The 57,323-nt window shown below is 71.5% G+C and carries 45 protein-coding genes, 1 tRNA gene and 1 rRNA gene (1 of these 47 running past the window's edge); 16 read left to right on the top strand and 31 right to left on the bottom strand.

Annotated features, from left to right (window positions below; translation table 11 throughout):
* The 6 genes from hflX to miaA form a co-directional block, all read right to left on the bottom strand.
* Nucleotides 1–1,424: the 5' portion of a GTPase HflX gene (gene hflX / locus ACH4FH_RS05635; RefSeq protein WP_398554460.1), read on the bottom strand. Its footprint begins 64 nt before the window's first position; only the first 1,424 of its 1,488 coding nucleotides appear in the window; its start codon is at nucleotides 1,422–1,424; its stop codon lies off the left edge, out of view.
* A gap of 328 nt (nucleotides 1,425–1,752) precedes the next feature.
* The gene (locus ACH4FH_RS05630; protein WP_398554459.1) at nucleotides 1,753–3,459 is read right to left on the bottom strand and encodes a M1 family metallopeptidase; all 1,707 of its coding nucleotides are present in this window, start codon (nucleotides 3,457–3,459) and stop codon (nucleotides 1,753–1,755) included.
* Nucleotides 3,460–3,570: 111 nt separating this feature from the next.
* Entirely contained in the window at nucleotides 3,571–5,976 is a 2,406-nt protein-coding gene (locus tag ACH4FH_RS05625; RefSeq protein ID WP_398554458.1) for a RelA/SpoT family protein, read from the bottom strand.
* Between the two features lie 219 nt (nucleotides 5,977–6,195).
* Nucleotides 6,196–7,071: a diaminopimelate epimerase gene (dapF, locus tag ACH4FH_RS05620; RefSeq protein ID WP_398554457.1), complete on the bottom strand. Its 876-nt coding sequence runs from the start codon at nucleotides 7,069–7,071 to the stop codon at nucleotides 6,196–6,198.
* 97 nt (nucleotides 7,072–7,168) lie between these two features.
* Nucleotides 7,169–7,663, bottom strand: a complete 495-nt coding sequence (locus ACH4FH_RS05615) for a hypothetical protein (protein WP_398554778.1) — start codon at nucleotides 7,661–7,663, stop codon at nucleotides 7,169–7,171.
* Nucleotides 7,664–7,771: 108 nt separating this feature from the next.
* Nucleotides 7,772–8,710 carry a tRNA (adenosine(37)-N6)-dimethylallyltransferase MiaA gene (gene miaA, locus ACH4FH_RS05610; protein WP_393893331.1) on the bottom strand — a complete coding sequence of 313 codons (939 nt, stop codon included), beginning with the start codon at nucleotides 8,708–8,710 and terminating at the stop codon, nucleotides 7,772–7,774.
* 239 nt (nucleotides 8,711–8,949) lie between these two features.
* On the opposite strand from miaA, the gene ACH4FH_RS05605 reads away from it, so the two are divergent.
* Together ACH4FH_RS05605 and ACH4FH_RS05600 are read left to right on the top strand one after the other, a co-directional pair.
* A complete protein-coding gene (locus ACH4FH_RS05605; protein WP_398554456.1) occupies nucleotides 8,950–9,216 on the top strand; it encodes a hypothetical protein in 267 nt (88 codons plus the stop codon).
* Nucleotides 9,217–9,272: 56 nt separating this feature from the next.
* The gene (locus ACH4FH_RS05600) at nucleotides 9,273–9,545 is read left to right on the top strand and encodes an antitoxin (RefSeq protein WP_398554455.1); all 273 of its coding nucleotides are present in this window, start codon (nucleotides 9,273–9,275) and stop codon (nucleotides 9,543–9,545) included.
* 148 nt (nucleotides 9,546–9,693) lie between these two features.
* On the opposite strand, the gene ACH4FH_RS05595 is transcribed toward ACH4FH_RS05600, so the two are convergent.
* The gene (locus ACH4FH_RS05595) at nucleotides 9,694–10,404 is read right to left on the bottom strand and encodes a class III extradiol dioxygenase subunit B-like domain-containing protein (protein WP_398554454.1); all 711 of its coding nucleotides are present in this window, start codon (nucleotides 10,402–10,404) and stop codon (nucleotides 9,694–9,696) included.
* A 168-nt stretch (nucleotides 10,405–10,572) separates the two neighbouring features.
* Nucleotides 10,573–12,087 (bottom strand): tRNA (N6-isopentenyl adenosine(37)-C2)-methylthiotransferase MiaB, encoded by a 1,515-nt coding sequence (miaB, locus tag ACH4FH_RS05590; protein ID WP_398554453.1) that lies wholly within the window; start codon nucleotides 12,085–12,087, stop codon nucleotides 10,573–10,575.
* A 159-nt stretch (nucleotides 12,088–12,246) separates the two neighbouring features.
* On the opposite strand from miaB, the gene ACH4FH_RS05585 reads away from it, so the two are divergent.
* A complete protein-coding gene (locus tag ACH4FH_RS05585) occupies nucleotides 12,247–13,245 on the top strand; it encodes a TAXI family TRAP transporter solute-binding subunit (RefSeq protein WP_398554452.1) in 999 nt (332 codons plus the stop codon).
* A 15-nt stretch (nucleotides 13,246–13,260) separates the two neighbouring features.
* On the opposite strand, the gene ACH4FH_RS05580 is transcribed toward ACH4FH_RS05585, so the two are convergent.
* From ACH4FH_RS05580 to ACH4FH_RS05565, 4 genes are all read right to left on the bottom strand, one after another.
* The gene (locus ACH4FH_RS05580) at nucleotides 13,261–14,613 is read right to left on the bottom strand and encodes a DEAD/DEAH box helicase (protein ID WP_398554451.1); all 1,353 of its coding nucleotides are present in this window, start codon (nucleotides 14,611–14,613) and stop codon (nucleotides 13,261–13,263) included.
* Between the two features lie 266 nt (nucleotides 14,614–14,879).
* Nucleotides 14,880–15,083, bottom strand: a complete 204-nt coding sequence (locus ACH4FH_RS05575; RefSeq protein ID WP_398554450.1) for a cold-shock protein — start codon at nucleotides 15,081–15,083, stop codon at nucleotides 14,880–14,882.
* A 225-nt stretch (nucleotides 15,084–15,308) separates the two neighbouring features.
* Nucleotides 15,309–16,724 (bottom strand): sensor histidine kinase, encoded by a 1,416-nt coding sequence (locus tag ACH4FH_RS05570; RefSeq protein ID WP_398554449.1) that lies wholly within the window; start codon nucleotides 16,722–16,724, stop codon nucleotides 15,309–15,311.
* A gap of 16 nt (nucleotides 16,725–16,740) precedes the next feature.
* Nucleotides 16,741–17,481 carry a response regulator transcription factor gene (locus ACH4FH_RS05565; protein WP_398554448.1) on the bottom strand — a complete coding sequence of 247 codons (741 nt, stop codon included), beginning with the start codon at nucleotides 17,479–17,481 and terminating at the stop codon, nucleotides 16,741–16,743.
* 277 nt (nucleotides 17,482–17,758) lie between these two features.
* Here ACH4FH_RS05565 and ACH4FH_RS05560 point away from each other — a divergent pair, with 277 nt between their 5' ends.
* The 8 genes from ACH4FH_RS05560 (at nucleotide 17,759) to ACH4FH_RS05525 (ending at nucleotide 24,591) form a co-directional block, all read left to right on the top strand.
* Nucleotides 17,759–18,544, top strand: coding sequence for an amino acid ABC transporter ATP-binding protein (locus tag ACH4FH_RS05560; protein ID WP_398554447.1), 786 nt, complete (start codon nucleotides 17,759–17,761; stop codon nucleotides 18,542–18,544).
* Between the two features lie 56 nt (nucleotides 18,545–18,600).
* Nucleotides 18,601–19,512 carry a glutamate ABC transporter substrate-binding protein gene (locus ACH4FH_RS05555; RefSeq protein WP_398554446.1) on the top strand — a complete coding sequence of 304 codons (912 nt, stop codon included), beginning with the start codon at nucleotides 18,601–18,603 and terminating at the stop codon, nucleotides 19,510–19,512.
* A 153-nt stretch (nucleotides 19,513–19,665) separates the two neighbouring features.
* Complete coding sequence (locus tag ACH4FH_RS05550) at nucleotides 19,666–20,313, top strand: amino acid ABC transporter permease (RefSeq protein ID WP_398554445.1); 648 nt, start codon at nucleotides 19,666–19,668, stop codon at nucleotides 20,311–20,313.
* A 73-nt stretch (nucleotides 20,314–20,386) separates the two neighbouring features.
* Nucleotides 20,387–21,322: an amino acid ABC transporter permease gene (locus tag ACH4FH_RS05545; protein ID WP_398554444.1), complete on the top strand. Its 936-nt coding sequence runs from the start codon at nucleotides 20,387–20,389 to the stop codon at nucleotides 21,320–21,322.
* Between the two features lie 175 nt (nucleotides 21,323–21,497).
* Complete coding sequence (locus ACH4FH_RS05540; RefSeq protein WP_398554443.1) at nucleotides 21,498–23,348, top strand: FAD-dependent monooxygenase; 1,851 nt, start codon at nucleotides 21,498–21,500, stop codon at nucleotides 23,346–23,348.
* Nucleotides 23,311–23,427, top strand: coding sequence for a putative leader peptide (locus ACH4FH_RS05535; RefSeq protein WP_393893316.1), 117 nt, complete (start codon nucleotides 23,311–23,313; stop codon nucleotides 23,425–23,427). The genes ACH4FH_RS05540 and ACH4FH_RS05535 overlap by 38 nt, the downstream gene beginning before the upstream one ends.
* 77 nt (nucleotides 23,428–23,504) lie before the next feature.
* Complete coding sequence (locus tag ACH4FH_RS05530) at nucleotides 23,505–24,047, top strand: cysteine dioxygenase (protein WP_398554442.1); 543 nt, start codon at nucleotides 23,505–23,507, stop codon at nucleotides 24,045–24,047.
* A 166-nt stretch (nucleotides 24,048–24,213) separates the two neighbouring features.
* Nucleotides 24,214–24,591 carry a rhodanese-like domain-containing protein gene (locus ACH4FH_RS05525; RefSeq protein ID WP_398554441.1) on the top strand — a complete coding sequence of 126 codons (378 nt, stop codon included), beginning with the start codon at nucleotides 24,214–24,216 and terminating at the stop codon, nucleotides 24,589–24,591.
* 234 nt (nucleotides 24,592–24,825) lie between these two features.
* On the opposite strand, the gene recX is transcribed toward ACH4FH_RS05525, so the two are convergent.
* The 4 genes from recX to ACH4FH_RS05505 all read right to left on the bottom strand — a co-directional run bounded on the left by recX (nucleotide 24,826) and on the right by ACH4FH_RS05505 (nucleotide 28,565).
* Entirely contained in the window at nucleotides 24,826–25,497 is a 672-nt protein-coding gene (recX, locus tag ACH4FH_RS05520) for a recombination regulator RecX (protein WP_398554440.1), read from the bottom strand.
* A gap of 6 nt (nucleotides 25,498–25,503) precedes the next feature.
* Nucleotides 25,504–26,625: a recombinase RecA gene (gene recA, locus ACH4FH_RS05515; RefSeq protein WP_398554439.1), complete on the bottom strand. Its 1,122-nt coding sequence runs from the start codon at nucleotides 26,623–26,625 to the stop codon at nucleotides 25,504–25,506.
* Nucleotides 26,626–26,859: 234 nt separating this feature from the next.
* Nucleotides 26,860–28,173 (bottom strand): AI-2E family transporter, encoded by a 1,314-nt coding sequence (locus ACH4FH_RS05510; RefSeq protein ID WP_398554777.1) that lies wholly within the window; start codon nucleotides 28,171–28,173, stop codon nucleotides 26,860–26,862.
* 197 nt (nucleotides 28,174–28,370) lie between these two features.
* Entirely contained in the window at nucleotides 28,371–28,565 is a 195-nt protein-coding gene (locus ACH4FH_RS05505) for a DUF3046 domain-containing protein (RefSeq protein WP_398554438.1), read from the bottom strand.
* Nucleotides 28,566–28,643: 78 nt separating this feature from the next.
* On the opposite strand from ACH4FH_RS05505, the gene ACH4FH_RS05500 reads away from it, so the two are divergent.
* Entirely contained in the window at nucleotides 28,644–29,567 is a 924-nt protein-coding gene (locus tag ACH4FH_RS05500) for a hypothetical protein (RefSeq protein ID WP_398554437.1), read from the top strand.
* 36 nt (nucleotides 29,568–29,603) lie between these two features.
* Here ACH4FH_RS05500 and ACH4FH_RS05495 read toward each other — a convergent pair whose 3' ends face one another.
* The 3 genes from ACH4FH_RS05495 to ACH4FH_RS05485 are packed head-to-tail and all read right to left on the bottom strand — an operon-like array spanning nucleotide 29,604 to nucleotide 31,667.
* Complete coding sequence (locus tag ACH4FH_RS05495) at nucleotides 29,604–29,912, bottom strand: AzlD domain-containing protein (RefSeq protein ID WP_398554436.1); 309 nt, start codon at nucleotides 29,910–29,912, stop codon at nucleotides 29,604–29,606.
* The gene (locus ACH4FH_RS05490) at nucleotides 29,909–30,721 is read right to left on the bottom strand and encodes an AzlC family ABC transporter permease (protein WP_398554435.1); all 813 of its coding nucleotides are present in this window, start codon (nucleotides 30,719–30,721) and stop codon (nucleotides 29,909–29,911) included. The genes ACH4FH_RS05495 and ACH4FH_RS05490 overlap by 4 nt, the downstream gene beginning before the upstream one ends.
* A 10-nt stretch (nucleotides 30,722–30,731) precedes the next feature.
* Complete coding sequence (locus ACH4FH_RS05485; protein ID WP_398554434.1) at nucleotides 30,732–31,667, bottom strand: AraC family transcriptional regulator; 936 nt, start codon at nucleotides 31,665–31,667, stop codon at nucleotides 30,732–30,734.
* Nucleotides 31,668–31,848: 181 nt separating this feature from the next.
* On the opposite strand from ACH4FH_RS05485, the gene ACH4FH_RS05480 reads away from it, so the two are divergent.
* The 3 genes from ACH4FH_RS05480 (at nucleotide 31,849) to ACH4FH_RS05470 (ending at nucleotide 38,524) form a co-directional block, all read left to right on the top strand.
* Complete coding sequence (locus tag ACH4FH_RS05480; protein ID WP_398554433.1) at nucleotides 31,849–36,606, top strand: DEAD/DEAH box helicase; 4,758 nt, start codon at nucleotides 31,849–31,851, stop codon at nucleotides 36,604–36,606.
* 243 nt (nucleotides 36,607–36,849) lie between these two features.
* Entirely contained in the window at nucleotides 36,850–37,668 is an 819-nt protein-coding gene (locus ACH4FH_RS05475) for a DNA-formamidopyrimidine glycosylase family protein (RefSeq protein WP_398554432.1), read from the top strand.
* A 79-nt stretch (nucleotides 37,669–37,747) separates the two neighbouring features.
* Nucleotides 37,748–38,524, top strand: a complete 777-nt coding sequence (locus ACH4FH_RS05470; RefSeq protein ID WP_398554431.1) for an SDR family NAD(P)-dependent oxidoreductase — start codon at nucleotides 37,748–37,750, stop codon at nucleotides 38,522–38,524.
* A 470-nt stretch (nucleotides 38,525–38,994) separates the two neighbouring features.
* On the opposite strand, the gene ACH4FH_RS05465 is transcribed toward ACH4FH_RS05470, so the two are convergent.
* The 9 genes from ACH4FH_RS05465 to ACH4FH_RS05425 all read right to left on the bottom strand — a co-directional run bounded on the left by ACH4FH_RS05465 (nucleotide 38,995) and on the right by ACH4FH_RS05425 (nucleotide 53,234).
* Nucleotides 38,995–39,465 (bottom strand): Dps family protein, encoded by a 471-nt coding sequence (locus tag ACH4FH_RS05465; protein ID WP_398554430.1) that lies wholly within the window; start codon nucleotides 39,463–39,465, stop codon nucleotides 38,995–38,997.
* A 175-nt stretch (nucleotides 39,466–39,640) separates the two neighbouring features.
* Nucleotides 39,641–40,024 (bottom strand): helix-turn-helix domain-containing protein, encoded by a 384-nt coding sequence (locus tag ACH4FH_RS05460; RefSeq protein WP_393893301.1) that lies wholly within the window; start codon nucleotides 40,022–40,024, stop codon nucleotides 39,641–39,643.
* Nucleotides 40,025–40,133: 109 nt separating this feature from the next.
* Nucleotides 40,134–40,655: a CinA family protein gene (locus ACH4FH_RS05455; protein WP_398554429.1), complete on the bottom strand. Its 522-nt coding sequence runs from the start codon at nucleotides 40,653–40,655 to the stop codon at nucleotides 40,134–40,136.
* On the bottom strand, nucleotides 40,652–41,302 hold the full coding sequence (gene pgsA, locus ACH4FH_RS05450; protein WP_398554428.1) for a CDP-diacylglycerol--glycerol-3-phosphate 3-phosphatidyltransferase: 651 nt from the start codon (nucleotides 41,300–41,302) through the stop codon (nucleotides 40,652–40,654). Before pgsA ends, ACH4FH_RS05455 begins: the two co-directional genes overlap by 4 nt.
* Nucleotides 41,299–42,783 (bottom strand): 30S ribosomal protein S12 methylthiotransferase RimO, encoded by a 1,485-nt coding sequence (gene rimO, locus ACH4FH_RS05445; protein WP_398554427.1) that lies wholly within the window; start codon nucleotides 42,781–42,783, stop codon nucleotides 41,299–41,301. Before rimO ends, pgsA begins: the two co-directional genes overlap by 4 nt.
* Nucleotides 42,784–42,886: 103 nt before the next feature.
* A complete protein-coding gene (locus tag ACH4FH_RS05440) occupies nucleotides 42,887–43,696 on the bottom strand; it encodes a helix-turn-helix domain-containing protein (protein WP_398554426.1) in 810 nt (269 codons plus the stop codon).
* Between the two features lie 224 nt (nucleotides 43,697–43,920).
* On the bottom strand, nucleotides 43,921–46,701 hold the full coding sequence (locus ACH4FH_RS05435; protein ID WP_398554425.1) for a DNA translocase FtsK: 2,781 nt from the start codon (nucleotides 46,699–46,701) through the stop codon (nucleotides 43,921–43,923).
* 92 nt (nucleotides 46,702–46,793) lie between these two features.
* Complete coding sequence (locus ACH4FH_RS05430; protein WP_393893295.1) at nucleotides 46,794–47,453, bottom strand: two-component system response regulator; 660 nt, start codon at nucleotides 47,451–47,453, stop codon at nucleotides 46,794–46,796.
* Between the two features lie 255 nt (nucleotides 47,454–47,708).
* On the bottom strand, nucleotides 47,709–53,234 hold the full coding sequence (locus tag ACH4FH_RS05425) for a HAMP domain-containing protein (RefSeq protein WP_398554424.1): 5,526 nt from the start codon (nucleotides 53,232–53,234) through the stop codon (nucleotides 47,709–47,711).
* Nucleotides 53,235–53,497: 263 nt separating this feature from the next.
* On the opposite strand from ACH4FH_RS05425, the gene ACH4FH_RS05420 reads away from it, so the two are divergent.
* Entirely contained in the window at nucleotides 53,498–56,167 is a 2,670-nt protein-coding gene (locus ACH4FH_RS05420; RefSeq protein WP_398554423.1) for a SpoIIE family protein phosphatase, read from the top strand.
* Nucleotides 56,168–56,307: 140 nt separating this feature from the next.
* Here the strand turns inward: ACH4FH_RS05420 and ACH4FH_RS05415 are convergent.
* The 3 genes from ACH4FH_RS05415 to rrf form a co-directional block, all read right to left on the bottom strand.
* Nucleotides 56,308–56,380 (bottom strand) — tRNA-Thr (locus tag ACH4FH_RS05415).
* Between the two features lie 57 nt (nucleotides 56,381–56,437).
* Entirely contained in the window at nucleotides 56,438–57,115 is a 678-nt protein-coding gene (locus ACH4FH_RS05410; protein ID WP_398554422.1) for a DegT/DnrJ/EryC1/StrS family aminotransferase, read from the bottom strand.
* 116 nt (nucleotides 57,116–57,231) lie between these two features.
* Nucleotides 57,232–57,323, bottom strand: a 5S ribosomal RNA gene (gene rrf, locus ACH4FH_RS05405); the annotation flags it as partial.

Here is a 57,323-nt window from a genome sequence, read left to right as displayed (position 1 = left end):
ACCGTGCCCTCCGCGGTGTGCTCTTCGGAGAGAACCTCGCCCTCGGCGTGTGCCCGCGAGACCAGGGCCCCCTGGGTGTAGGGCACCAGCGCCTCGATCTCGACCTCCGGGCGCGGCAGTTCCTCGTCGAGGAGTTCGAGCAGCTCCGCCATGCCCTGGCCGGTGCGGGCCGAGACGACGAGAGCGTGCTTCTCCTGGCGCAGCAGACGCTGGAGCACCAGCGGATCCGCGGCGTCCGCCTTGTTGACGACGACGATCTCGGGCACGTCCGTCGCGCCGACGTCCCGGATCACCTCGCGCACCGCGGCCAGTTGCTCCTCCGGCACCGGATGCGAGCCGTCGACGACGTGCAGGATGAGATCGGAGTCCCCGACCTCCTCCATCGTCGAGCGGAACGCCTCGACGAGGTGGTGCGGCAGGTGCCGTACGAAGCCGACGGTGTCGGCGAGGGTGTAGAGGCGCCCACTGGGCGTCTCGGCCCGCCGGACGGTCGGGTCCAGGGTGGCGAACAGGGAGTTCTCCACCAGCACGCCGGCGCCGGTGAGGCGGTTGAGCAGCGAGGACTTGCCGGCGTTGGTGTAGCCGGCGATGGCGACCGAGGGGACCTTGTTGCGCCGGCGTTCCTGGCGTTTGATGTCCCGGCCGGTCTTCATCTCCGCGATTTCCCGGCGCATCTTCGCCATCTTCTCGCGAATGCGGCGCCGGTCCGTCTCGATCTTGGTCTCACCGGGGCCACGGGTGGCCATGCCTCCGCCGCCGCTGCTGGATCCACCGCCGCCCATCTGCCGGGACAGCGACTGACCCCAGCCGCGGAGCCTGGGCAGCATGTACTGCATCTGCGCCAGGGACACCTGCGCCTTGCCCTCACGGGACTTGGCGTGCTGGGCGAAGATGTCGAGGATCAGGGCGGTCCGGTCGACCACCTTGACCTTGACGACGTCCTCCAGGTGGATGAGCTGGCCCGGGGAGAGCTCACCGTCGCACACCACGGTGTCCGCCCCGGATTCGAGCACGACGTCGCGCAGCTCCAGCGCCTTGCCGGAGCCGATGTAGGTGGCCGGGTCCGGCTTGTCGCGACGCTGGATGACGCCGTCGAGCACCAGCGCGCCCGCGGTCTCCGCCAGGGCGGCGAGCTCGGCGAGCGAGTTCTCCGCGTCGTGCACCGTCCCCGAGGTCCAGACGCCGACGAGCACGACCCGCTCCAGACGGAGCTGCCGGTACTCGACCTCGGTGACGTCTTCGAGTTCGGTGGAAAGGCCCGCGACGCGGCGCAGCGCCGCACGCGCCGAGCGGTCGTACTGGTCGCCGTCACGCTCCCCGTCGATCTTGTGGCTCCAGGCGACGTCCTCTTCCATCAGGGCGTCGGCCCGAAGGCTCTCGGGGAGGCGCTGTCGGTCCTGCGGAAGGGAAGAAGAGGAGGTCATTTGATCCTTTGTGTCGTTGGGAGTCCTCGAAGGGGGCCTGCCGGTCCCACTGGGACTGTCGGTGATGACAACGTCCGAGCCGCCCGGGAGATTCCCCGGGCCCGTCGGCGTCGACCCGATGATGGTCGCACGCCCGGTGAAGCCCGTCACGCGGGTTTTCCGGCGATTTCCGGGCACAACGCGGCCCGCGGTCCCCGGAAGACCGCCCTCCGGGGGACGGCCCCCGGCCCGGGGCAGTCAGTCGCCCCGGTCACAGCGGGTGAGCGGACGTGTGGAGTGGCCCGGCGGCCGCTCCCGGCTCTCCCCGCCCGGCACCGCGCGGGTCGCCTCAGGACGTCTTCCCCGCGTCCGGGAGCGACGGCTTCCCGGCCTCGGCCGGGCCGGCGGTCTTCTGAGCCTCCGGCCGGTCCGCAACCGGCTTCGGGGCCTCCGCCCGGTCGGCGACCGGCTTCGGGGCCTCGGCCTGCGTCTCCGGTGCCACGGCCGCGGCGGGCGAATGACTCTGCCAGCTCGGATGGCCCGGCATCGGCGGCGTCTTCGCCGCGTACAGCCACTGCCGGAAGAAGCCCCCGAGGTTCTGACCGGCGATGTCGGAGGCGAGGGCGATGAAGTCGGCGGTCCCGGCGACACCGTCACGGTGCCGCGCCACCCAGGTGCGCTCCAGGCGGTCGAAGGCGGTGGGTCCGATCTTCTCCCGCAGGGCGTACAGCACCAGCGCGCTGCCGTCGTAGATGACCGGGCGGAAGATGCTGATCTTCTTGCCGGGGTCCGGCGGCTTGGGTGACGCGGGCGGTCCGCCGGCGGCGCGCCAGCGGTCCGACAACTCGTACGCCCGGCGCATCCGCGTCTCCAGGGACGCCGCCTTGCCGCCGTTCTCCTGCGCGTAGAGCGCCTCGTACCAGGTGGCATGGGACTCGTTGAGCCAGACGTCGGACCACCGGTGCGGGCTGACGCTGTCACCGAACCACTGATGGGCCAGCTCGTGCACCATCACCGACTCGACGTACCAGGCGGGCAGCCGGTTGGTGGTGAACAGGCCCTTCTCGAAGAGCGAGAGGGTCTGGGTCTCCAGCTCGAAACCGGTCTTGGCGTCCGCGACCAGCACCCCGTACGTCTCGAACGGGTAGCGGCCGATCCTGCGCTCCATCCAGGCCAGCTGGCCGGGGGTCTTGGCGAGCCAAGGCGCGAGGGCGGCGCGGTCGGCGGTCGGTACGACGTCGCGTACCGGCAGGCCGTGCGGTCCGCGGCGCCGCAGCACGGTGGACGTGCCGAGGGACACCTGCGCCAACTCGGTGGCCATGGGGTGCGCCGTGCGGTACGTCCAGGTGCGGCGTGGGCCGGGGTCCCCCTTTTCGGCCCGCTCTCCCACCGGCTTCCCCACCGGTTTTCCGTTGGCGACGGCCGTCACGGCCTCGGGCGCCGAGATGCGGAAGGTGAAGAACGCCTTGTCGGAGGGGTGGTCGTTGCAGGGGAAGACGCGGTGCCCGGCGTCGGCCTGGTTGGCCATCGCCAGCCCGTCCGTGGTGCGGATCCAGCCGCCGTCGCTCTTGTCGCCCGGGTCGCTGGTGTGCCGGATGACGATGCGCAGGTCCTCCCCCCGAAGGACGGGCACGACCGGGGTGACCACGAGGTCCTCGCCGTGCTGCTCGTGCTGCGCGGGGAGGCCGTCGATCACGACCGAGGAGACGCTCCCGCGGGCGAAGTCGAGGTTGATCCGGTCGAGGTCGCCGGTGGCCCGTGCGGTGATGTCGGTGACGACGTTCAGAGGCCGGTCGTTGTGGCCGGAGTAGTCCAGGGAGATGTCGTAGGAGGTGACGTCGTAGCCGGGGTTGCCGAGCAGGGGGAAGAGGCGGTCGCCGATGCCGAGTGGCCCCGCGCCGGGAGGCACGGCCGCACCGAGTGTGGCGACGGCCGCCAGCCCGAGGGCGGCGGCGCGGCGGGCGGCCCGTGGCGCGATCCGGGCGCGCGGGCCACGGGCCAGGGCGCGAGCGGGGCGGTCGGGGTCTCGGGACGGGCGGCGCGAGGGAAGGGACATGGGCTACCGCTATCAGCGCGACCGCCCCGCCGGTGGACGGCGCGGCACCACGGCACCCGAACGGGCGGTGGTTGGTGCCGTCCGGCTTACGCCTGCGGAGCCCGCGGCCGCTCAGCGGCGCATCGCGGCGGCCTGTCTGGCGCGGCCCGCCCGCAACACGTCGAAGACGCCAGGTACTTGACGCATCGCGCGCATCAGGGACGGCAGTCCGGCGGCGTTGGGGAGTTGGAGCGTGTAGGTGTGGCGCACGCGCTGCTCGTGCGGCGGCTCGACGGCGGCCGAGACCACGGCGGCGCCCTCCGAGGCGATCACTTCGGTGAGGTCGGCCAGCAGGTGCGGCCGGCTGAAGGCCTCGGCGAGAAGCGTCACCCGGCAGCCGTGGCCGGTCTTGCCCGCGCCGCGCCATCGCACACCGACCGGCTGCCGGCCGGTCGCCGCCATCCGCGCCACGACGGGGCACAGCGCGCGGTGCACGGTGACCGTGCCGCCCCGGACGGCGAAGCCGGTGACGGTGTCCGGCGGCACCGGGGTACAGCAGCCCGCCAGCCGCAGGGCCGCACCGGGCAGATCCGCCACGGCGAGCACGGAGGCCGGAGTGGAGGGGGCCCGCCAGGAGGGACCGTCGTCCCCGGGGCTCACGGGGCTCACGGGGCTCACAGGGCTCTGGAGAACGGCGCCGTCTCCTGCTTCGGTGCCGTCCCCTGCTCCGGCGCCCTGTCCTGCTTCGGTGCCGGCGGCCTCTTCGTGAGCGTGGGCGCAGCCCGCGACGGAGTCGCCAAGTGCCTCGTACAAGGCGGCAGAGCGGTCCGGTCCCTCAAGGCTCAGGCCCTCACGTGCGGACCGGCCGGGGCCGAGGGGCTGCACGCCGGGCCGGGCGCCCGTCGGCAGCGGCTCCGCCAGCCACCGGGCGATGGCGAGCCGGGCGGCGGGCGTACGGGCGTGGTCGAGCCACTCGGGCGAGGGGCCGGTCGCGGAGTCCGGTGCCATCAGCAGATGCAGGCTGTCGCCGTCGTGCAGGACGGTGGAGAGCGTGGCGAGGCGGCCGTTGACCCGGGCGCCGATACAGCAGTGCGCGGCCTCGCCGTGCCGGGCGTAGGCGGCGTCCACGCAACTCGCTCCGGCGGGCAGGCCGATGGCGCCTCCCGGGCCGCCCGGCTTCCTGTCCGCCGCACCGGCCGAGAGTCCGTCCGACAGGCCGTCCGCGCAGAAGACCGTGATCTCCCGGTCCTGTGCGAGGTCATCGCGCAGGGAGGTCCAGAAGGTGTCCGGGTCGGGGGTCGTGCGCTGCCATTCCAGCAGCCGGGAGAGCCAGCCGGGGCGGGTCGGGTCGGCCCGCTCCCCGTCGGGTGCGTCCGCGCCGTCCATGGGCGTGTACGGATTGCCCAGTGCGATCACGCCCGCCTCGGCGACCCGGTGCATCTGGTGCGTACGGATCAGCGTTTCGGCGATCTCCCCGGCCTCGCCGGTGACGGCGGTGTGCAGCGATTGGTAGAGGTTGAACTTGGGGGCCGCGATGAAATCCTTGAACTCCGAGACGACCGGGGTGAAGCAGGTGTGCAGCTCACCGAGCACGGCGTAGCAGTCGGCGTCCTCCGTGACGAGCACCAGCAGCCGCCCCAGGTCCGCGCCGGTGACTTCGCCGCGCCCCAGCAGGACACGGTGCACGGAGACCAAGTGCCGTGGGAAGACGTGGACTTCGGCCTCGATGCCCGCGTCGTGCAGGGTGCTCCGCAACCGGTCCGCGATGGCGGAGAGCGGGTCGGGACGGCCCGCGTGCTCCAGCACCATCCGGCGGGTGGTGGCGTATTCCTCGGGGTGCAGGATCGCGAAGACCAGGTCCTCCAGCTCGCTCTTGAGCGCCTGGACGCCGAGGCGTTCGGCGAGCGGGATCAGCACATCGCGGGTCACTTTGGCGATCCGCGCCTGCTTCTCGGGGCGCATCACGCCGAGGGTGCGCATGTTGTGCAGCCGGTCGGCGAGCTTGATGGACATCACCCGGACGTCGCTGCCGGTGGCGACGAGCATCTTGCGGAAGGTCTCCGGCTCCGCCGCCGCGCCGTAGTCGACCTTCTCCAGCTTCGTCACGCCGTCGACGAGATAACACACCTCGGAGCCGAACTCCGCTCGCACCTGATCGAGCGTCACCTCGGTGTCCTCGACGGTGTCGTGGAGCAGCGAAGCGGTCAACGTCGTGGTCTCCGCGCCCAGTTCGGCGAGGATCAGCGTCACGGCGAGAGGGTGGGTGATGTACGGCTCGCCGCTCTTGCGCATCTGGCCGCGGTGCGAGGACTCGGCCAGCACATACGCCTTGCTCAGGATGTCCAGGTCGGCGTCCGGATGGTGTCCGCGGTGCACCTTGGCGACGTGTTCCAGGGCGTGCGGGAGGCCGTCACGGGGGGTCGGGCCGAGGAGCGCGGCGCGCCCGATCCGGCGCAGCCCCCGCACATCGAGTCGGGGGCGGCCGCGCTTGCGGCCCGCTGCTTCAGGAATACCAGGGTTAGTGGCCTCTGCGCTCATGGGCACCTCCGGCAGCGTCGACCGGCGGTTGGGCGCCGTCAGTTCGGACGTCCGGGCCGGTGCTTGATGCTACCGAGCCCATCACGCACCGCTGCCCACCTCTCGCTCAGCGTGAAACGGATCACCCATTCGAGCGAAGAAGGCCACCGGAACCGTGTCCCACGGAGGCCCCCCGGGCGTCGCTCCGGGGCGTCTGGGCGGGGCTCGCGGTGAGTCGCGTCAGACGACGGCGGCGGTCAGCCAGTCGGGGTCGAAGGTGCCCTCGGCGACGATCACGGCCGGGCCGGTCATCTCGACGGTGCCGTCCGGCAGCTCGGTGATCGAGAGGCTGCCGCCGAGCACATCGACGGTGTACGTGACGGGAGTCCCGGTCTCTGAGGGGTCCACGCCGTCCCGGCGCGCGGTGGCCACGGCGACCGCGCAGGCGCCGGTGCCGCAGGAGCGGGTCTCGCCGGAGCCGCGCTCGTGCACGCGCATCGCCACGTGCCGCGGGCCGCGGTCGGCGACGAACTCGATGTTCACGCCGTCGGGATAAACCGCCGCTGGGCTGAACGGCGGAACGCTCAGCAGGTCACCGGCGTGGGCCAGGTCCGCGACGAACGCGACGGCGTGCGGATTGCCCATGTTCACGTTGTGGGCCGGCCAGCTGCGGCCGTCCAGGGTGACCACGACGCTCTCGGCGGGCAGCTCGGCGCGGCCCATGGAGACGGTGACGTCGCCGGTCTTGGCGAGGTGCACGCGGCGGACGCCGGCGCGGGTGGCGATCGCGATGTCGCCCGCCTCGACCAGTCCGGCGTGCAGCAGGTAGCGCGCGAAGACGCGGACGCCGTTGCCGCACATCTCGGCGATGGAGCCGTCGCCGTTGCGGTAGTCCATGAACCACTCGGCCTCATCGGCCAGCGCGCGCGCCTCGGGGTGTGCGGCGGACCGTACGACGCGGAGCACGCCGTCGCCGCCGAGTCCCGCCCGGCGGTCGCAGATCCGGGCGACCGCGGCCGCGGACAGATCGAGCCGGCCGTCCGGGTCGGGAACGATCACGAAGTCGTTCTCGGTGCCGTGGCCCTTGAGGAAGGTGATGCGCTGTGCGGTGGTCACCCTTGAATCGTACGGGGGCCGCGGGGCGATCGGCGCGGGCGGGGCCAGGGGCTCCGCGAGGGGCGGCCGGGTCCGCCCCGGCACGGTGCGGGACGCGTCAGCGCAGGCGGGCCACGCGCCAGATGGCGAGGGCCGCCAGGACGGTCACCACCGCGGTGTAGAGGAGGACGACGCGCCAGTCGGTGCGCTGTCCCGAGGCGCGGGCCGACAGCCCTGGCCAGGTGTGGCCCACCCGGCGGGCGGCCATCATGCCCCAGCCGGCGGCGCAGCAGCACAGCAGCAGACCGAGCATCGCGATCACCGCGCCGCCGTCGCCACCGAGCTCGAAGGCCAGGGGGAAGGCGAACATCAGCGAGCCGACGGCCGCCAGCACCACGATCGGCGCGAGCTGCCACAGTCGCAGTCTGCGCGGCGGGCGCAGCTCCCGGAAGGACGCGCCGTCCTCGGCGGGACCGTCGTCCGCGTCGGGGCCGTCGGAGTCGTCCAGCGCGGCCTGCTCGGTCATGCCGTCGGGACCGTCCGCGGTCAGCGGTGCCGCTTCGGCGCCGTCGCGGTCCGGCTGCTGCGCTCCGTTACGAGGGCCGGCCTTCATTGCCACGCGCCCTCCCCACTGCAGATTGCACGCCTCGATCGAAGGTCGATGATGACACGCCCTCAGGGGGCCGGATGACGGCCGGAGCGTCCCGATGCCATGACGTGATCAGGCTGTGACCGGTCGTTCGAGCAACGCCAGCGCCTGCCCGGGAAGTTCCGCCCTGCGGTCCGCGGCGCCGCTCAGCCAGTGGACGCGCGGGTCCCGGCGGAACCACGAGTCCTGACGGCGCGCGAAGCGCTTGGTGGCGCGCACCGTCTCCTCGCGCGCGGCCTGCTCGGTGCACTCCCCCGCCAGCTGGGCCAGTACCTGCTGGTAGCCGAGTGCGCGGGAGGCCGTACGGCCCTCGCGCAGCCCCTCGCCCTCCAGGCGGCGCACCTCGTCGACCAGGCCGGCCTCCCACATGCGGTCCACCCGCAGGGCGATCCGCTCGTCCAGTTCCGGGCGCTCGACGTCGACGCCGATCTGCAGGGTGTCGTAGACCGCTTCGTGGCGCGGGAGGTTCGCGGTGAAGGGCCGGCCGGTGATCTCGATGACCTCCAGGGCGCGCACGATGCGGCGGCCGTTCCCGGCCAGGATCGCCCGGCCCGCCTCGGGGTCGGCGGCGGTGAGACGGGCGTGCAGGGCGCCACTGCCCAGCTCCGCCAGCTCGGCCTCCAGCCGGGCGCGCACCTCCGGGTCGGTGCCGGGGAAGTCGAGGGCGTCGATGGCGCCGCGGACGTACAGACCGGAGCCGCCGACGAGGACCGGGGTGCGGCCCTCCGCGAGCAGCCGGTCGATCTCGGCGCGGGCCAGCTGCTGGTACTCGGCGACGCTCGCCGCGCGGGTCACGTCCCAGATGTCGAGGAGGCGGTGCGGGATGCCCTGCTGCTCGTCCGGGGTGAGTTTGGCGGTGCCGATGTCCATGCCCCGGTAGAGCTGCATGGAGTCGGCGTTGATGACCTCGCCGCCCAGGTGCCGGGCGAGTGCGACGCCCAGATCGGACTTTCCGGCGGCAGTGGGGCCGACGACGGCGATGACCCGCGGAGCGGGAACGGCGGTGTTCACCCCGTCAGTCTCGCAAACATCACGCCGCCCTCTCGAACGAGCGACGTGACGGGCCACCGATGGGGTCGTTGCCTGTTCGAGGTCCCGAGAGCCGGTGCACGACCGGCGCCCGCGGGCGGCGCAATGGGACGCTCCGGGTGACGCGGGATTTCACCTGGATGCGTATGGTAGGAGCAGTTATGGGTGTATTTTCCTGGTTTCGTCGCCGGTCCGACGTGGCGACGGAGGAGAGTGCCGCAGTGGAGGTGAGGGCGGAAAGCGCGTCGTCCGCCGACTCCGCCGGCCCGGCGAACGACGCCGAGGGCAGCGGGGCCGTACAGGCCGCCGAGGAGCCCTCGGAGGGCGTCACCGCCCCGGAGGAGCCGACCGCCGCGCCGGCGTCCGGTGAGACCGCCACGGCGGACGAGCCGGGTACGGACGGGCCGCCCGAGGCGACCGCGAACGCGGAGATCCCCCGCCAGCAGACGGCGGCGGACAGCGAGGCCGACAAGGGCGCCCGGAAGTAACCCCTGGCGACAGGTCGGTTCACAAGGTTCGGCAGCAGGCAGAAGGGGGCGCCGTCATGGGCCTGAAAGAGCATCTCAAGACCGGTGCCGACCACCTGAAGGGCCGGGCCGGCGACTTCGCGCAGCAGCACCACGACAAGATCGAGTCCGGTCTGGAGAAGGCCGCCAAGACGGTCGACGACAAGACCAAGGGCAAGTACAGCAGCCGGATCCGTTCCGGCACGGGCAAGGCCAAACACGCCCTGGAGCGGCTTTCGGAGCAGGCCGAGCACTCGCACGGCCCGGGGCCCGCGAAACGCACCCAGTGGCCCGACAGCGGGCCTTCATGAGGCAGTGAGAGCTCTGGGCACGGGCAGCCGCGCCAAGCGCTGGTGCACGGCACGCGAGGACGGCGACGGCCGCGAGGTGACTCACCTCGCGGCCGTCGCCGTCTTCCCTGCGGACGACTGGATCCACTCTCGCGGGAGCCCCGGGCGGCTAGGACCACGTCGCGACGAAGTAGCCGACGCCGTACGGCGCCTCCTCGCGCAGCAGTTGCCCCTGGAGTCCCGCGCCCTGGGCCGCACCGGCCAGCACCTGCCAGCAGGCCCTGCCGGACGCCCGGAGGTCGAAGGCGAGCTCTTCGTCGAGCGCGGTCAGCGCGGCGACGTCGGCGGCTCCCAGAGCGCGGGCGGCCTCCGCGTCGAAGGCCTCGGCCCGCTCGTCGAAATATCCCGGTGCCTTCACCGACCGGCAGGCGCTGCCGTCCCCCATCACCAGGAGCGCGACCCGCGCCGCGGATGCGGCGATCTCGCGGCCGACCGGCAGGCACCGGTCCCGGGTCAGCGGCTCGCCGACACCGAGCCCCTCGACGGGGGCGTCCGCCCAGTCCGTACGCGACACCAGCCAGGCCCCGACGGCCAGCGACGGCGGGAGTTCCCGCTCGGCCCCGGAAGGCGCGGCTCCCAGCGGCACCTCCAGGTCCACCCCGAAGCCGCGGAAGGAGCCGACGGACCCCTGCGGATGAGGTCCTCGGCCCGCCTGTTCGGCCGGGCCGAGGACGATCAGCCGGTCCGGCCGGGCCGCGGCGAGCACGCCGACCGCGTCGAGGGAGGCGGCGCGCAGCGCCTCCAGCTCGGGCGCGGCGCCGGTGGCGACCTCCGGGACGAGCAGCGGCGGGCAGGGGCAGATGGCGGCGGCTACGAGCATGCCACGCAGCGTAACGCCCGGGATGCGAGCCGCTCGCCCCGCCTGCGGCTCCGCCCTCCGGCGCGGTGGCGCGAGGACTCCGGACAGGCGCGGGCCGTCACCCGCACCCGCGCAGCACGGCGGGCGGTCTGCCCCGAGGGCCGGGCCGCCCGCCTGCTGATGGGCGGGTCAGTCGCAGCCGCAGCCCGACGTGGGCGCCGGGGCAGGGGCCGGGGCGCCGACGGTGGGCAGGCCGAGCAGCACGCCCTGGGGCTTCTCGGCCGGGGCGGCGTTGCGCTTCTCCCAGGCGTCACCGGCGCGGGTGCGGCGCACCGTCCGGGTCGCACCCTCGGCGAGGAGGTGGTGCGGGGCGGCGTAGGTGATGTCGACGGTCACCATGTCGCCGGGGCGCACCGGCTCCTCGGGGCGGGTGAAGTGGACGAGGCGGTTGTCGGGTGCCCGGCCGGACAGCCGGTGGGTGGCGTCGTCCTTACGGCCCTCGCCCTCGGCGACCATGACCTCGAGGGTGCGGCCGACCTGCTTCTTGTTCTCCGACCAGGAGATCTCCTCCTGGAGGGCGACCAGGCGCTCGTAGCGCTCCTGGACGACGGCCTTGGGGATCTGGCCGTCCATGTCGGCGGCGGGCGTCCCCGGGCGCTTGGAGTACTGGAAGGTGAACGCCTGCGCGAAGCGGGACTCGCGGACGGTGTGCAGCGTCTGCGCGAAGTCCTCCTCGGTCTCTCCCGGGAAGCCGACGATGATGTCGGTGGAGATGGCGGCGTCCGGCATCGCCGCCCGCACCTTCTCGATGATGCCGAGGAAGCGCTCCTGGCGGTAGGAGCGGCGCATGGCCTTGAGGACCGTGTCGGAGCCGGACTGCAGCGGCATGTGGAGCTGCGGCATGACGTTGGGCGTCTCGGCCATGGCGGCGATGACGTCGTCGGTGAAGTCGCGCGGGTGCGGGGAGGTGAAGCGGACGCGCTCCAGGCCCTCGATGGTGCCGCAGGCGCGCAGCAGCTTGCTGAATGCCTCGCGGTCACCGATGTCGGAGCCGTAGGCGTTGACGTTCTGGCCGAGCAGAGTGATCTCGCTGACGCCCTCGGCGACCAGCGCCTCGACCTCGGCGAGGATGTCGCCGGGCCGTCGGTCCTTCTCCTTGCCGCGCAGCGCCGGAACGATGCAGAAGGTGCAGGTGTTGTTGCAGCCGACCGAGATGGAGACCCAGGCCGCGTAGGCGCTCTCACGGCGGGTGGGCAGGGTGGAGGGGAACGCCTCCAGCGATTCGGCGATCTCGACCTGCGCCTCTTCCTGGACGCGCGCACGCTCCAGCAACACCGGCAGCTTGCCGATGTTGTGCGTCCCGAAGACCACGTCGACCCAGGGGGCCTTCTTGACGATGGTGTCGCGGTCCTTCTGGGCGAGGCAGCCGCCGACGGCGATCTGCATGCCCGGCCGGGCGGCCTTCTTCGGGGCGAGCTGGCCGAGGTTGCCGTAGAGCCGGTTGTCGGCGTTCTCCCGCACCGCGCAGGTGTTGAAGACGACCACGTCGGCGCCTTCGGCGTCCTTGGGCGCGGGGACGTATCCGGCGTCCTCCAGCAATCCCGACAGCCGCTCGGAGTCGTGGACGTTCATCTGGCACCCGTAGGTGCGAATCTCATAACTGCGCTTGACGCCCACTGCCTGGCTCCGGTCACTGCTGCTCATGCGACAAGGGTAGGCGGTATCCGGAGTACCTCCCGACTCCGGATAGCGCCCCGGCGGACCGGGGTCAGGGGCGGCGGAGAAGGCGCTACGGGCGGCCGGGAGGCATGCGGCAGCGGCACCCCCTCCCTTTCGGGCTCCACTGCTGGCAGGATCCCGCCCATGGTCTCCGCACTCCCCCGCGCCGCCGGCCGCCGGGCGCTCCAGCTGATACTCGCGGCACTGGTCGCGCTCGGCATGCTGCTGTGGTGGCTGCTGTCGACGGGAGCGGAGCCCTCCCCCGGCGGGAAGGTGACGCTGGCGACCGGGGTGCCGACGGGGGTGTACGCACGCTATGGGGAGCTGCTGAAGCAGGACCTGGCCCGCGACATGCCGGAGGTCGACCTGCGGCCGGCGCGCAGCGAGGGGTCGATCGACAACCTGCGGCAGTTGGTCGCCGGGCGCGCGAAGTTCGCGATCGCGACGGCGGACGCGGTGTCTACGTACCGCAGCAGGGGCGAGCCGGGCGCCGAACGGCTACGGGCCTGCGCGCGGCTGTACGACGACTACATGCAGCTGGTCGTGCCGAAGGACTCCAAGGTCCGTTCGACCAAGGACCTGCGCCGGCTGCGGGTCGGCGTCGGGGCGGACAGCTCGGGCGTACAGCTGATCACCCGGCGGCTGCTGGAGGCGGCCGGGCTGGACTTCGACAAGGACATCGAGCCGGTGCGGGTCGGCATCGACCGGATGCCGGGGCTGCTGGAGCGCGGCGAGCTGGACGCCTTCTTCTGGTCGGGCGGGCTGCCGACCACGGCGGTACAGCGCCTTGCGCAGCGGTTCCCGGTGCGCCTGGTGCAGCTCGGGGACCTGAGCCGGGCGCTGCACCGGCAGGGCGAGCGCACCCGCTACTACCGGGCGGCGGTGATGCCCGCGGACGCCTATCCGCGGGTGCAGGACGGGCAGGCGGTGAAGACCATCGCGGTGGCCAATCTCCTGGTGACGACGGACCGGGCGGATGCCGCGCTGACCGAGGGCATCACCCGGACCGTCATCGACAGCCGCGACCGGATCGGGCGGGAGGTGCACGCCGCGCAGAAGGTGGACCTGCGGACGGCGGTGTTCACCGATCCGCTCGCGCTGCATCAGGGCGCCCGGCGCTATTACGTGTCGGTCAAGCCCTGACGAGGCGCTGCGGGGTCAGCTCCGCGGCGTCCCGGCGGAGCGGCGGGCGGGCCTGCCGCGGCGGGGACGGCGCCGGCCGCCGTTGTCCGTGGCGCCGGGCCCCGACGGGGCGGGCGCGGCGGCCACGATCGGAACGCCGTTGGGCGTCCGGGCGCCGGTGATCCGTATCAGCTCGGTGTCTCCGGGAGCGACCTCGGCGGTGCCGGGGGTGATCCGCGCCTGCCGCATCAGCCGGGTCATGTCCCGGCGCTGGCCGGGCGTGACGAGGGTGACGACGGTGCCGGACTCGCCGGCCCGTGCGGTGCGGCCGCCGCGGTGCAGGTAGTCCTTGGCCTCGGTCGGCGGATCGACGTTGACGACCAGGTCGAGGCCGTCGATGTGGATGCCGCGGGCGGCGACGTTGGTGGCGATCAGTGCCGAGGCGTGGCCGGTGCGGAACTGCTCCAGCGTGCGGGTGCGCTGCGGCTGGGACTTGCCGCCGTGCAGCGCGGCGGCGCGTACGCCTTGGGCGAGCAGGTGCTTGGTGAGCCGGTCGGCGCCGCGCTTGGTGTCGACGAACATGATCACGCGGCCCTCGCGCGCGGCGATCTCGGTGGCGGTGGCGCGCTTGTCGACGTCGTTCACGTACAGGACGTGATGGTCCATGGTCGTGATCGTCGCGGCCGACGGGTCGACGGAGTGGGTCACCGGGTCGGTCAGGAAGCGGCGCACCAGCTTGTCGACATTGCGGTCGAGAGTGGCGGAGAACAGCATGCGCTGACCGTTCGGGTCGACCTTCTCCATCAGCCGGGTCACCTGCGGCAGGAATCCCATGTCGGTCATCTGGTCGGCCTCGTCGAGGACCGTGACGGTGACCTGGTCGAGCTTGCAGGCGCGGCGGTCCAGCAGATCGGCGAGCCGGCCGGGGGTGGCGACCAGCACCTCGGTGCCCTTGCGCAGGGCCTCGACCTGACGGGTGATCGAGGTACCGCCGACGACGGTGGCGGTACGCAGGTCCAGCGCGGCCGCGTACGGCGCGAGCGCGTCGGAGACCTGGCCGGCCAGTTCGCGGGTGGGCACGAGCACCAGGGCCAGCGGGCGCTTGCTCACGGCGCGCTTGCCGGCGGTGCGGTGGAGCATCGCGAGCCCGAAGGCGAGGGTCTTGCCGGAGCCGGTGCGGCCGCGGCCGAGCACGTCCCGGCCCGCGAGGGTCGCGGGGAGGGTGGCGGCCTGGATGGGGAACGGCTCGGTGACACCCTGCGCGCGCAGCGCGGAGAGGAGGGCCGGTGCCAGCGGCAGCTCGTCGAAGGAGCCGGCGGGCGTGGGGGGAGACGTCGGTTGGGGCGTCTGCGGGGCGGCGCTCTGTCGCGGTGCGGTCGCTCGTGTCACTGAATGCCCTTCAGGAGAGGCAGTGGTGGGTCGTCACGATCTCGCACTCTCCCGCGGGCTGACACTCGGCGGCCGAGGGGACGGGGGGATGCGGTGGTCCTCGCCGGACGGCCGGGGCGTGGCGTCGCGCATCGGCGGACGGACCGCGCGGCCTCGGGCACCGCGGACCCGTCGTGATCCGTACGTCACGCTCCGGCGTCCGTACACACGGAACGGGGCCCGCACCGGCTGGCGGTGCGGGCCCCGTCCGCGAGACGCGGGGTGCGTCAGGCGGGGACGATGTTCTCCGCCTGCGGGCCCTTCGGGCCCTGGGTCACGTCGAACGAGACCTTCTGGCCCTCCAGCAGCTCACGGAAGCCCTGAGCCTGGATGTTCGAGTAGTGGGCGAAGACGTCCGGGCCGCCGCCGTCCTGCTCGAGGAAGCCGAAGCCCTTTTCCGAGTTGAACCACTTCACGGTGCCAGTAGCCATGTTTTTCTCCTTCATGGGGCAAACCGGAGACCGCACTTCGCGGACTCCATGTCGCCGAGATGATGGCCCAACACCGGAAAGGTCCGGAAAACAATGAACGCCCGGGGCTACAAGCCTCCGGGCGCACACAAAGTTCATGGGTACCACAACTGCAACGCTGTTCACGTTAGCACAGATTCCGCCGGTGATGCCGCGAATGCCCTGGTGGCCGGGCGGGACAAGGGTTCACGGTGCGTTGCGCGGCACGGTGACGGTGACCCGGAGACCGTGCGGCGGGTGCGGAGCGAAGGCGAGGGTGGCGCCGCCCGCGGCGAGAAGCGCGCGGGTGATCGACAGACCCAGCCCGGACCCGGAGACGTTCTGGTGGCGGCCACTGCGCCAGAAGCGGTCGCCGACCCGTGCCAGCTCGTCGTCGGTCAGTCCGGGACCGCGGTCGGCGACGGTGACACGGACGCTCTCGCCGTCCGCGGCGACCGCCACGGTGACCGGCTCGCCGGGCGGGGTGAACTTCAGGGCGTTGTCGACGACGGCGTCGAGCGCGCTGGAGAGGGCGACCGGGTCGGCCCAGCCGGTGACCGCGCTGTGCCCCTCGTACGTCAGCCGGACGCCCTTGTCGTCGGCCAGCGGGCGCCAGGAGCCGACGCGTTCGACGGTCAGCGCGGCGACGTCGGTGAGCTGGAGGTCGGCGGGGGTGTGTTCGGCGAGGGCCAGGTCGAGGAGGTCGTCGAGGACGTGCGCCAGGCGCTTGCCCTCGGTGCGGACCGAGGCGATCTCCTCGTTGCCTTCGGGGAGTTCCAGGGCCAGCAGTTCGATGCGGAGCAGGAGCGCGGAGAGCGGGTTGCGCAGCTGGTGGGAGGCGTCGGCGACGAAGGCGCGCTGCTGTTCCAGGACGTCTTCGACGTTGTCCGCCATCTCGTTGAACGAGCGGGCCAGGCGGCGCAGTTCGGGTGGGCCCGCGGTGGCGGCGACCCGGGACTTCATCCGGCCGGTGGCGATGTCGTGGCTGGCCGCGTCCAGCACCCGCACCGGCCGCAGCACCCAGCCGGTGAGGCGGAAGGCCGCGGCGACGGCGAGGAGCATGGCCGCGCACACACCCGCCGCGATGGTCAACCAGCCGTCCACGATGTGCGAACGCATCTGCGCGGTGGGCGAGTCGGTGACGACGACCGCGACCACGTCGCCGTCCCGGATGACGGGCGAGGCGACGGGGATGCGGCCGTCGCGGTCCCAGGGCCAGATCTGGCGCGGGTCGTGGCTGCGGCGGCCGGCCAGCGCCTCGCGGAACGCCTGGGCGCCTTCGCGGTCGCGGGGCACCGGCAGGTCACCGGGGGCCGCGGCCATCGGGGTGTGATCGCGGTAGAAGACGCCGGCGCGGATGCCGTAGAGATCGTGGTAGCGGGCCAGCTCGGAGCGCAGGGTGTTGCGCCGCTCGTCCGCGTCGGGGCTCTTGACCGCGGTGTCGGATTCGGGGCGGGCGGTGACGAACTGGGCCAGGGAGGCGAACCGCGCGGCGTCGTCGATCCGGTCGACGACCACCCGCTGCTGCTCCACCCGGGCCGTGATGACGCCCAGCGGGATGCCGAGCGCGAGCAGCACACCGGCCATGAGGACGATGAGGAGCGGAAGGAGTCGGGTGCGCACGTGCTCGCGGCGGCCTTCAGGACGCCGGCGAGGCGGGCGGCGGGCCCGGAGCGGCGGGGGCGGGGACGACCAGGCGGTAGCCGACGCCGCGGACGGTCTCGATCAGCGCGGGCAGCCGCAGTTTCGCGCGGAGCGAGGCGACGTGCACCTCCAGGGTCCGGCCGGTGCCCTCCCAACTCGTGCGCCACACCTCGCTGATGATCTGCTCCCGGCGGAAGACCACGCCCGGGCGCTGGGCGAGGAGTGCGAGCAGGTCGAACTCCTTACGGGTGAGCGGGACCGTGGTGCCGTCCACGGACACCTGGCGGGTGGCGAGTTCGACGTTGACCGGGCCGAGCCGCAGCCCGTCGCCGTCGGCGCTCTCCTCGGCCTGCTGGTCGGCGCCGCCGGAGGCGTTGCGCCGGCTCACCGCGTGGATACGGGCCAGCAGTTCGCCGGTGTCATAGGGCTTGACGACATAGTCGTCGGCACCGAGATTGAGGCCGTGGATGCGCGAGCGGACATCCGACCGCGCGGTGACCATGATGACCGGGATGGCACAGAGCTTGCGGATGCGGCCGCACACCTCGAAGCCGTCCTGGTCGGGCAGGCCGAGGTCGAGGAGCACCACGGCGAACGGCTCCGCGTCCTGGGGGAGCAACGCCTGCAGGGCCTCCTCGCCGCTGCGCGCGTGCACGACCGCGACGCCGTGCTTGGCGAGCACCGCGGACAGGGCCGCGGCGACATGATCGTCATCCTCGACGAGCAGCAGTCTCATCGGCCTCCTCCTCGGTTTTCGTGCGTACAGGCCACAGGGCATCTACGGCGATAGGTGGTGTGCGCGTCAAGAGGAGGCCACCCCCGCGACGCCATCCGTTACCCAGCCGGTACGCCGGGGGCAAACCGGCACCGGACACGCACCGTCGTGGGTCTTTCACCCAGTGTGTCCCTTTGCGGCCGGATCGTTATGCTCAATTTCCCCTCAGATGTAATGACGCTGGTCGCAGGCCGTTACTAGGGTCCTCCACAACCGAGGAGGACGGAGCTACACGCCGATGAGCGAAGTATCGGTGACCAAGAACGCCGAGGGTCCCACGCCGGCCGGGGATCAGCTGGTCGTGCTGGACAACGTGAACAAGCACTTCGGCGCGCTGCACGTGCTCCAGGACATCGACCTGACGATCCGCCGCGGCGAGGTCGTCGTCGTGATCGGACCCTCGGGGTCCGGCAAGTCGACGCTCTGCCGCACGATCAACCGCCTGGAGACCATCGACACCGGCAGCATCAGCATCGACGGCAAGGCACTGCCGCAGGAGGGGCGTGAGCTGGCGCGGCTGCGCGCCGACGTGGGCATGGTCTTCCAGTCCTTCAACCTCTTCGCGCACAAGACGGTGCTCGAGAACGTGATGCTGGGGCAGACCAAGGTCCGCAAGACGGACAAGGCGGCCGCGGAGCAGAAGGCCCGCGCTCTCCTGGACCGGGTGGGCGTCGGCACGCAGGCGGACAAGTACCCCGCCCAGCTGTCCGGTGGCCAGCAGCAGCGCGTGGCGATCGCCCGCGCGCTGGCGATGGACCCGAAGGTCATGCTCTTCGACGAGCCGACCTCCGCGCTGGACCCGGAGATGATCAACGAGGTGCTGGAGGTCATGCAGCAGCTCGCCCGGGACGGCATGACGATGGTCGTCGTCACCCACGAGATGGGCTTCGCCCGCTCCGCGGCAAACCGCGTCGTCTTCATGGCGGACGGTCGCATCGTCGAGGAGGCCGAGCCGAACCAGTTCTTCAACAACCCGCGCAGCGACCGGGCGAAGGACTTCCTGTCGAAGATCCTTCACCACTGAGGCCGTAGTTGGGCCACGATGATTGCCAACACTTGTTGAACCAAAGGATGTTCACCATGAGGATTCGTAAGACGGCCGCTGCGGGTGCGGTGGTGCTCGCTCTGGCGGCGACGGCGACCGCGTGTGGCGGCGAGTCGGGTACGGCCGGCGACAAGCCCGCCGGTGGCGATCTCTTCAGCGGCACGTACAAGGCCGCCTCGGCGCCGAAGATCGACTCGGCGGTGCTGAAGAAGGCCCAGAAGGCCAAGAAGATCACCATTGGCGTCAAGGCCGACCAGCCGTTCCTCGGCTTCAAGGACCCGGCGACCGGGAAGTACTCCGGTTTCGACATCGAGATCGCCAAGATGGTCGCGGCCGACCTCGGTTTCTCCGAGAAGCAGATCACCTTCAAGACGATCGACTCCAACGTCCGTGAGACCACCATCTCCAACGGCTCGGTGGACTTCTACGTCGGTACGTACACGATCAACGACGAGCGCAAGAAGCAGGTCGGCTTCGCGGGCCCGTACTACACGGCCGGCGCGGACCTCCTGGTGCGCAAGGACGACAAGGCCATCAAGGGCCCGGACTCCCTCAAGGGCAAGAAGGTCTGCTCGATCGTCGGCTCCACTCCGCTCCAGGAGATCAAGAAGCTGAAGTACGGCGCCGACACCAACGAGCAGTCGAAGTACTCCGACTGCGTCAAGCTCCTGCTGGACGGCGCTGTGGACGCGGTCACCACCGACGACGCGATCCTCAAGGGCTACGCCGCCCAGCGGCCCGAGAAGCTCAAGGTGGTCGGCAAGCCGTTCACCAAGGAGCCCTACGGCGTCGGCATGGACAAGGACGACAAGGCCCTGCGCGACGCGATCACCGACGCGCTGGAGAACCACATCAAGAACAAGGACTACGAGAAGGCGTACGAAGGCACGCTCGGCAAGTCGGGCTCGTCCTACGTCGCCCCGGAGACGCCGCTGCCGCGCTACTGAGGCGCCCGCGCACATCTCCGACTGCGCCGCCCCGTACGCCCGCCGCGGCGGGCGTACGGGGCGCGCTGTCTTCCGGCCCGCACCGACGGCCCCGCGCCGACGCACGCACCGCCCTCTTCCCGCCGTCGACCTGACCGCTACCGCGGAGACCCCATGAACGTACTCCTCGATTATCTGCCCGAGTTCCGCGACGGATTCCTCGGAACCCTGGCGATCACCGCGTCCAGCGCGCTGCTCGCCCTGGTACTCGGCGTTCTCATAGCCGGTTTCCGGGTCTCTCCGATCCCGCCGCTGCGCGCTTTCGGGACGGCCTGGGTCACGGTGCTGCGCAACACGCCGCTGACGCTGCTCTTCCTCGTCGCGTTCTTCGTCGTTCCCCAGATCCTCTTCCAGGGGGCGAGCCCGTACATCCTCGCCACTCTGGCCCTCGGCTTCTACACCTCCTCCTTCGTGTGCGAGGCGGTCCGGTCCGGTATCAACACCGTGCCGCTCGGCCAGGCCGAGGCCGCCCGCAGCATCGGCATGACGTTCACCCAGACGCTGCGCGAGATCGTGCTCCCGCAGGCCACGCGCACCGTTCTGCCGCCGCTGAGCAGCATTTTCATCGCGCTGACGAAGAACTCCGCGATCGCCGGAGCGTTCGGCTACAGCGAGCTGTTCAACGTCTCCAAGCTGCTGAACGACAAGGGGTACGAGATCGCCTGGATCTTCCTGTGGACCGCGCTCGCCTACCTCGTCATCACCTTCGCCATCAGCGGTCTCTTCCGGCTGGCGGAGCGCCGGATGGGGGTCGCCCGATGAGCGGACGTGACAGGCGGAACAGCATGACGTGGATGCCACGCGCAGGCGGGGCGGAACAGAGCGAGGTAAGGGCATGAGCGGCGCCAGCGTTCTCTACGACGTACCGGGACCGAAGGCGAAGGTACGCAACCGCTTCTACACCGTCCTCGGCTCCCTCGCGGTGCTCTCGCTGATCGCGTTCGCGTTCATGCGGCTGAGCGCCAAGGGCCAGCTCGAGCCCGAGGTGTGGAACATCTTCAACAACGCCGGCGTGCGGGCCAACATCCGCGACGGCGTGGTGACGACACTGTCCGTCTTCGCGGTCGCGGCGGTCCTGTCGCTGGTCCTGGGCGTGCTGCTCGCGGTGGCGCGGCTGTCCGACCACAAGCCGGTCCGCTGGCTGGCGACCGGCTTCATCGAGCTTTTCCGCGCCGTCCCGCTGCTGATCACGATCTACGCGCTGTGGGTCATCCTCCTCAGCAACCGCGAGAGCCTGGGCCTGTCCGGCAGCGAGCCGCAGTTCTGGGCACTGGTCATCGGCCTGACGATCTACAACGGCTCGGTGCAGGCCGAGGTGCTGCGGGCCGGCATCAACTCCGTGCCCAAGGGGCAGAGCGAGGCCGCCTACGCACTGGGCATGAGCAAGACGCAGGTCATGACGACCGTGCTGATCCCGCAGGCCGTCCGCGCGATGCTGCCGACGATCATCAGCCAGCTCGTGGTGACCCTGAAGGACACCTCCCTCGGATACATCATCACGTTCGAGGAGCTGCTCTACACGGCCCGCCTGATGAGCACCAACATCATCGTCAACGGCAACGACACCTACGTGCCGGTCATCATCGTCATCGGCAGCATCTACGTCGCGATGTGCCTGGCGCTGTCCGCCCTGGCGAACTGGATCGAGCGGCGCGGCCGCCGGGCCAAGACCGGCATCGGGGTGACCGAGGCCGGTGAGCCGGTGACGGCCTCCGACGCCATGGAAGTCCATGACGCGATCCCCGGCGGGCCGGTCGACAAGAAGGACTGACGGTACGACAGACTGTCCCCGGACTGCTCGAAGGCGGCGGCGCACGTGCCGCCGCCTTTGGTCACTTGACGGGGACGGCCGCAATGGGTTGCATACGCTGTGTGATCACGCACCGGGCTCCAACTGCCAGTTCCCGCACGCCCCGTAAGCACCGACGGACTCAGGGAGCCACGCCGTGGACCCGGTGATCGTCGTCGGGGCAGGCCCGGTCGGCCTCTCGCTCGCCCTTTCCCTCGCCCGCCTCGGCGTCCCCTCCGTCGTCCTCGACGAGACCACCGGCCAGGAGGACACCCGGCCCGCCCGCACCGCCGTGCTCCGCCAGGAGACCGCGGAATTCGTCGCGCGCCTCGGCTGCGCCGACACTCTGGAGACGGCGGGCACCCGCTGGACCGCCTGGCGCACGATGCACCGCCGCCGGCTGCTGGAGCGTGTCGCCTTCGACCACCGGGCCCCCGGCGACGCGCCCTCCCCCGTCCACCTCCCCCAGCACTCCCTGACCCGCGCGCTGCGCGCCGCCCTCGCCCGCGAGAAGCTCGCCGAGATCGTCACCGGCAGCCGACTGGCCGAGCTGGAGCAGGACGAGCGCGGTATCAGCGCCCACACCCGCGGGCCCAACGGGACGTGGTGGCGCGGCAGTTACCTCATCGGCTGCGACGGCCCGCGCTCGACGGTCCGCAAGCTGCTCGACATCCGCTTCCCGGGCCGCACGGCCGTCGAACGGCACGCCGTCGCCGCGCTGCGCACCGACCTGCCCTGGCCGGGCGAGGCCCTGCTGCACCGCTCGCCGACCCGGCACGGCGGGCCCCGTGGTGAGGTCTCCGCCCGCCCGCTGGCCGACGGCGTGTGGCGGCTGGACTGGCTGCTGCCGCCCGGGCGTGAGCTGGTCACCCCGGACGCGCTGGTCGCCAGGATCCGCGACTCCCTGGCCGGGTGGGCCAACGAACCGGTGACCGGTCCTGACGGCGTCACCGCGGCCGCGCACGCCACCCCGCACTCCCGAGGGCGCGGCCACGGTCGGATCGTCCCCCCGTACGAGCTGCTCGACACCGGCGTCCACACCGTCCACCACCGCCTGGCGCGGCGCTGGCGGCTGGGCCGTGCCTTCCTCGCCGGTGACGCTGCGCATCTGCTGGGCGCGCTCGGGACCCAAGGGCTGGACGAAGGGCTGCGGGACGCCGAGAACCTTGCCTGGAAGCTGGGCCTGGCCTGGCACCAGGGCGCTTCCGAGACGCTGCTGGACAGCTACCAGGCGGAGCGGCGGGGATCGGTCGCGGCGCGGCTGCGCGCAGCCGACCAGGTGCTGCCGCTCCTTCGGGAAGGCGGCGGAGCCCGCTGGCGGAGCATGCTGCCGGGCGGCGCGCGCGGGCGCGGCGCGATGCTGACGGACGGGCATCTGGGCCGCGGCCCACTGGGCGCACCCCCGGCGTACGCCCGTTCCCCTCTCGCGCCGACCGCCGAGCAGGCCGCGGGCACGCCCGTCGGCACCCTGCCGGGAGCGCCGGTCACCGACGTCCCGGTGACCGCGTCGGACGGCTCGGTCGTCCAGCTGCGTGACCGCCTGGGCCACGGGCTGCTGGCGGTCCTGGTGGCGCCCGGTACCGGCGTCTGGGACCGGCGGCACTGGAAGTCCGCGGGCCTGATGCCGCGGCTGACCGGCACCGTCTCCGGGCTGCCGATGCCGGCCGAGGTCCTGGTCACCGAGTCCTACCCGGGTGCTCCGGCACACACCGTTCTGCTCGTACGGCCCGACGGCCACCTCGTCACCGCCCTGTCCGGCGTCCGGCCGGAGGAGCTGTACGCCTGCGCGGACGCCGTGCGGGGCGGGGCCGACGGCCGGGAGGGGATGCGGCAGCTGCCACGGCCGTCCGGTGCGCCCGAGGGGACCGAGGCGGGCGGGGAGAGCGGCGCCGCCGCGGGCCCGGACGGTGCCGACGAGGGCACGGCGCCCGGGTCCGGCTCCGCGCACGACGCGCTTCCGGCTGTTGACCGTGCGGGAACACACATGCTTCACTCCGAGGGTGACTGATCACGGCTCGCGATTCTGGCGGAGGGTCCATCTGGACCTGGTCCGCTATGCGGGCTGCATGTGTAGTCCGTCCTTCTGATTCGCCTTTCCTTCCCGCGCGGCCCCTCGTCAGCTCCTGGCGGCCGCGCCTCTTCGCGATCACCCAGGACGGTTTCCGTGCCCGACGTACGTACCCCTGCGCGCCCGCATGCCGCCGGCAGTGACAGTGGCCCCAGCGCATCCGAGCTCCTCGACTTCGCCCGCCGCACCGCCACGGACAGCGCACTCGTCTCCTCGCTCCCCCTCGACCCCGAAGGCCGCACCTGGATCCGGCTGGACGGGCCCCGCGGCAGCGAGGCGTGGCTGATCGGCTGGCCGCCCGGCACGGGCACCGGCTGGCACGACCACGGCGGCTCGCGCGGCGCCTTCGCGGCGGCCGGCGGTGAACTGACCGAGCAGTCGCTCGCGGTCCAGCTGCCCACCGAGGGCTGGAAGACCCTGGAACTCGCCGACGGCGTGGACCGGGAGCGCACGCTCAGCGACGGAGGGGGCCGTGCCTTCGGCCCGCACCATGTCCACCAGGTGCTCAACCTCTCCCACGACACCCATGCGGTGTCGGTGCACGCCTACTACCCGCCGCTGCCGCTGATGCGCCGTTACAGCCGGACGGGGCCGGTGCTGCGCCTCGAAGAGGTCGAGAGCCCCGAGGAGTGGGAGTGAACGCCCGGCTGACGAGGGGCCTGCGGCTGCGGATCGCGAGTGGCCCGAGGGTGCGGGAGCCGTTGCCGGTGACCGGCCTGGCACGTCCGGCCGACCGGTTTTCGCCGGCCGGACCGGGGGTTGGTCGGGCGCGAGGCACCGGAGGCATGAGAGGAGTGTGGGCGGGATGAGCGCCATCGACGAGCTGCTGGACAAGGCACGGGAAGAGCTGGAGCGCGTCAGCCCCGGGGAGGCCGCCGCGGTGCAGGAAGCCGGCGGGCTCTTGGTGGACATCCGCTACGCGGCTCTGCGGGAGCGCGACGGCACCATTCCCGGAGCGCTCATCGTCGAGCGCAACGAGCTGGAGTGGCGGCTCGACCCGACGGGCGACCACCGCGCCCCGGAGGCGACCCATCACGCCCTGCCCGTCGTGGTGATCTGCAACGAGGGCTACGCGTCGAGCCTCGCGGCCGTCTCCCTGCGCCAGTTGGGCCTGCACCGCGCAACCGACCTGACCGGCGGCTTCCAGGCATGGCGGGCAGCGGGCCTGCCGGTGACGACCTGAGATCCGGCGGCGAGCTGCGGGCAGGGTCACGCCGGGCGGGAGTCTGACGCGTTCGGGACACCGGACGATCGCGGACGATGACGGGTGCTCGGGGCGCCCTGGGCGGCGCCCCGCCGCTGCGGCCCCGGCCCCCTGCTCGCCTGCTCGCTCGTCTCCGGCGAACTGGCCGGGGGTCGGTCTCCGGCCGGACTGAGGTATCCGTCGACCGGGATCAAGTGTCCCACGGGCCGGGGCTCAGATGTCCGGCAGATGCTGGTCCAGGAGTTCCGGGTCTTCGCCTTCCTCTTCCAGGGCCTGGCGGACGACGCGGAGGGCGAGACCTTCCGAGTAGCCCTTGCGGGCCAGCATCGCGGCCAGTCGGCGGAGGCGCTTTTCCCGGTCCAGCCCTCGCGTCGTGCGGAGCTTGCGGTCGACCAGGGCGCGGGCGGTGGACGCCTCCTGTTCGGAGTCGAGGCGGCCGACGGCCTCGTCGATCAGGGCGGAGTCCACGCCCTTGGTGCGCAGTTCGCGCGCGAGGGCGCGTCGGGCCAGCCCTCGGCCGTGGTGGCGCGATTCCACCCAGGCGTCGGCGAAGGCCGCGTCATCGATGAGCCCGACATCCTCGAAACGGGACAGCACCTCCTCCGCGGCCTCCTCGGGGATGCCCCGCTCATGCAGGGCGTCCCCGAGTTGCTTGCGCGTACGCGGGCTTCCGGTGAGCAGGCGCAGACATATGGCCCGTGCCTGCTCCTCGGGCGTACGCGGCGGTTCCGTCCCGGCCCTCGGCGAGCCCGGGTCTCCCCCACCGAAGGCAAGGGCGGAACCACCGCCCTTCTTACGGCCCCTGCGGCCGTTACGGTTCTCGGCGTCGCCCGCAGCGCTGCTGGTGTCGTCCTCGCTGCCCGGCCATTCCGTTCGCCGCGTCATGGCGGACTAGCTTTTGGCCGCGGTGGCCTTGGAACCCTTGGCGGCCTTGGCCGCCGGTGCCGGAACCGCGGCGGCCGGGTCGGCCACCACCCCCGCGGCATCCGCGCCGGGCTCCGCGGCCGGGTCCTGCGGCTTCACACCGATGCCGAGCTTCTCCTTGATCTTCTTCTCGACCTCGTTGGCGAGGTCCGGGTTGTCCTTGAGGAAGTTGCGGGCGTTCTCCTTGCCCTGGCCGAGCTGGTCGCCTTCGTAGGTGTACCAAGCGCCGGACTTGCGGATGAAGCCGTGGTCCACGCCCATGTCGATCAGGCCGCCCTCGCGGCTGATGCCCTGGCCGTAGAGGATGTCGAACTCCGCCTGCTTGAAGGGCGGAGCGACCTTGTTCTTGACGACCTTGACGCGGGTGCGGTTGCCGACCGCGTCGGTGCCGTCCTTGAGGGTCTCGATGCGGCGGATGTCGAGGCGCACGGAGGCGTAGAACTTCAGCGCACGGCCACCGGTCGTGGTCTCCGGCGAGCCGAACATCACGCCGATCTTCTCGCGGAGCTGGTTGATGAAGATGGCGGTGGTCTTGGACTGGTTGAGCGCGCTGGTGATCTTGCGCAGGGCCTGGCTCATGAGCCGGGCCTGGAGGCCGACGTGGGAGTCGCCCATCTCGCCCTCGATCTCGGCCCGCGGCACCAGGGCGGCGACGGAGTCGATGACGATGAGGTCGAGCGCTCCGGAGCGGACCAGCATGTCCGTGATCTCCAGGGCCTGCTCGCCGTTGTCCGGCTGGGACAGGATCAGGGCGTCCGTGTCCACGCCGAGCTTCTTGGCGTACTCGGGGTCGAGTGCGTGCTCGGCGTCGATGAACGCCACGGAGCCGCCGGCCTTCTGGGCGTTCGCCACGGCGTGCAGCGTCAGGGTCGTCTTACCGGAGGACTCCGGGCCGTAGACCTCCACCACGCGGCCGCGCGGGATACCGCCGACGCCCAGCGCCACGTCGAGCGCGGTCGAGCCGGTGGGGATGACCTCGATGGGTTCGTTGGGCCGCTCCCCCATGCGCATCACGGCGCCCTTGCCGAATTGCCGTTCAATCTGTGCGAGAGCGGCGTCGAGCGCCTTCTCGCGGTCAGTGCCTGCCATGGGTTCCACCCGATTTGCTTGAGTCGATCGCTTCACGTCCATGACGCTAACGCCTGCCACTGACAATGCGCCCGGACCCGGCCCCAGCCTGTGGATAACTCCCGGAAAGCTCCGGACACAGGTCGGATCTCCCATGAGAATGGATGTTCGATTTTGGTGTCAAGCGCACCACTCGTGCCCCCGGCGCCGGGGAGGCCCCCTCCTCGGGAGCCACGGCCGCCCCGACGACCGCCCTCAGCGATCGTTCTCGGGGCCGCCCTCACCGCGCCCCTGTTCACCGCCCGGCCCTTCGCCGTCCGTCTCTTCGCCGCGGGCGTCCTGACCGCCCTCGTCCGGGGTCGGCTCCTCCGCGGCACGCCCCTTCACTTCCCTGTCCCCCTGGTCCAGGTGCGCCCCGCCCGGGCCCTTGCGCCAGTCCTCCAAGGGGGCGGCCGGCTGCTTGGCGTGCAGGGTGCGCCGGGCCCGCGCGAGCACCCGCGCGCCCCGCCTGCGGCCCCCGCCTCCTCGGACCCGCGGATCGTTGGTGACCTCGTACCGCTTGACGTACGCGCTCAGGAACGCCTGCAGCGTCGCGGTGGCCGGGATGGCGATCAGCGCGCCGACCACTCCCATCAGCGCCGTGCCCGCGACGACCGAGCCGAAGGCGACGGCGGGGTGGATATCGACGGTCTTCGCGGTGATCCGGGGCTGGAGGAGGTAGTTCTCGAACTGCTGGTAGACGACCACGAACCCGAACACCCACAGGGCGTACCAAGGGTTGACGCTGAACGCGATCAGTATCGGCAGCGCGCCCGCCAGATACGTGCCGATGGTCGGGATGAACTGCGAGACCAGGCCCACCCACATGCCCAGCGCCGGGGCGTACGGCACGCCGAGGATCTCCAGTAGGACGTAGTGCGCGACGCCCGAGATCAGTGCCATCAGGCCGCGGGAGTAGAGATATCCGCCGGTCTTGGCGACCGCGATCTCCCAGGCGCGCAGCACCTCCGCCTGCCGGCTGGGCGGGAGGACGGAGCACAGCGCTCGGCGCAGCCGCGGGCCGTCGGCGGCGAAGTAGAACGAGAACAGAGCGACCGTCAGCAGGTTGAACAGACTGCCGAGCACCGTCGCGGAGACAGCGAGGACGTTGTTGGCGCTGTCCTGGACGTACTTCTGCAGCCAGTCGGACCTGAGGAGGTTGTTCTGCACCTCGACCCGCGAGAGGTGGGTGTGGAAGGTGGCGTTCATCCACTTGATGACGGAGTCCAGATAGTGCGGGAACTCCTCGACCATCGTGGCGATCTGACCGGCGAGCATGGAGCCGAGCAGGGTGAAGAAGCCGGCGGTGATGACGAGAACCCCGATGAACACCGATCCCGTGGCGAGCCCGCGCCGCACGCCGCGGGCCGCCATCCAGTCGACGGCGGGTTCGATGGCCAGCGCGAGGAAGAACGCGATCAGCACGTTCAGCAGAAGGGTGATCAGCTGGTGGAAGGCCCAGCTGGCGAGCTGGAAGCAGGCCACGAGAGCGAGAGCGAGCAGCATGGCGCGCGGCAGCCAGCGCGGCATCCGGGCGCCATACCGGCCCTCGGGCCGTGGGTCATCGTTGCTGGTGATCTCATCTGTCGCGGGCACGGCCCAAGTGTCGCGCACGGGTACGACACTGCAGGGGCTGCCCCGCGCATTCGTCCGAGATGCCCGCCCCCTGGGCGCGCTTCAGCCGGCCCGGGGCTGACGCGAGTGGGCCACGGCCGCAGCGGCCCGGTTCACCGTTTGTCGTAGGGCACATCCATCGTCGAGCAGACCGCCCGCCACACCTCTTTGGCGCTCCAGCCCGCGTCGAGCGCCTCGTGGACCGTCCGGCCGCCGAGGTCGGACATCACGTGATCGCGCGCGAAGGAGTCGGCGTACGCCGCACCGAAGTGATCCGCCATCCGCTGCCAGAAGACCGTCAACCGCATGCTCCCAGTATCCCGCCCTGGGAGTGCAGCCGTGCACGAGCCGCTGTCACCGGGCGGTGTGGGCTCTACGGTCGGGCCATGGCCGAAAACTCAAGCCCCTCCTCGACCCCTGTGGCGCATGCCGAGCGCTTCATCTGGCTGACCGCCCGGGTGCTCGAACAGCGGCTCTTCGAGTACCACTTCCTGGGCGGCGGTGCGGACGCGGTGGAGACCGCGCTCGCCGCGTACCGCAATGGCGACGACGGCTACGGCCACGCCCTGGAGCCGGATCTGCGCGGCCCGGTCAGCCAGCCCCTGCACACCGCGCACGCCCTGGCTGTCCTGGACCGCATCGGGCGTTGCGACGGCCGCCAGGTGGAGCACATCTGCCGCTATCTGACGCGCATCTCGACCCCGGAGGGCGCCCTGCCGGCGCTGCACCCGTCCATCCGCGGATATCCGGCCGCGCCGTGGATCCCGGTGGTCGACGATCCGCCGAGCGCCCTGCTGGCGACCGGGCCGGTGGTGGGTGTGCTGCACCGTAACGAGGTGTGGCACGCCTGGCTGTTCCGGGCCACGGACTACTGCTGGGCCGCCGTGGAGTCGCTGGACAAGACCCACCCGTACGAGCTGGAGGCCGCGGTGGCCTTCCTGGACGGCGCCCCGGACCGCCCGCGGGCGGCGGCCGCGGCACAGCGCCTCGGCAGGCTCGCACGGGAGCAGGGGCTGGTCCTGTTGGACCCCGCCCGTGCCGAGGACGTCCCCGTGGCGGAGGGGTACGGCCCCGGGGAGCACCACCTGGCGTACGACTTCGCCCGCAGGCCCGACTCGGTGGCGCGCCGGTGGTTCAGCGACGCGGAGATGGACCGGGCACTGGACCATCTGGGCTCGCTCCAGGAGGAGGACGGTGGCTGGCCGCTGAACTGGCGGACCTGGGCTCCGGGCACGGCCCTGGAGAGCCGCCCGATGGTGACCCTCAATGCCCTGCTCACACTGCGGGCGTACGGCCGGCCCCTCGGCTGACGCGCGGACGGACTGCCTGTCCCGCCTCCGCCGCGGTCACCCTCCCAGGGCCCGCACGCCCGCGGTGACGACCACCGCGACGCCGATGACGAGGAGGAACGGCGCCCGCAGGACGAGCGCGAGGGCCGCGGCGGCGACACCTGCCACCTTGGCGTCGAGCAGCAGATGCTGCCCGTCGCTGAAGGTCTGCTGCGCGGTGAGCGCGGCCAGCAGGGTGACCGGCAGGAGGGCGGCGAGCCGCTTGACGAGCGGGCGTTCCAGAAGGCCCCGAGGCGCCGCGAGGCCGAGGAACTTGACCAGGTAGCAGCCGACGGCGGTGGCGCCGATGGCGATCCAGACGCTCATTTCGGGTCCTCCTCCGTGTCGGCACGGCTGTCGCTGCCGCGCCCCTGAGGTGCGTGCGGCGCGGCGGGGGCTTCGGTGTGCGCGGACTTCGTCTGTGCCCGGCGCCCCTCCAGGAAGAGGACGACGGGTGCGGCGAGCGCCGCGAGGAGGACCGGCACGCCCGTGGGCAGGACGGGCGTCGTCACCATGACCAGCACGACGGCGAGGCCGGCCGACGCGCGTTCGACGGTGGTCTTGAGCATCGGGGCGAGCAGCGCCAGGAAGACCGCGGGGCCGGCCGCGTCCAAGCCCCAGGCGGCGGTGTCCCCGAGCGCCTCGGCGCCGAGGGCGCCGCCCAGGGTGGTGAGGTTCCACAGGACGTACAGGGTCAGCCCGGTGACGGTGAACCCGAGCCGGGCGCTGCGCCGATCGGGCTGGGCCAGGGCGACGGCCGAGGTCTCGTCGATGACCCAGTGGGCGGCGAGTGGCCGGACGGACGCCCGGTAGCCGAGCACCGCGGACAACCGCAGCCCGTAGAAGGCGTTGCGGGCGCCCAGGAAGAACGCGCCGGCGGCTGCGGTGAGCGGGTTGCCGCCCGCGGCCAGCGCGCCGACGAGGGCGAACTGCGAGGCCCCGGTGAAGACCAGCAGGCTGAGCGCGCAGGTCTGGAGGATGCTGAGGTGGGCCCCGGCCGCGGTCACCCCGAAGGCGAAGCCGGAGAGGCCCACGGCGACGCCGACGCCGAGAGCGTCCCTGATGACGGCGGAGTCCGGTGTGGCAGGCCGCGGCTCCGCCCGGTCCGGGGTGCGTATGTCTGTCTGTTCTGGCACACCCGGGACGTTAGGTGAATGCGCGGCCCGGGGTCTTGTACGTTCTTGCGCCGACGGCCCGCCCCGCGCGTTCTCTGCGGTACGCGCCGGGCGGTACGCCGACGATCCGGGTGAAGTGGCGGTTGAGGTGTGGCTGGTCGGTGAAGCCGACGGTCAGGGCCGTCTCGGCGGGCGCGCTGCCCGCCTCCAGGAGACGGCGGGCCCTGCGCACCCGGGCGTCGGTGAGCCAGGTGTGCGGCGGCATGCCGTAGACGTGCTTGAAGGCCCGCAGCAGCGCGAACGGGCTGGTCCCCAGCTCCGTCGCCAGCTTCTCCAGGGAGGGCGGATCGGCCATCCGCTCCTCCAGGACGGTCTTGGCCCGGACGGCGGCGCGGGCGCCCGCCGTGCGGGGTGTGCGCGTCGGGAGGGGGCCGCCGTAGCTGCGCAGCAGCCGGGCGACGGCGATCCGCAACAGGCTGTCGGCGGCCAGGGCGTTGCCGGCTTCCGCGGCCCGGTGGATCCCGGTGATCATGCCGCCGAGGTGCGGGTCCACGGCGACGGTCTCGGTGAACCCGGCCGTGCCGCGCAGGGCGGTGGTCTCCTCGGCGATCTCGGAGACGAGCCCGGCCGACGGGTAGAGCGTGGAGTAGGCCCAGCCTTCGGGGACGCCGGCGCGTGCGGTGTGCGCGACCTCCGGATTGATCATGATGACGCCGCCGTGGCCGGCCCGGATCACGCCGGACGGGAGCCCGACCTCCTCGACCCCGTCGGTGACCGCGCAGACGACATAGCCGTCGTGGGCGTGCCGGGGGAAGGAGTGCCGGACGTAGCGGGCGCGCAGCAGCTCCAGACCGGGCAGCTCCGGATAGGCCCAGTGGCGTGCCCATTCGCCGTGCGAGCGGGGCGTGGCCGCCGCGCCGGACCGGCCGTACTCCGAGGCGGTGCCGCCTTCGCTGCCCATGGCCATGGCTCCATTCTGCGCCTGCGGTGCCGCGTCCGACCTGGTGGTCCGCAGCATGGACGGACTCGCACGGGTTCGTCGGGGAGAGCGGGTCCGCGGGCGATACGCCCCCTGCGGAGCACAGCGGCGCGGCGCCCGCCCGCCGCGTCCGGCCGCATTGTCAGTGGTGCGGTGCACGATGGAGAACATGGCCAAGGCAGCGCTCGACTCCTTCTCCCCCGCGACCCGCGGCTGGTTCTCCGGGGCCTTCAGCGCGCCCACCGCGGCGCAGGAGGGCGCGTGGCGGGCCATCGGGGAGGGCTCCGACGTCCTCGTGGTGGCGCCCACGGGCTCCGGCAAGACCCTCGCCGCCTTCCTGGCCTCGCTGGACGCCCTGGCGAGCACGCCCCCGCCGGCCGAGCCGAAGAAGCGCTGCCGGGTGTTGTACGTCTCGCCGCTGAAGGCGCTCGCCGTCGATGTCGAGCGCAATCTGCGCAGTCCGCTGACGGGCATCCGCCAGGAGTCGGTGCGTCTCGGGCTGCCCGAGCCGGACATCACGGTGGGCATCCGCTCGGGCGACACCCCGCCCGCCGAGCGCCGCTCGATCGCCAACCGCCCGCCGGACATCCTCATCACGACCCCCGAGTCGCTGTTCCTGATGCTGACGTCCTCGGCCCGGGAGGCGCTCGCGGGCGTCGAGACGGTGATCCTGGACGAGGTGCACGCCGTCGCCGGCACCAAGCGCGGCGCGCATCTGGCGCTCTCCCTGGAGCGGCTGGACGAGTTGCTGGACCGCCCGGCCCGCCGGATCGGCCTGTCGGCGACGGTCCGGCCGGTGGAGGAGGTCGCCCGCTATCTGTCGCCGCAGCGGCGGGTGGAGATCGTCCAGCCGCCGTCCGGCAAGCGTTTCGACCTCTCGGTGGTCGTCCCGGTGGAGGACATGGGCGAGCTGGGCGGCTCCCCCGTCCAGGAGGGCGAGACCGGGGAGAAGCCGTCCATCTGGCCGCAGGTCGAGGAGAAGATCGCCGACCTCGTCCAGGCCCACCGCTCCACGATCGTCTTCGCCAACTCCCGCCGGCTGGCGGAGCGGCTGTGCAACCGCCTCAACGAGATCGCCTACGAGCGGGCCACCGGCGAGGCCATGCCCGAGGCGCACTCCCCCGCGGAGATCATGGCCGAGGCCGGTGCCGCCAAGGGCGCGCCCCCGGTGCTCGCCCGCGCCCACCACGGCTCGGTCTCCAAGGAGCAGCGCGCCCAGGTGGAGGAGGACCTCAAGGCCGGCCGGCTGCCGGCCGTGGTGGCGACCTCCAGCCTGGAGCTGGGCATCGACATGGGCGCGGTGGATCTGGTGGTCCAGGTCGAGTCGCCCCCGTCGGTCGCCTCCGGTCTGCAGCGGGTGGGCCGCGCCGGCCACCAGGTCGGCGCGGTGTCGACGGGCATCGTGTTCCCCAAGTACCGCGGCGACCTGGTGCAGGCCGCCGTGGTCACGGAGCGGATGCGTACGGGCGCCATCGAGGCCCTGCGGGTGCCCGCCAATCCACTGGACGTCCTCGCCCAACAGATCGTGGCGATGACCGCGATGGACACCTGGGACGTGGAGGAGCTGCTGGCCGTCGTCCGCCGGGCGGCGCCGTTCGCCGCGCTCCCCGAGTCGGCGTTCACGGCGGTGCTGGACATGCTCGCCGGGCGCTATCCGTCCGACGCCTTCGCGGAACTGCGCCCACGTCTGGTGTGGGACCGCGTCGCCCGGACGGTGACGGGCCGCCCCGGGGCGCAGCGGCTGGCCGTCACCTCCGGTGGCACGATCCCCGACCGCGGTCTGTTCGGCGTCTTCCTGGCGGGCGGCGACTCCGGCAAGGGCGGTGGCGGGCGCCGGGTCGGTGAGCTGGACGAGGAGATGGTCTACGAATCCCGCGTGGGCGACGTCTTCACGCTCGGTACGACGTCCTGGCGCATCGAGGACATCACCCGCGACCGCGTCCTCGTCACGCCCGCACCCGGCGTCCCCGGCCGGCTGCCCTTCTGGAAGGGCGACCAGCTCGGCCGTCCCCTGGAGCTGGGCCGTGCGCTCGGCGCGTTCCTGCGTGAGGTCGGCTCGCTCGCCCCGGAGGAGGCCCGCACCCGGCTCGCGGCGGCGGGCCTCGACGACTGGGCGACCGCCAATGTGCTGAGCTATCTCGCCGAGCAGAAGCAGGCATGCGGTCACGTCCCGGACGACCGCACCATCGTCGTCGAACGGTTCCGTGACGAACTGGGCGACTGGCGGGTCGTCATCCACTCCCCCTTCGGCGCGCAGGTGCACGCCCCGTGGGCGCTGGCGCTCGGCGCTCGCCTCTCCGAGCGCTACGGCATGGACGCCCAGGTGATGCATGCCGACGACGGCATCGTGCTGCGGCTGCCGGACGCCGACCTGATGGGCCTGGACCTCCTCGACGGCGGCTTCGACGCGGGCGCCGACCCCGGCCTCGCCGCCCGGGGCACGGAATTCGACCCGGAGCAGTCGCCCGTGGGCGCCTCGGACGTGGTCTTCGACCACGGAGAGGTCGACCAACTCGTCACCGACCAGGTCGGTGGCTCCGCGCTGTTCGCCTCCCGGTTCCGCGAATGCGCCGCCCGCGCCCTGTTGCTGCCGCGCCGCAGCCCCGGCAAGCGCACCCCGCTGTGGCAGCAACGCCAGCGTGCGGCGCAACTCCTCCAGGTGGCGAGCGAGTTCGGGTCCTTCCCGATCGTGCTGGAAGCCGTCCGCGAATGCCTGCAGGACGTCTTCGACGTACCGGGTCTGACGGAGCTGATGGGTGATGTCGAGGCGCGCCGGGTGCGCCTGGTGGAGGTCACCACCCCCGAGCCGTCGCCGTTCGCCCGCTCACTGCTCTTCGGCTATGTCGCCCAGTTCCTGTACGAGGGCGACTCCCCGCTGGCCGAGCGGCGCGCCGCCGCACTGTCCCTGGACTCCCGGCTGCTGGCCGAGCTGCTGGGGCAGGCCGAGCTGCGCGAGCTGCTGGACGCCGAGGTGCTGGCCGAGCTGGAGCGCGAGCTGCAGTGGCTGACGGAGGACCGCCGCGTCAAGGACGCGGAGGGCGTCGCCGACCTGTTGCGGCTGCTCGGGCCGCTGACCGACACCGACCTGGTCGAGCGCGGTGCGGATCCGGCGTGGCCCAGGGAGCTGGCCTCGGCCCGCCGGGCCATCACGGTGCGGATCGCCGGCGCCGACCACTGGGCCGCGGTCGAGGACGCCGGACGCCTGCGCGACGCCCTGGGGACGGCCCTGCCGGTCGGTGTGCCGGAATCGTTCACCGAGCCGGTCAAGGACCCGCTGGGCGACCTCCTCTCCCGCTACGCCCGCACCCACGGCCCCTTCACCTCGGAGCAGGCGGCCGCCCGCTTCGGCCTGGGCACGGCCGTGACCGACGGCGCGCTGCACCGCCTGGCCGCCGCGGGCCGTGTCGTCCAGGGTGAATTCCACCCGGCCGGCATCGGTCAGGAGTGGTGCGACGCGCAGGTGCTGCGCAGGCTGCGCCGCCGCTCGCTGGCCGCGCTCCGCGAGGAGCTGGAGCCGGTGCCGCCGGCCGCGCTCGCCGCCTTCCTCCCCCAGTGGCAGCACGTCACCGCGCCGGGCGGCCCCGGCCGGAGTTCCGGTGGCGGCTCGCACGGCCTGCGCGGTATCGACGGCCTGGTCCGCGCCATCGAGCAGCTCCAGGGCGCCCCGGTCCCCGCGTCCGCCCTGGAAAAGCTGGTGCTGCCGTCCCGCGTCGGCGACTACACCCCCGCCATGCTGGACGAACTCACCGCCACCGGCGAGGTGTTGTGGTCCGGCGCCGGCGCGCTGCCGGGCAAGGACGGCTGGCTCTCCCTGCATCTCACGGACTCCGCCCCGCTGCTGCTCCCTGCCCCGCTCCCCCTGGAACTCACCGCGCTGCACGAATCGGTCCTGACCGCCCTCGCTCCCGGGTACGGCCTGTTCTTCCGGCAGATCGCCGACCAGATCCGCGCGACCACCCACCCCGAGGCCACCGACCCGCAACTCGCCAATGCGCTCTGGGATCTGGCCTGGTCCGGGCGGCTGACCAACGACACGCTCGCCCCGCTGCGCGCCCTCCTCGGCTCGGGCCGCACGGCCGGCTCGACCGCCCACCGCGCCCGGCGCGCCGTCCCCCGCGGCCGGTACGGCTCCCTGACCGCGGCGACCGGCCGTACGGGGCGCCCCACCGCATCGCGCTCCGGGCCGCCCACCGTCGGCGGTCGCTGGTCCCTGCTCCCCGCCCTCGAACCGGACGCCACCCACCGTGCCCATGCGCTGGCGCGTACGCTCCTGGACCGGCACGGCATCGTCACCCGCGGGGCGGTCGCCGCGGAGGGCGTCGAGGGCGGTTTCTCCGCCGCGTATCGGGTACTGGCCGTGTTCGAGGAGTCCGGGCAGGCCCGCCGCGGGTACGTCGTGGAGGGGCTGGGCGCCGCACAGTTCGCGATGGACGGCGCGGTCGACCGGTTGCGCGCGGTCAACACCCAGCGGGAGCGCACGGCGGACGATGCCCTGCCGGACGGGAGTGCGGGGCAGTCCCGCCGCGGCGGGCCGCAGCGCGCCGTGGTCCTGGCCGCCGCCGATCCGGCCAACGCCTACGGCGCCGCCCTCCCGTGGCCCGACCCGCCCGAGGGCTCGACGCACAAGCCCGGCCGCAAGGCGGGCTCCCTCGTCGTCCTCGTCGACGGCGAACTGACGCTCTACATGGAGCGCGGCGGCAAGACCCTGCTGATCTGGCCGCTCGGCGACGATCCGGCCGGCGCCGGGACCGACGCCCGCGTCCAACCCGCCGTCGCGGCGCTCACCGAGGCCGCCCGCGCCGGCGCGCTCGGCACCATCACCACCGAGCGCATCAACGGCACCGCGGCCCTCACCTCGCCCTACGCCCCCGTCCTGGAGGCCGCCGGCTTCCACCCCACCCCCCGGGGAATGCGGCTGCGCGGCTGACGAGCCACCCGAGCCCCCGACCCCCGATCGCCACGACCCCTACGGCGCTACGGCACTACGGCACGGCCACGGCCAGTCCAGCCGGCGACACCCCCCCCCCCCCCCGCCAGCAACACGCCCCCAGCCGCCCCACCCGTCCGCCCGCGCACCAGCAGCCGGACCCCGGGCACGAAGACCACCGCCCGTTCGTCCGCCCGATGCCCGATCCGCCCTCGGGGCCCCGCTCCCCGGCATGATGGATCCATGCCCGAAGGCGACACCGTCTGGCGTCTGGCCCAGCGCTTGCACGACGCGCTGGCCGATCACCCGCTGACCCGCTCCGACCTGCGCGTCCCCCAACTCGCGACGGTGGATCTGACCGGCCGCACGGTCCTCGGCGTGCTCCCCCGCGGCAAGCACCTCCTCACCCGAGTCGAGGGCGGCCTCACCCTGCACTCCCATCTGCGGATGGACGGCGCCTGGAAGATCTACCGACCGGCCGAGCGCTGGCGGGGCGGCCCGGCCCACCAGATCAGGGCGATCCTCGGCACCGCGGAGCACACCGCCGTCGGCTACCGCCTCCCCGTCCTGGAACTGCTGCGCACCGCCGACGAGTCCCGGGTCGTCGGCCACCTCGGGCCCGACCTCCTCGGCCCCGACTGGGACCCGGCCGAAGCCCTGCGCAGACTGCTCGCCACCCCCGCACGCCCACTGGGCGAAGCCCTGCTCGACCAGCGCAATCTCGCCGGTATCGGCAACGTCTACAAATGCGAGCTGTGCTTCCTCCTGCGCGCCTCGCCATGGCTCCCCGTCGGCGAGCTCCCCGACCCCGAGCGCGCCATCACGCTCGCCAAGAAGCTCCTCGAGGCCAACAAGCAGCGCCCGGCACGCGTCACCACCCCCAGCGCCCGCACCGACCGCCGACTGTGGGTCTACGGCAGGGCAGGGCAGCCCTGCCGGCGCTGCGGCACCCCGATCCTCTCCGCCGACCAGGGGCCCGCCTCCGAGGAACGCGTCACGTACTGGTGCCCGGCCTGCCAACCGGAAGCAGCCGAGCCACCTCGCGGACCCGCTGCCCCTTGACACCCACGGCACCCGGCCGCGCAGATCCCGCCGGTCCCACCAATTGACGCACCGTCAGACCTCTCTCTACCCTCGCGCCATGCCTCTCACGGCGTACGACCTCACGGGCCGCACCGCGATCGTCACCGGCGCGGCGAGCGGTATCGGGCGCGCCACCGCCCTCCTGCTCGCCGAGGCCGGCGCGACGGTTCACTGCGCGGACCTCGACGGCAGCGGCGCCGACGCGACCGCCGCGACCATCAACCGATCAGGGGGTTCCGCCCACCCTCATGCCCTGGATGTCACCCGGCGCGACCAGGTCGCCGCCGTCGTCGAGGAGGCCCGTCGCAGCACCGGGCATCTCGACGTCATGGCCAATATCGCCGGGATCATGCACACCTCGACGGTCCTGGAGACCGAGGACGCTGATCTCGACCGGGTCTGGAACACCAATTTCAAGGGCGTGCTGCACGGCTGCCAGGAGGCCGCTCGCGCGATGCTCGCCGCCGGCACCCGGGGCAGCATCGTGACCATGGCGTCCGGCGCCATCGACACCGGCGCTCCCGGGCTGCTCTGCTACGGCGTGACCAAGGCTGCGGTCGTGCAGCTCACGAAGACCCTGGCCTCCGAGGTCGGCCGGCACGGCGTCCGTGTCAATGCCGTCGCTCCGGGCTGGGTACGGACCGCGATGACCGACCGCCACTCCGCCGAGGCCCGACAACAGGCGGAAGGCCCAATGATCCGGATGTCGCCCCTGGGCCGGGTGGGTGAGCCCGAGGACATCGCGCACGCCGTACTCCATCTGGCGTCCGATGCCTCGTCCTTCATGACCGGCCAGATTCTCCGCCCCAACGGCGGCGTCGCCATGCCGTGGTGAGCGCCCTCCAGACCTCCTCCCCCGGCCTGGCGCGCCCACGGCCACGGCGCCCCGCCCAGGGCACGCAGTGCACCGGAAGCAGGCTGAGCCCCCACCCGCCTGCCGCCACCGCCCCCTCGACGATGCCCGCCATCTGGGGCCACAGCGTGAGCCGGAGCACGGCCCACCACCACAGCCCACCGACGACGGTCACGGCTATCCAGCGCCCCGGTATGGCCCGGGTAGGCCGTTCGTCCGGCCCGCGGGCCGGAAGCCTCCCGGTCACGCCGCGGGCCACGAAATCGTGCCACGCCATGGCTGCCTCCTCCGGCCGACGCTAGGCGGACCCGCCACCCGGCGCGAGGGCGCACCGGGGCAGTCCCGGCGCGCACCGGGTGGCGGCGCGCCCATCCGTGGGCGACGCGTCCCGCGACGGGACACGCGGTGGGCCACCAGAGACCGCGACCCTCGACGAGGCGGCCACCACCCGGTCAGTACGACTCGGCCTGGAACATCCAGTGGTGCTTCTCCAGGTCCGCCGTCAGGCCGATGAGGATGTCCTGGGTGACCGGATCCGGCTCACCGGTGGCATTGATCCGCTCCCGCATCCGCCGGATGACCGCGGCAAGCCCCGCCACCAGGGTCTGCACCGCGTCACCGTCCTTGATCCAGCCGTCCGACACCTCGCCGATGCCGCTCGTCTTGGTGATCGTCACGGCCCGGCCGTCCGGCGCCACACCGATCGCGGAAGCCCGCTCGGCAACGGTGTCGGCATGCTGCCGTGCGGTGTCCACGACCTCGTCGAGCTGGAGATGTACGGAACGGAAGCGCGGCCCCACGACATTCCAGTGCACCTGCTTGGCGACAAGGGAGAGGTCGACCAGATCGACGAGGGCACCCTGCAGGGCATTACCGACGAGGGCGAGGTCGTCATTGGACAGCGTGCTCTTGACCACAGGCATCCAAATGCTCCTTTTCAGGTGAATGTTCCGATTTACTCATCGTACAAACAATTAATTCGTTCGAGCAGATCGGGCGGTCCGACCAAGCGGGCACCCGGCGCCCGCCGGGCCCACACGCCGCAGAGCCCCGACCGGCTTCAACCGGTCGGGGCTCTGTGTGGGATGAACGGGGGCGTCAGGCCGCGACGACATCCACGACGTCTGCCGGGGACTTGATGGTCACGCGGTCCTCCGGCACGCCGGCCAGGGACGTGACGGACACCGAGTTGAGCTTCGGCCGCACCGGTGCCGGCACCGGGTCACTCGCGGCCGCGGACTGTGCCAGCTCGGCGAGCGCCAGCTCATCGCTGACCTCTCGCATGAGCTCTGACATGCGCACGTCCAACGCGTCACAGATCGACGAGAGCAGTTCGGAGGATGCCTCCTTCTGCCCCCTTTCGACCTCGGACAAATAGCCGAGCGATACCCGAGCGGAGGAAGAGACCTCGCGCAGGGTTCGGCCCTGGCGCTGACGCTGTCGGCGCAGCACGTCACCCAGCAGGCGACGAAGCAGAATCATCGCTGGCTCCCTCCTCGGACCTCGGATCCGGATCCTTCTCGCCCCACCGTACCGCCTCGGGCCGCAGCCGTGCCGGGCGCAAGTTCGTGTTCTCTCAGGGCTGCAAACATCAATTCCCCCTGTGTTGTTCCGTATCCTGTGCCCGCGCATTTTCTGTCAGTTCGCTCAACAACAGGATGATCACGGCTTCCACGGTGTCCAGGCGGATTCGGTCACGATCGCCCTCCAGTGCCAGCCTGCGTACCTCGCCCGCGCCATCGGGGCCTTGGACCGCCACGAACACGGTCCCCACGGGCTGCCCGTCCTGGGGATCGGGGCCCGCGACCCCGGTCGTGGCGATGCCCCAGTCGGCGCCCAGAGCCCGCCGCACACCGCTCGCCATCTGGCGGGCGACCTCGCCGTCCACGGCTCCGCGCTCGGCCAGCAGCGCGCCGTCCACGCCCAGCACGGCACGCTTGAGGTCGGTGGCGTAGGCGGTCACGGAACCCCGCACGACTCGCGAGGCCCCGGGGACGGCGGTCAGCGCGCCCGCGACCAGGCCCCCGGTCAGCGATTCGGCCACCGCCAGGCTCTGCCCGCGCCCCGCGAGCAGCTCCAACGCCCCGGCCGCCGCAGAACCCGGCCCGGTCACCGTACGGCTTCCCGATCCGCCCGCTCGGCCCGCTCCTTGGCCAGCCCGGCCCGGCGCATGGTCACGGCCTGGCGCACATAGTCCAGCCCGGTGGCGACGGTCAGCACCACGGCCACCGCCATCACCCACCAGCGCAGTGTCGCCAGCGGCCCGGTCAGCACCAGGACGTACATCCCGACCGCGGTGCCCTGCGCCAATGTCTTGATCTTGCCGCCACGACTGGCCGGAATCACACCGTGCTTGATCACCCAGAAGCGCATCAGGGTGATGCCCAGCTCGCGGAAGAGGATCACGCCGGTCACCCACCACGGCAGATCGCCCAGCACCGACAGACAGACCAGCGCCGCGCCCATGATCGCCTTGTCGGCTATCGGGTCGGCGATCTTCCCGAAGTCCGTGACCAGGTTGTACGTGCGCGCCAGATGCCCGTCGAAGATGTCGGTGATCATGGCGACGGCGAAGGCGGCCCAGGCGAAGGCGCGCCAGGCCGGATCCGAGCCGTCCTCGTGCATGAGCAGCACCACGAAGGCCGGGACGAGCACCAGCCGCATCATGGTGAGGAGGTTGGCGATGTTCCACAGCCCGGCCTGCCGGACGACCGGCGCCGTGCGCGGGCCCCCCGCTGCGGAAGCCGGGACTCCGGTCATCTGCCCGCCTCCTCGGTACATGCCGCGCCGTCCACCGACAGCACCTCGGCCACGAGGTCCACGCCCTCGCTCGCCACCACCTTTGCTTCGACCATACGGCCGGGAGCAAGCTCCAGGTCGGACGAGAGCAGCGTGACCCCGTCGGTTTCCGGTGCCTGGTGCGCGGCCCGCCCGACGACGCCGTCCTCCTCGTCGATCCGGTCGACCAGCACCCGGACGTGCTCACCGACCCGCTCCTCGGCGCGCTGCGCGGTCAGCTCCTCGGCCAGCCGCGAGACCCGCGCCAGCCGCTCGGCGACCACGTCAGGATCGACCTTGGCTTCGTAGGAGGCCGCTTCCGTGCCGTCCTCGTCGGAGTAGCCGAAGACGCCGATCGCATCGAGGCGGGCCTCGGTGATGAAGCGCTCCAGTTCCGCGAGGTCGCTCTCGCTCTCGCCCGGGAAACCGACGATGAAGTTGGAGCGCGCGCCGGCCTGCGGCGCCTTCGCCCGGATCTGCTCCAGCAGCTCCAGGAAGCGCTCGGTGTCCCCGAAGCGGCGCATGGCGCGCAGCACCCCTGGCGCCGAATGCTGGAAGGACAGATCGAAGTAGGGCGCCACCTTGTCGGTGCCGGTCAGCACGTCGATCAGCCCGGGCCGCATCTCGGCGGGCTGCAGATAGCTGACGCGGATCCGCTCGATGCCGTCCACCGCGGCCAGCTCCGGCAGCAGCGTCTCCAGCAGCCGGATGTCGCCGAGGTCCTTGCCGTAGGAGGTGTTGTTCTCGGAGACCAGCATGACCTCCTTGACGCCCTGCTCGGCCAGCCAGCGGGTCTCGCCGAGCACGTCGGAGGGCCGGCGCGAGATGAAGGAGCCCCGGAAGGACGGGATCGCGCAGAACGAGCAGCGCCGGTCGCAGCCGGAGGCGAGCTTGACGGAGGCCACGGGATTGCTGCCGAGCCTGCGGCGCAGTGGCGCGCGCGGCCCCGAGGCGGGTGCCACGCCCTCCGGGAGGTCCTCCGGGGGCGTGTCCTGGGCGTGGCCGGGCAGCGCGACCTCGGCGGCGCCCTGCCGCTCGGCGGGGCTGATGGGCAGCAGCTTGCGGCGGTCGCGCGGGGTGTGCGAGGCGTGGATGCCGCCGTTGAGGATGGTCTGCAGGCGGTCGGAGATGTCGCTGTAGTCGTCGAAGCCGAGCACGCCGTCGGCCTCGGGCAGCGCCTGGGCGAGCTCGCTGCCGTAGCGCTCGGCCATGCAGCCGACGGCCACCACGGCCTGGGTCTTGCCGTGATCCTTCAGATCATTGGCTTCGAGCAGGGCGTCGACGGAGTCCTTCTTGGCGGCTTCGACGAAGCCACAGGTGTTGACGACGGCGACATCGGCATCGGCGGCTTCCTCGACAAGCTCCCAGCCGTCCGCTGCCAAGCGGCCTGCGAGCTCCTCCGAGTCCACCTCGTTACGGGCGCAGCCAAGGGTGACGAGGGCGACGGTACGGCGTTCGGGCATGAGGCTCAGCCTACTTCGTCCCGGCCGTACCCATTGCGCCCAGGTCTCCGCCGCCGGTCCCGGGCATCCGGGGCCTGGCGGCGGAGGGGGGTCGTGCCGGGTCTCAGCCCGCCTGCGGGTCTCCGGGGGTGTAGCTGAGCCGCTCCACGGATCCCTCGTCGCCGACCTGCTTGACCTCCTTGCCGTTGACGTACAGCTGTACGGCTCCGGCGTTACCGAGGACCAGGTCGATCCGCTTCTTGTCGGTGAAGGTCTTGGACTCGCCTTGCTTGAGCAGACCGTCCTGGAGGAGCTTGCCGTTGGCGTCCTTGGCGGACACCCAGCTCTGGCCGTCCCGGGCGGTCACCTTGATCGTGACCTTGTCCTTGGGCAGACCGGCAATGGCACTGTCGGAGGGCTGGGGGGTGTCGGGTTTGAGGGTGGGCCTGGTGGTGCTGGGGGCGGGCGCCGGCTTGCGGGCACCCGCGGTGTCGTCGGACGCGATCGGGCCGCCGCTGTCCTTCTCCCCGCCGTTGAACATCGTGAAGCCGACGAAGCCGACGACGGCCACGATCGCCGCGACCATCGCGGCGGTCCAATTGGGTCGCCGGGGCTCCGCGCGCATGCGCTCGGCTTCGAAGAGCGGCGCGGCGGGGGTCGGTGCGGGCCGTCCGCCGTGCTCGGCGTCGAAGTGGTTGATGAGCGGTTCGGGGTCGAGGGCGACGGCGCGGGCGAGCGTACGGATGTGTCCCCGGGCGTAGACGTCGCCGCCACAGCGCGAGAAATCGTCCTGCTCGATCGCGTGCACGATGGGGATGCGCACCCGTGTCGTCGTACTGACCTCTTCGACGGTCAGCTGTGCGTCGATACGGGCCTGCTGGAGGGCGCGACCGACGGAAGGCCGGTCGTCTTCGGGGGAGTTGCCGATGGACACGGGGGCGCCTTTCGAGCGTGTAGCCACCTGCTGGAGGTTCAGTCTAGGGGTGGAGCGAAAGGGTCGGGCAAGCGGGAGAGCAGAGTTTGTACGCCATCAGAACGCCCGAAGTCGGAGCCGGCGGGCCTGATGTTGCAGCATCGTTCCCTCACCTCCCTCAACTTGACGTATCGGCAGGAGAAACGGTTGCGTCCCGTCTCGTACGGGTGGGCCGGACGTGTGTGCTACTCGGTAGCCTTTCCCCGGATCACCGCGAGCACTCCGTCCAATTCATCCGGCTTCACCATGACATCGCGTGCCTTGGATCCCTCGCTCGGCCCGACGATGTTGCGCGATTCCATGAGGTCCATCAGCCGTCCGGCCTTGGCGAAGCCCACCCGCAGCTTGCGCTGAAGCATGGAAGTCGACCCGAACTGGGTGGAAACGACCAGCTCAGCGGCCTGACACAGCAGATCGAGGTCATCGCCGATGTCCTCGTCGATCTCCTTCTTCTTCGCTGTGCCCACGGTGACGTCGTCACGGAAGACCGGCGCCATCTGATCCTTGCAGTGCTGGACGACTGCCGCGACTTCGGACTCGGTCACGAAGGCGCCCTGCATACGGACCGGCTTGTTGGCGCCCATCGGCAGGAACAGCCCGTCGCCCTTGCCGATCAGCTTCTCGGCGCCCGGCTGGTCGAGGATGACCCGGCTGTCGGCGAGCGAGGAGGTGGCGAAGGCGAGGCGGGAGGGCACATTGGCCTTGATCAGGCCGGTGACCACGTCGACGGACGGCCGCTGGGTGGCGAGCACCAGGTGGATACCGGCCGCGCGGGCGAGCTGCGTGATTCGGACGATCGAGTCCTCCACGTCCCGCGGCGCCACCATCATCAGGTCCGCCAGCTCATCCACGATGACCAGCAGATACGGGTAGGGCGCCAGCTCGCGCTCACTGCCCGCGGGCGAGGTGACCTTGCCGCTGCGGACCGCTTCGTTGAAGTCGTCGATGTGCCGGAAGCCGTACGCCGCGAGGTCGTCGTAGCGCAGGTCCATCTCGCGGACCACCCACTGCAGCGCCTCGGCGGCACGCTTGGGGTTGGTGATGATGGGCGTGATGAGGTGCGGGATGCCTTCGTAGGCGGTCAGCTCGACCCTCTTGGGGTCGACCAGCACCATCCGCACGTCCTCCGGAGTGGCGCGGAGCATGACGGAGGTGATCAAGCAGTTGATGCAGGAGGACTTGCCGGAGCCGGTGGCACCGGCCACGAGGACGTGCGGCATCTTCGTCATGTTCGCCATGACGTAGCCGCCCTCGACGTCCTTGCCCAGCGCCACCAGCATCGGGTGCTCGTCACCCGCCGCGTCGGCCAGCCGCAGAACGTCACCGAGGTTGACCATCTCGCGGTCGGTGTTGGGGATCTCGATGCCCACCGCGGACTTGCCGGGGATCGGGCTGATGATGCGGACGTCCGGGCTGGCGACGGCATACGCGATGTTCTTGGCCAGCGCGGTGATCTTCTCGACCTTCACCGCCGGGCCCAGCTCGACCTCGTAGCGGGTGACCGTCGGCCCCCGGGTGAAGCCGGTGACCGCGGCGTCGACCTTGAACTCCTGGAAGACCGTGGTCAGTGACGCCACTATGGCGTCGTTGGCGGCGCTGCGGGTCTTGCCGGGGCCGCCCCGGGCGAGCAGGTCGAGCGAGGGCAGCGAGTAGGTGATGTCGCCGGACAGCTGGAGCTGCTCGGCGCGCGCCGGCAGCTCTCCGGACGGCTCCGGCGCGGCCTTGGTGTAGTCCGGCACCGCGGGGGTCTGCTCGACGGCGGCCGACGGCTCCGGGCCCCGGGCCGGCGGCACCGAGCCGCTCTCCCCCGTGCCGCTCTCGCCGCCGCGCTCCCGCCGCTCCCGCCGCTCCCCGGAGATGCTGCTGCTCAGCCCCGCGACGAGCGGGGAGGGCTGGACGCCGTGCAGTACCGCGCCGTCCAGGGAGGCGGCGGCCGCGGCGGCCACGTCCACCGCGTCCATCGTCTGGTCGCCATCGGGCTGCACGGACCCCCGGCGCCGACGACGGCGCTTGGCCAGCGCCTCTTCCTCCCGCGCGTCCGGGTCGTTCGCATCCCCCGCGGCGCCGCGCCGCGGCCGGCGGGCGGGCTGCTCGCGCCATTCGTCGTCGTACTCGTCCCACTCCCCGGCGGCCGCCACGGGCTCCGCGGGCTCCAGCACGCCCAGCTTCACGCAGAGCGCCCGCAGCCGCTGCGGGATGGCGTTCACCGGCGTCGCGGTCACCACCAGCAGTCCGAAGACGGTCAGCAGCACCAGCAGCGCCACGGCGAGGGTCTGCCCCACAGCGAAGATCAACGGTTTGGAGGCGACCCAGCCGACATACCCGCCGGCGTCCTGCATCGCCGCCACGCCCTCGTCCCGGCCTGGCGACCCGCAGGCCATCGCGACCTGACCGAGGACCCCCACGACCAGCGCGGACAGCCCGATGATGATCCGGCCGTTGGCCTCGGGCTGCTCGGGGTGCCGGATGAGCCGTACGGCGATGCCGCCCAGCAGTATCGGTACGACCAGGTCGAGCCGGCCGAAGGCACCCGTCACCAGCAGCGCGACGAGATCACCCACCGGGCCGCTGAGGTTGGACCAGGTGCCGGCCGCTATGACCAGCGCCAGGCCGAGCAGCAACAGCGCCAGCCCGTCCTTGCGGTGTGCCGGGTCGAGGTTCCTCGCACCGCGGCCCACGCCGCGGAACAGCGCCCCCACGGCGTGCGCCACTCCCAGCCAGCAGGCACGGACGAGGCGGTAGATGCCACCGGTGGGCGACGGCGCCGGTTTCGGGGCCGCCTTCTTCGTGGGCGCCCGCTTGGCCGGCGCCCGCTTCGCGGCCGCGGTCTTCTTCACCGGTGGCTTCTTGGCGGGCGAAGCCTTCTTCGCGGCGGCCTTCTTGGCGGCGCCTCCGGGCTGTCCGGCGCGCTGCTTCGAGGGGCCCGCCGTGCTCTGGGTTCCCTTGCCGGACGTACGTGAGGCCATGGTGTCGAGATTACAGCGGACGACGCGCGTGACACGAGCGCACGGCGTTTCACCCATTCGTGTCGCACGCGCACCTCATGAGGGGGCGTCAGTTACCCCGCGCCGTTTCCCGACCCCGGCTCGAGTGCGTCCAGCGCTCTGCGCAGTCCGGTCAGCTTCCGCTCCAGATGCGCGGCGGTGGCCACCGCCGCGGCGTCCGCCGACTCGTCCAACTGCTTGGACAGCGCCTCCGCCTGCTCCTCGACCGCGGCAAGTCGCGCCGACAGCTCGGCGAGCAGCCCCGCGGACTCCTTCGCCTCGTCGGGGCTCGGCCGCCCGCCCTCCAGCTGCAACCTCAGCAGAGAGGCCTGCTCACGCAGTTGGCAGTTCTTCATGTACAGCTCGACGAAGACCGAGACCTTCGCCCGCAGCACCCACGGGTCGAACGGCTTGGAGATGTAGTCGACCGCACCGGCCGCGTAGCCGCGGAAGGTGTGGTGCGGCCCGTGGTTGATGGCCGTGAGGAAGATGATCGGGATGTCGCGGGTCCGCTCCCGCCGCTTGATGTGCGCGGCAGTCTCGAATCCATCCATTCCCGGCATCTGCACATCGAGCAGAATCACCGCGAAGTCGTCCGTGAGCAGTGCTTTGAGCGCTTCCTCCCCGGACGATGCCCGCACCAGCGTCTGATCGAGCGCAGAGAGGATCGCCTCCAGCGCCAGCAGATTCTCCGGCCGGTCATCAACCAGGAGGATTTTGGCCTTCTGCACCATGGCCCGCCCTCCTCGCCCCGGCATGGAACCGGACGCCGCCCCAGGGGACGACTCCGTCACGCCGCCCGTCCTTGTGCCGGTCATGGTAGCTGCACCCCGCTTGTCGCCACACCCTGTCACCGCGATGTCACTGTGCACGTAGCAGAAACGCGGCGGGGGACCAGAAGGTTCCCCGAATCCCACGCTTCCACACGTCCACGGCGACCCTGAGTCAGCACGCGGTGATCCTCTTTCGGCTCCATAGTGGACGCCCCGTCACTCCGCGCGCATCCATTGCTCCATGACCGACAACAGATGATCGGTATCCACCGGCTTGGTCACGTAGTCGGAGGCTCCGGAGTCGATGCTCTTCTCCCGGTCGCCCTTCATCGCCTTCGCGGTCAGCGCGATGATGGGCAGCCCGGCGAACTGCGGCATCCGACGGATCGCGGACGTGGTCGCGTAACCGTCCATCTCCGGCATCATGATGTCCATCAGCACCAGGACCACATCGTCGTGCTGTTCGAGCACCTCGATGCCTTCCCGGCCGTTCTCCGCGTACAGCACCGAGAGCCCGTGCTGCTCCAGGACGCTGGTGAGCGCGAAGACGTTGCGGATGTCGTCGTCGACGATCAATACCTTCTCACCGTGGAACCCGCCCTCGGGCCCCGGGGCCACCAGATCCTGTCCGTTGCCGAGCCATTGCTCGTCCGCGGGCGCTTGCGTGGTCGGCTGCGCGGGCTGGGACGGCTGCGAAGGCGCCTGCGCCGGATGCTTCGGCGGGAGGGACGACGGCGGCAGCGCGAACCGCCGGGCACCGCCCGAAACGGCGCGCCGGCGCCGCCGGTTGAGGGTGCCGACGTCGTTCGGCTCGTCGCCCTGCAACTCCTCGGCCTCGGCCTGCCGCACGACCTCCGTCTCGCGTGCCTCCGCGTCCATCGCCAGCCCGCCGGCCACCAGTTGCGGGTAGCCCTGCGGAGGCAGCCCACCGGGGTTGTGCGGCAGGTACAGCGTGAAGGTGGAGCCGCGGCCGGGCTCACTGGCCGCATGGATCTCACCGCCCAGCAGCCGGGCGATCTCCCGGCTGATGGACAGGCCAAGACCCGTACCGCCGTACTTGCGGCTGGTGGTGCCGTCCGCCTGCTTGAAGGCCTCGAAGATGACCCGCATCTTGCTGGACGCGATACCGATACCGGTGTCGGTCACCGAGAAGGCGATCATGTCGGCGTCCGGGTCGCGCAGCGAACCGTGTTCCAGCAGCTGCTCCCGGATCGCCACCGGCACATCCGTGCGGGCCGGCCGGATGACCAGCTCCACAGCGCCGCTGTCGGTGAACTTCACCGCGTTGGACAACAGGTTGCGCAGCACCTGGAGCAGCCGCTGCTCGTCGGTGTGCAGCGTCGCGGGCAGCTCCGGGGAGACCCGTACGGAGAAGTCGAGTCCCTTCTCCGCGGTCAACGGCCGGAACGTCGCCTCGACGTAGTCGACGAGCTGGACCAGCGCGATCCGTGTCGGGCTGACGTCCATCTTGCCCGCCTCGACCTTCGACAGGTCGAGGATGTCGTTGATCAGCTGGAGCAGGTCGCTGCCCGCCCCGTGGATCGTCTCGGCGAACTCCACCTGCTTCGGGGAGAGGTTCCCCTCGGCGTTGTCGGCCAGCAGCTTGGCGAGGATGAGCAGCGAGTTGAGCGGTGTGCGCAGCTCGTGCGACATGTTCGCCAGGAACTCCGACTTGTAGCGCATGGAGACCGCGAGCTGCTCGGCACGCTCCTCCAGGACCTGCCGCGCCTCCTCGATCTCGGTGTTCTTCACCTCGATGTCGCGGTTCTGCGCACGCAGCTGCTCGGCCTTCTCCTCCAACTCGGAGTTGGACAGCTCCAGCGCCTTCTGCCGGCTCTCCAGCTCACCGGACCGCTCCTTGAGCTGCTCGGTCAGCTCCTGCGACTGCTTGAGCAGGACCTCGGTCTTGGTGTTGACCGAGATGGTGTTGACGCTGGTGGCGATCATCTCCGCGATCTGGCTGAGGAAGTCCTTCTGGATCTGGGTGAACGGCTGGAACGAGGCAAGCTCGATCACGCCCAGCACCTTGTCCTCGAAGAGCACCGGCAGCACGATCACGTTGGCCGGCGGGGCCTCCCCGAGCCCGGAGGCGATCTTGAGGTAGCCCGACGGAACGTTCTCCACCAGGATGGTGCGCCCCTCCTCCGCGGCCGTGCCGATCAGCGTCTCGCCCGGCCGGAAGGTCGTCGGCATCCCGCCCATGGCGTAGCCGTACGAACCCATCAGCCGCAGCTCGTACGCGCCCGCCTCGCCGCCGTCCGCGCCGATCTCCTGGCTGTCGGGCTGCGCGGCGAGGAAGAAGGCGCCGTGCTGGGCCGAGACCGCGGGCGAGAGCTCGCTCATGATGAGCGTGGCGACGTCCTTGAGGTCGCGCCGGCCCTGCATCAGGCCCGAGATGCGGGCGAGGTTGCCCTTGAGCCAGTCCTGTTCCTCATTGGCGAGGGTGGTCTCGCGGAGCGTGGAGATCATGGTGTTGACGTTGTCCTGGAGCTCCAGGATCTCGCCGGCCGCGTCCACGTCGATGCGGACGTTGTGGTCGCCGAGGGTGACCGCCGCGGCGACCGCGGCGATGGCCCGCACCTGGCGGGTCAGGTTGCCCGCCATCTCGTTCACCGATTCGGTCAGGTCCTTCCAGGTGCCGGCCACTCCCCGCACCTGCGCCTGACCGCCCAGCTGGCCTTCCGTGCCCACCTCGCGGGCCACCCTGGTGACCTGCTCGGCGAAGGACGACAGCTGGTCGACCATGGTGTTGATGGTGGTCTTCAGCGCGAGGATCTCGCCGCGCGCGTCAATGTCGATCTTCTTGGTCAGATCACCCTTGGCGATGGCGGTGGTGACCATGGCGATGTTGCGGACCTGGCCGGTGAGGTTGTTGGCCATGGAGTTCACCGACTCGGTGAGGTCCTTCCACGTACCGGCGACGCCGGGGACGCGGGCCTGGCCGCCCAGGATGCCGTCGGTGCCCACCTCACGGGCCACTCGCGTGACCTCGTCGGCGAACGACGACAGCGTCGTGACCATGGTGTTGACCGTGTCGGCGAGCTGCGCGACCTCGCCGCGCGCCTCGACCGTCACCTTCTTCGTCAGGTCGCCGTTGGCGACCGCCGCCGAGACCTGCGAGATGTTGCGCACCTGGATGGTCAGGTTGTTCGCCATCAGGTTCACGTTGTCGCTGAGATCCAGCCAGATACCGGTGGCACCCGGCACCCGCGCCTGACCGCCCAGCTGCCCCTCGGTGCCCACCTCACGGGCCACCCGCGTCACCTGCTCGGCGAACGAGGACAGCTGGTCGACCATGGTGTTGACGGTCGTGACCAGTTCGAGGATCTCGCCCTTGGCGTCGACGGTGATCTTCTTCGACAGATCACCGCGGGCCACCGCGGTCGTCACCTCGGCGATGTTGCGCACCTGCGAGGTCAGGTTGTTCGCCATGAAGTTGACGGACTGGGTGAGGTCCTTCCAGGTCCCGCTGACGCCCTGCACCTCGGCCTGGCCGCCCAGGATGCCCTCGGTGCCCACCTCACGGGCGACCCGGGTGACCTGCTCCGCGAAGGACGACAGCTGGTCGACCATCGTGTTGAGGGTGTTCTTCAGCTCCAGGATCTCGCCCCGGGCGTCCACGTCGATCTTCTGCGACAGGTCACCGCGCGCGACCGCCGTGGCGACCTGCGCGATGTTGCGGACCTGAGCGGTCAGGTTCCCGGCCATGCCGTTCACCGAGTCGGTCAGGTCCCGCCAGACGCCCGCGACGCCCGGCACCTGTGCCTGGCCGCCCAGCCTGCCGTCCGTACCGACCTCCCGGGCGACCCGGGTGACCTGCTCGGCGAAGGCGGAGAGCTGATCGACCATCGTGTTGATGGTGTTCTTCAGCTCCAGGATCTCGCCGCGCGCGTCGACGTCGATCTTCTGCGACAGGTCGCCCCGCGCGACCGCCGTGGTCACCTGGGCGATCTGCCGCACCTGCGAGGTCAGGTTCCCCGCCATGAAGTTGACGGAGTCGGTGAGTTCCTTCCAGGTGCCGCTGACACCGTCCACGCGGGCCTGGCCGCCCAGCCGGCCCTCCGTGCCCACGTCCCTGGCCATCCGGGTGACCTGATCGGCGAACGACGACAGCTGGTCCACCATGGTGTTCACGGTGTTCTTCAGCTGGAGCATCTCGCCGGAGACATCGACGGTGACCTTCTGGGACAGATCGCCGTTGGCGACCGCCGTCGTCACCTGCGCGATGTTGCGGACCTGCCCGGTCAGGTTCCGGAAGGCGGTGTTCACAGAGTCCGTGAGGTCCTTCCACGTCCCCGCCGCGCCCGGCACGGCCGCCTGGCCGCCCAGCTCACCCTCGACGCCGATCTCCCGCGCCACGCGCGTCACTTCGGCACCGAACGACGACAGCTGACCCACCATCGTATTGACGGTGTTCTTCAGCTCCAGCATCTCGCCGGCCACGTCGACGGTGATCGTCTGCGACAGGTCACCGTTGGCGACCGCCGTCGTCACCTGCGCGATGTCCCGCACCTGGGCCGTGAGGTTGCGGAAGGCGGTGTTCACCGAGTCGGTGAGGTCCTTCCACGTCCCCGCCGCGCCCGGCACCTGTGCCTGACCACCGAGCTGTCCCTCGGCTCCGACTTCGCTCGCCACCCGCGTCACTTCGTCCGCGAAGGTGCGCAGCGTCTCGGTCATGGTGTTGATGGTGTCGGCGAGCTGCGCGACCTCGCCGCGCGCGCTGACCGTGACCTTCTGCGACAGATCGCCGTTCGCGACCGCGGTCGTGACCTGGGCGATGCCCCGGACCTGGGCGGTGAGGTTTCCGGCCATGAGATTGACCGAATCGGTGAGGTCCTTCCACACGCCGGCCACACCGGGGACCTGCGCCTGACCGCCGAGCTCCCCTTCCGTGCCGACCTCGCGGGCGACTCTGGTGACCTCGGAGGCGAACGAGGAGAGCTGATCCACCATCGTGTTGACGGTGTTCTTCAGCTCCAGCATCTCGCCGGCGACGTGAACCGTCACCTTCCGGGACAGATCACCCTTCGCGACCGCGGTGGTCACGAGAGCAATGTCACGCACCTGGGCGGTGAGCCGGGAAGCCATCGTGTTGACGGATTCCGTGAGGTCCTTCCACGAACCCGACATTCCGCGCACCCGCGCCTGGCCGCCGAGCTTGCCCTCCGTACCAACCTCGCTGGCCACCCTCGTGACCTCGTCGGTGAACGCCGAGAGCTGGTCGACCAGACCGTTGACCGTACGGCCGACCTTGAGGAACTCGCCCCGCAGCGGGTGCTCCGAGGAGCTGTCCGAACTGCGCGAGCGCAGGTCCATCCGCTGTTCCAGATCGCCCTCGGACACCGCCGACAGCACGCGCCCCACTTCGGAGACGGGCCGTACGAGGTCGTCCACCAAGGCGTTCGAGGCGTCGATGGCCGCGGCCCAGGAACCCTCGCAGGCGCCGACCTCCAGCCGTTCCGTGAGTTTTCCCTCACGCCCGACCACTCTGCGCACCCGGGCGAGCTCACCCGTCAGGTGCAGATTGCGGTCCGCCACCTCGTTGAATACCGCCGCGATCTCCGACATGACGCCGTCGCCGGAAACCGTCAACCGCTTGCGGAAGTTCCCGTCCCGCATGGCGACAAGAGCGACCAACAGCCGATTCAGGGCAGCCGTATCCACCTCGGTCGTCCCATTACTCCGGGATCGTCCGCCTTTTGCGCGTGTGCTTGCGCCCCGCGCCGCTGCGCCTGACTCCACCGTGTCCCTCCCGCAGGGTCGACCGTTCTACCCAGGCTTTCTCGTGATGCTTGCCCAGTGTTTCACCATGGCCCAACGAGGCCATAACAGTTCGGCAGCATCGCACACCCGTCCCGGTGCACGATTGGGGCGGAAACACACGTGACCGGCATCCGCAGGCGCGGCGAAGGTAAGTAACCTGGCATACGGCTGTCCACCCCGCCCCGGCCATCCAGTACGGGCGGTGGTGCGAGCACAACAGGTATTCGGAGGGGCGCCGCAGCATGGGGGAGCAGATCACCGACACACGCACGAGGAGACCAGTGATCACCGCGCGGGCCGCCGCCACTTTCGAGCCGGTCGGGCGCTCTGTCGCCACTGCCCGTGCGTTCGTCCGTGACACCCTCCAGGGCTGGGGCTACGGCGACATCGTCGACGACGCCGTCGTGTTGACGAGCGAGCTCGTGACCAACGCCGTGGTGCACGCGGGCACCGCGGCGGACGTGCTGTGCCTGCGGACGGACGGCGGCGTACGCATCTCCGTCGCCGATCGCTACCCCGAACGTGAGATTCCGCTCCAGAATTCCGGCCAAACCATCGTCCACCCCGACCGCGAGGGCGGCCGCGGCCTCCTCCTGTGCGGCGCACTCGCCTCCCGGTGGGGCGTGGAGTACACCGCCGCCCAGAAGCACGTCTGGTTCCAGCTCGACCTCCCCGAGCGCCCCGCAGGCACCCGCTCCGCCGGCCCCGCCCTCCCCGTCGACGCCCTCCCGGTCACCGACAGCCGCGTCCGGGTCGCGGTCGTCCAGATCGACCGCAGCGGCTGCATCGGCTTCTGGAACGACGACGCCAAGGACCTCTTCGCGTACGACCCCGAGCAGGTCATCGGCAAGCCGCTCACCGACTTCGCGGCCTGGCCGCACACCCCCGGCACGGGCACCGGCATCGCCGAGGCCCTCCAGCTCTCCCGCTGGGAGGGCTCCTACGGCATAAGGGGCGCCGACGGCCGGGTCGTCCCCGTGTACGCCTCCCACCTCCGCGTCCGCGACGCCGACGGCGAGGCGTCCACCGTCTGTCTCCTGGTCCGCGACCACGAACGGGCGATCCTGCAGAGCCCGCAGCGCACCCCCGCCCCGGACGCCGCCTCCCAGGCCGCCCAGTCGGAGGGCCGCCCGTCCGATCCCTTCGAGGTCTTCATCGGCTCGCCGGCCCCCGACGACCTCGACGGCCTCCTCCAGCGCACCGTCGAACGCGCCCGCGACATGCTCGACGGCGACGCCGCCTACCTCCTGCTGGCCACCGACGACGAGACCGAGCTGGAGGTCCGCGCCTCCACCGGCCTGCCCTCCGCCCGCCAGCGGTTCGCCCGCGTCCCGGTCGAGGCCGGCTCCGGACGCTACGGCTCCGCCCGGATGCCCGCCGTCCACGAGGACCTCACCGCCGTCCCCGGCGCCGTCCCGCTGCTCAGCGGCACGGGCATGCGTTCGGTGGTCACCGTCCCGCTGAAGGTCGAGGGCCGGCTGACCGGCTCCCTCGGCGTCGCGGCGGAGGCCGCCGGCCGCTACACCAACGAAGAGGCGCTGCGCCTCCAGTTCGCCGCCGACCGCATCGCCCTCGCCGTCGAGCGCGCCCGCCTGACCGAACTGGAACGGCTCCGCCGCGGCTCGCTCTCCTTCCTCGTCGAGGCTTCCGACCTCCTGGCCGGCACCCTCGACCGCGACCAGACCCTGGCCCTGATGGCCCAGATGACGGTCCCCACCCTCGCCACCTGGTGCGCTGTCTACACCGTCGCCGACCAGAGCTCGGAACCCGAGCTCTCCTACGTCCTGCACGAGGACGAGGACCGCATCGACGGCCTCAAGACCCTCCTGATGAAGGTCGATCCGCCCGAGCCGGTCCCCACCCCCGGCGCCCGCGTCTGGACCGCCCCCACCGACGCCGCGCACGACGCCGCCCTGCGCACGTCCCTGCGCAGCCTCGGCCTGGGCAACTCCGCCCGCCCCTCGACCGGCCCCGGAGCCACGCTCGCCACCGCCTCCGCCGTCGGCGGCGAAACCGTCGTGCTCCCCCTCGTCGCGCGCAACCGCGTCATCGGCATGCTCACGCTCGGCAAGCCCACCGAGGAGCACTTCCGCCAGGAGATCCTCGAACTCGCCGAGGACCTCTCCCGCCGGGCGGCCCTCGCCCTGGACAACGCCCGCCTCTACTCCGAGCGCACGGCCATCAGCCAGTCCCTCCAGCGCAGCCTGCTGCCCCCGGAGCTGCCCGACGTCCGCGGCGTCGAGGTCGAGGTCATCTACCGCGCGGCAGGCGAGGGCAACGAGGTCGGCGGCGACTTCTACGACCTCTTCCCGATCCGCGACGGCGCGTACGGCTTCGCCATCGGCGACGTCTGCGGCACGGGCCCAGAAGCTGCCGCCGTCACCGGCCTGGCCCGCCACGCCCTGCGCCTGCTCGCCCGCGAGGGCTTCAGCGGCCCCGCCGTCCTGGAGCGACTCAACGCCGCCATCCTCGACGAGGGCGCCCGCAGCCGCTTCCTGACGCTCCTTTACGGCGAGCTGTGGCCGCAGGAGGACGGCAGCGCCCTCCTCAAGGTCGTCTGCGCCGGGCACCCACTGCCGCTGCGCCTGCGCCAGGACGGCTCGGTCGAGCCGGCCGCGGAACCCCAACCGCTCCTCGGCGTCATGGAAGACCTCGAACTCTACGAGCAGAACGTCACCCTCGACCCGGGCGACGTTCTCCTGTGCGTCACCGACGGCGTCACCGAGCGCCGCGAGGGCACCCGCATGCTCGGCGACGACGGCCTCACCGACGTCCTGACCACCTGCACGGGCCTGACCGCAGGCGCCGTCGCCGCCCGCGTCCTGCGCGCCGTGGAACGCTTCGCGGCGGAACCGGCCTCCGACGACATGGCCATCCTCGCCATGCGAGTCCCCGAGATCCCGGCCGACTGACACCCGTCCAAGGGCCGGATCCTCCCGATCCGGCCCTCACTCTCCCCCTCACCCTCGCGGAAGCGCCCTGCGGCTGAAGTCCCGTCAACTTCCGGACACGACAAAGGCCCCCGCCGAATGGCGGGGGCCTTTGTTCTCTGAGCCCCAATACGGAATCGAACCGTAGACCTTCTCCTTACCATGGAGACGCTCTGCCGACTGAGCTATTGGGGCGCGTCAACGGGATAGATCATACCTGAAGTCCGCGGCGCCTCCGAACCACCCATCGGATCAAAAGGCCGGCTGCAGCAATCCCCCCAGCGCATTGCAGGCACCGACGACCTTGTGCAACTCCCGCCGCGACAGCCCCGCATGCGCCGGCAGCGCCAGCGTCTCGTCAACGGCCCGCTCGGTGTGCGGCAGAAACACATCCCGCCGCAGCCCCGGCATCCGATACGCAGGCGCCTGCACAGGAACCCGGCACATCACGCCCTTGGCCCGCACGGCGCGCACGAACGCGTCCCGGTCGGGCCGCCCGTTCCCCGGCACCCGCACGACATACCGCTCGTACGTGTGCCCCACGGCAGGCCCCGGCGTCCGAACCCCACTGAGCCTGCCGTCCAGGTATGACGCATGCTCCCGGCGCCGCTCGACGCCTTCCGGGTCCGCCCCGGGCTCTTCCTCGACCACCACAAGCAACCCATGGCGCTGGCCGATCTCACGTATCCATGCCTCGTTCGCACGCCGGCCGAAGCGGTGTACGGCGACAACCGCCGCGGTCCTGCTGGTCACGACGTCCGACACAGCCGCCGGGTCGACGCAGTAGCTGTCGGCGTCCACATCGGCGAACACCGGCACGGCACGCAACTGCACGACCGCCTCGGCCACTTCGGCGTTGCCGTAAGCGGGCACCACGACCTCATCGCCGGCTCGCACACCGGCGGACTTGAGCGTTTCGAATGTCCCCATGTCTGCGGATCCTGGTCAGGCCAAGTGAACGTCACGTTACGAGCACCACCTGAAAATCAGAACAAAAAAGCTCCGGTCCCTGAACCAAGAGGTTCAGGGACCGGAGCTGAATGATTGTTCGGCGGCGTCCTACTCTCCCACAGGGTCCCCCCTGCAGTACCATCGGCGCTGAAAGGCTTAGCTTCCGGGTTCGAAATGTAACCGGGCG

Source organism: Streptomyces sp. NPDC017993 (genome assembly GCF_044328065.1).
Taxonomy (GTDB): domain Bacteria; phylum Actinomycetota; class Actinomycetes; order Streptomycetales; family Streptomycetaceae; genus Streptomyces.
This window is presented reverse-complemented; position numbering and strand designations above follow the sequence as displayed.

What these genes read in the sequence shown, in the direction of transcription:
- ACH4FH_RS05625 (WP_398554458.1), bottom strand. Translation starts at nt 5,976, where the DNA reads ATGAGCGCAGAGGCCACTAACCCTGGTATTCCTGAAGCAGCGGGCCGC.
- ACH4FH_RS05500 (WP_398554437.1), top strand. Translation starts at nt 28,644, where the DNA reads ATGGCCGAAAACTCAAGCCCCTCCTCGACCCCTGTGGCGCATGCCGAG.
- ACH4FH_RS05560 (WP_398554447.1), top strand. Translation starts at nt 17,759, where the DNA reads ATGAGCGAAGTATCGGTGACCAAGAACGCCGAGGGTCCCACGCCGGCC.
- ACH4FH_RS05435 (WP_398554425.1), bottom strand. Translation starts at nt 46,701, where the DNA reads ATGGCCTCACGTACGTCCGGCAAGGGAACCCAGAGCACGGCGGGCCCC.
- ACH4FH_RS05485 (WP_398554434.1), bottom strand. Translation starts at nt 31,667, where the DNA reads ATGGCCATGGGCAGCGAAGGCGGCACCGCCTCGGAGTACGGCCGGTCC.
- recX (WP_398554440.1), bottom strand. Translation starts at nt 25,497, where the DNA reads ATGACGCGGCGAACGGAATGGCCGGGCAGCGAGGACGACACCAGCAGC.
- ACH4FH_RS05505 (WP_398554438.1), bottom strand. Translation starts at nt 28,565, where the DNA reads ATGCGGTTGACGGTCTTCTGGCAGCGGATGGCGGATCACTTCGGTGCG.
- ACH4FH_RS05630 (WP_398554459.1), bottom strand. Translation starts at nt 3,459, where the DNA reads ATGTCCCTTCCCTCGCGCCGCCCGTCCCGAGACCCCGACCGCCCCGCT.
- recA (WP_398554439.1), bottom strand. Translation starts at nt 26,625, where the DNA reads ATGGCAGGCACTGACCGCGAGAAGGCGCTCGACGCCGCTCTCGCACAG.
- ACH4FH_RS05555 (WP_398554446.1), top strand. Translation starts at nt 18,601, where the DNA reads ATGAGGATTCGTAAGACGGCCGCTGCGGGTGCGGTGGTGCTCGCTCTG.
- ACH4FH_RS05615 (WP_398554778.1), bottom strand. Translation starts at nt 7,663, where the DNA reads ATGAAGGCCGGCCCTCGTAACGGAGCGCAGCAGCCGGACCGCGACGGC.
- ACH4FH_RS05565 (WP_398554448.1), bottom strand. Translation starts at nt 17,481, where the DNA reads ATGAGACTGCTGCTCGTCGAGGATGACGATCATGTCGCCGCGGCCCTG.
- ACH4FH_RS05510 (WP_398554777.1), bottom strand. Translation starts at nt 28,173, where the DNA reads ATGCCGCGCTGGCTGCCGCGCGCCATGCTGCTCGCTCTCGCTCTCGTG.
- ACH4FH_RS05595 (WP_398554454.1), bottom strand. Translation starts at nt 10,404, where the DNA reads ATGCTCGTAGCCGCCGCCATCTGCCCCTGCCCGCCGCTGCTCGTCCCG.
- ACH4FH_RS05480 (WP_398554433.1), top strand. Translation starts at nt 31,849, where the DNA reads ATGGCCAAGGCAGCGCTCGACTCCTTCTCCCCCGCGACCCGCGGCTGG.
- miaB (WP_398554453.1), bottom strand. Translation starts at nt 12,087, where the DNA reads ATGAGCAGCAGTGACCGGAGCCAGGCAGTGGGCGTCAAGCGCAGTTAT.
- ACH4FH_RS05495 (WP_398554436.1), bottom strand. Translation starts at nt 29,912, where the DNA reads ATGAGCGTCTGGATCGCCATCGGCGCCACCGCCGTCGGCTGCTACCTG.
- ACH4FH_RS05575 (WP_398554450.1), bottom strand. Translation starts at nt 15,083, where the DNA reads ATGGCTACTGGCACCGTGAAGTGGTTCAACTCGGAAAAGGGCTTCGGC.
- ACH4FH_RS05600 (WP_398554455.1), top strand. Translation starts at nt 9,273, where the DNA reads ATGGGCCTGAAAGAGCATCTCAAGACCGGTGCCGACCACCTGAAGGGC.
- ACH4FH_RS05410 (WP_398554422.1), bottom strand. Translation starts at nt 57,115, where the DNA reads ATGGGGACATTCGAAACGCTCAAGTCCGCCGGTGTGCGAGCCGGCGAT.
- rimO (WP_398554427.1), bottom strand. Translation starts at nt 42,783, where the DNA reads ATGCCCGAACGCCGTACCGTCGCCCTCGTCACCCTTGGCTGCGCCCGT.
- ACH4FH_RS05460 (WP_393893301.1), bottom strand. Translation starts at nt 40,024, where the DNA reads ATGATTCTGCTTCGTCGCCTGCTGGGTGACGTGCTGCGCCGACAGCGT.
- ACH4FH_RS05550 (WP_398554445.1), top strand. Translation starts at nt 19,666, where the DNA reads ATGAACGTACTCCTCGATTATCTGCCCGAGTTCCGCGACGGATTCCTC.
- ACH4FH_RS05585 (WP_398554452.1), top strand. Translation starts at nt 12,247, where the DNA reads ATGGTCTCCGCACTCCCCCGCGCCGCCGGCCGCCGGGCGCTCCAGCTG.
- ACH4FH_RS05525 (WP_398554441.1), top strand. Translation starts at nt 24,214, where the DNA reads ATGAGCGCCATCGACGAGCTGCTGGACAAGGCACGGGAAGAGCTGGAG.
- ACH4FH_RS05430 (WP_393893295.1), bottom strand. Translation starts at nt 47,453, where the DNA reads ATGGTGCAGAAGGCCAAAATCCTCCTGGTTGATGACCGGCCGGAGAAT.
- ACH4FH_RS05475 (WP_398554432.1), top strand. Translation starts at nt 36,850, where the DNA reads ATGCCCGAAGGCGACACCGTCTGGCGTCTGGCCCAGCGCTTGCACGAC.
- ACH4FH_RS05465 (WP_398554430.1), bottom strand. Translation starts at nt 39,465, where the DNA reads ATGCCTGTGGTCAAGAGCACGCTGTCCAATGACGACCTCGCCCTCGTC.
- ACH4FH_RS05420 (WP_398554423.1), top strand. Translation starts at nt 53,498, where the DNA reads ATGGGGGAGCAGATCACCGACACACGCACGAGGAGACCAGTGATCACC.
- ACH4FH_RS05545 (WP_398554444.1), top strand. Translation starts at nt 20,387, where the DNA reads ATGAGCGGCGCCAGCGTTCTCTACGACGTACCGGGACCGAAGGCGAAG.
- ACH4FH_RS05470 (WP_398554431.1), top strand. Translation starts at nt 37,748, where the DNA reads ATGCCTCTCACGGCGTACGACCTCACGGGCCGCACCGCGATCGTCACC.
- pgsA (WP_398554428.1), bottom strand. Translation starts at nt 41,302, where the DNA reads ATGACCGGAGTCCCGGCTTCCGCAGCGGGGGGCCCGCGCACGGCGCCG.